38 protein-coding genes (2 of these 38 cut by a window edge) are annotated in these 57,671 nt (G+C 65.4%); 12 read left to right on the forward strand and 26 right to left on the reverse strand.

What is annotated here, in order from left to right; genetic code table 11:
* Positions 1-2,725 carry the 5' portion of a glycosyl hydrolase gene (locus Q0082_RS14570; protein WP_298194194.1) on the reverse strand. The gene continues 599 nt to the left of window position 1, outside the view, so only the first 2,725 of its 3,324 coding nucleotides appear in the window; it begins with the start codon at positions 2,723-2,725; the stop codon falls past the left edge of the window.
* A 210-nt stretch (positions 2,726-2,935) separates the two neighbouring features.
* Here Q0082_RS14570 and Q0082_RS14575 point away from each other — a divergent pair, with 210 nt between their 5' ends.
* The gene (locus Q0082_RS14575; RefSeq protein ID WP_298193957.1) at positions 2,936-3,814 is read left to right on the forward strand and encodes a sterol desaturase family protein; all 879 of its coding nucleotides are present in this window, start codon (positions 2,936-2,938) and stop codon (positions 3,812-3,814) included.
* A gap of 388 nt (positions 3,815-4,202) precedes the next feature.
* On the opposite strand, the gene Q0082_RS14580 is transcribed toward Q0082_RS14575, so the two are convergent.
* The 9 genes from Q0082_RS14580 to Q0082_RS14620 all read right to left on the reverse strand — a co-directional run bounded on the left by Q0082_RS14580 (position 4,203) and on the right by Q0082_RS14620 (position 15,244).
* Positions 4,203-5,138, reverse strand: coding sequence for a YncE family protein (locus Q0082_RS14580; protein WP_298193958.1), 936 nt, complete (start codon positions 5,136-5,138; stop codon positions 4,203-4,205).
* Positions 5,139-5,150: 12 nt separating this feature from the next.
* Entirely contained in the window at positions 5,151-6,905 is a 1,755-nt protein-coding gene (gene atzF, locus Q0082_RS14585) for an allophanate hydrolase (RefSeq protein WP_298193961.1), read from the reverse strand.
* On the reverse strand, positions 6,902-10,498 hold the full coding sequence (gene uca, locus Q0082_RS14590; protein WP_298194196.1) for an urea carboxylase: 3,597 nt from the start codon (positions 10,496-10,498) through the stop codon (positions 6,902-6,904). The genes atzF and uca overlap by 4 nt, the downstream gene beginning before the upstream one ends.
* A 148-nt stretch (positions 10,499-10,646) precedes the next feature.
* Positions 10,647-11,285 (reverse strand): urea amidolyase associated protein UAAP2, encoded by a 639-nt coding sequence (locus Q0082_RS14595; protein ID WP_298193963.1) that lies wholly within the window; start codon positions 11,283-11,285, stop codon positions 10,647-10,649.
* A gap of 14 nt (positions 11,286-11,299) precedes the next feature.
* Positions 11,300-12,139 carry an urea amidolyase associated protein UAAP1 gene (locus Q0082_RS14600; protein ID WP_298193965.1) on the reverse strand — a complete coding sequence of 280 codons (840 nt, stop codon included), beginning with the start codon at positions 12,137-12,139 and terminating at the stop codon, positions 11,300-11,302.
* Entirely contained in the window at positions 12,136-12,609 is a 474-nt protein-coding gene (locus Q0082_RS14605) for a CopG family ribbon-helix-helix protein (protein ID WP_298193968.1), read from the reverse strand. The genes Q0082_RS14600 and Q0082_RS14605 overlap by 4 nt, the downstream gene beginning before the upstream one ends.
* A 13-nt stretch (positions 12,610-12,622) precedes the next feature.
* The gene (locus tag Q0082_RS14610; protein WP_298193971.1) at positions 12,623-13,402 is read right to left on the reverse strand and encodes an ABC transporter ATP-binding protein; all 780 of its coding nucleotides are present in this window, start codon (positions 13,400-13,402) and stop codon (positions 12,623-12,625) included.
* Positions 13,399-14,214, reverse strand: a complete 816-nt coding sequence (locus tag Q0082_RS14615; RefSeq protein ID WP_298193973.1) for an ABC transporter permease — start codon at positions 14,212-14,214, stop codon at positions 13,399-13,401. The genes Q0082_RS14610 and Q0082_RS14615 overlap by 4 nt, the downstream gene beginning before the upstream one ends.
* Before the next feature lie 4 nt (positions 14,215-14,218).
* Entirely contained in the window at positions 14,219-15,244 is a 1,026-nt protein-coding gene (locus Q0082_RS14620) for a putative urea ABC transporter substrate-binding protein (RefSeq protein WP_298194198.1), read from the reverse strand.
* An 837-nt stretch (positions 15,245-16,081) separates the two neighbouring features.
* Here Q0082_RS14620 and Q0082_RS14625 point away from each other — a divergent pair.
* The 3 genes from Q0082_RS14625 to Q0082_RS14635 all read left to right on the forward strand — a co-directional run bounded on the left by Q0082_RS14625 (position 16,082) and on the right by Q0082_RS14635 (position 21,068).
* Positions 16,082-18,457 carry a TonB-dependent receptor gene (locus Q0082_RS14625; RefSeq protein ID WP_298194200.1) on the forward strand — a complete coding sequence of 792 codons (2,376 nt, stop codon included), beginning with the start codon at positions 16,082-16,084 and terminating at the stop codon, positions 18,455-18,457.
* 139 nt (positions 18,458-18,596) lie between these two features.
* Positions 18,597-19,487 carry a sterol desaturase family protein gene (locus tag Q0082_RS14630; protein WP_298193977.1) on the forward strand — a complete coding sequence of 297 codons (891 nt, stop codon included), beginning with the start codon at positions 18,597-18,599 and terminating at the stop codon, positions 19,485-19,487.
* 9 nt (positions 19,488-19,496) lie between these two features.
* Positions 19,497-21,068 carry a tetratricopeptide repeat-containing sulfotransferase family protein gene (locus Q0082_RS14635; RefSeq protein ID WP_298193979.1) on the forward strand — a complete coding sequence of 524 codons (1,572 nt, stop codon included), beginning with the start codon at positions 19,497-19,499 and terminating at the stop codon, positions 21,066-21,068.
* 6 nt (positions 21,069-21,074) lie between these two features.
* Here the strand turns inward: Q0082_RS14635 and Q0082_RS14640 are convergent, their stop codons facing one another.
* The 16 genes from Q0082_RS14640 to Q0082_RS14715 all read right to left on the reverse strand — a co-directional run bounded on the left by Q0082_RS14640 (position 21,075) and on the right by Q0082_RS14715 (position 42,482).
* Positions 21,075-23,453, reverse strand: coding sequence for a glycoside hydrolase family 3 protein (locus Q0082_RS14640; RefSeq protein ID WP_298193981.1), 2,379 nt, complete (start codon positions 23,451-23,453; stop codon positions 21,075-21,077).
* A gap of 109 nt (positions 23,454-23,562) precedes the next feature.
* Positions 23,563-24,780, reverse strand: a complete 1,218-nt coding sequence (locus Q0082_RS14645; RefSeq protein ID WP_298193982.1) for an MFS transporter — start codon at positions 24,778-24,780, stop codon at positions 23,563-23,565.
* Entirely contained in the window at positions 24,773-25,837 is a 1,065-nt protein-coding gene (locus Q0082_RS14650; RefSeq protein ID WP_298193985.1) for a LacI family DNA-binding transcriptional regulator, read from the reverse strand. The genes Q0082_RS14645 and Q0082_RS14650 overlap by 8 nt, the downstream gene beginning before the upstream one ends.
* A 3-nt stretch (positions 25,838-25,840) precedes the next feature.
* Entirely contained in the window at positions 25,841-26,779 is a 939-nt protein-coding gene (locus Q0082_RS14655) for a glycoside hydrolase family 16 protein (protein ID WP_298193987.1), read from the reverse strand.
* On the reverse strand, positions 26,779-28,281 hold the full coding sequence (locus Q0082_RS14660) for a tryptophan halogenase family protein (protein WP_298193989.1): 1,503 nt from the start codon (positions 28,279-28,281) through the stop codon (positions 26,779-26,781). Before Q0082_RS14660 ends, Q0082_RS14655 begins: the two co-directional genes overlap by 1 nt.
* Positions 28,278-29,309, reverse strand: coding sequence for a cupin-like domain-containing protein (locus tag Q0082_RS14665; protein ID WP_298193991.1), 1,032 nt, complete (start codon positions 29,307-29,309; stop codon positions 28,278-28,280). The genes Q0082_RS14660 and Q0082_RS14665 overlap by 4 nt, the downstream gene beginning before the upstream one ends.
* Positions 29,302-30,036, reverse strand: coding sequence for a SapC family protein (locus Q0082_RS14670; RefSeq protein WP_298193993.1), 735 nt, complete (start codon positions 30,034-30,036; stop codon positions 29,302-29,304). Before Q0082_RS14670 ends, Q0082_RS14665 begins: the two co-directional genes overlap by 8 nt.
* Positions 30,033-31,562 carry a tryptophan halogenase family protein gene (locus Q0082_RS14675; protein WP_298193995.1) on the reverse strand — a complete coding sequence of 510 codons (1,530 nt, stop codon included), beginning with the start codon at positions 31,560-31,562 and terminating at the stop codon, positions 30,033-30,035. Before Q0082_RS14675 ends, Q0082_RS14670 begins: the two co-directional genes overlap by 4 nt.
* Positions 31,563-31,671: 109 nt before the next feature.
* Positions 31,672-34,665 (reverse strand): TonB-dependent receptor, encoded by a 2,994-nt coding sequence (locus Q0082_RS14680; RefSeq protein ID WP_298193997.1) that lies wholly within the window; start codon positions 34,663-34,665, stop codon positions 31,672-31,674.
* 262 nt (positions 34,666-34,927) lie between these two features.
* The gene (locus Q0082_RS14685; RefSeq protein WP_298194000.1) at positions 34,928-35,857 is read right to left on the reverse strand and encodes an alpha/beta hydrolase; all 930 of its coding nucleotides are present in this window, start codon (positions 35,855-35,857) and stop codon (positions 34,928-34,930) included.
* A gap of 1 nt (position 35,858) precedes the next feature.
* Positions 35,859-36,815, reverse strand: coding sequence for an NAD(P)H-binding protein (locus tag Q0082_RS14690; protein WP_298194003.1), 957 nt, complete (start codon positions 36,813-36,815; stop codon positions 35,859-35,861).
* Complete coding sequence (locus Q0082_RS14695; RefSeq protein ID WP_298194006.1) at positions 36,812-37,672, reverse strand: hypothetical protein; 861 nt, start codon at positions 37,670-37,672, stop codon at positions 36,812-36,814. Before Q0082_RS14695 ends, Q0082_RS14690 begins: the two co-directional genes overlap by 4 nt.
* Positions 37,672-39,258, reverse strand: coding sequence for an acyl-CoA dehydrogenase family protein (locus Q0082_RS14700; protein WP_298194008.1), 1,587 nt, complete (start codon positions 39,256-39,258; stop codon positions 37,672-37,674). Before Q0082_RS14700 ends, Q0082_RS14695 begins: the two co-directional genes overlap by 1 nt.
* A 2-nt stretch (positions 39,259-39,260) precedes the next feature.
* A complete protein-coding gene (locus Q0082_RS14705) occupies positions 39,261-40,493 on the reverse strand; it encodes an acetyl-CoA C-acetyltransferase (RefSeq protein ID WP_298194011.1) in 1,233 nt (410 codons plus the stop codon).
* Positions 40,490-41,698, reverse strand: coding sequence for a CoA transferase (locus tag Q0082_RS14710; RefSeq protein ID WP_298194014.1), 1,209 nt, complete (start codon positions 41,696-41,698; stop codon positions 40,490-40,492). Before Q0082_RS14710 ends, Q0082_RS14705 begins: the two co-directional genes overlap by 4 nt.
* Before the next feature lie 310 nt (positions 41,699-42,008).
* On the reverse strand, positions 42,009-42,482 hold the full coding sequence (locus Q0082_RS14715; RefSeq protein WP_072380658.1) for an Lrp/AsnC family transcriptional regulator: 474 nt from the start codon (positions 42,480-42,482) through the stop codon (positions 42,009-42,011).
* 134 nt (positions 42,483-42,616) lie between these two features.
* Between Q0082_RS14715 and Q0082_RS14720 the strand changes: the two genes are divergently transcribed.
* The 8 genes from Q0082_RS14720 to Q0082_RS14755 all read left to right on the forward strand — a co-directional run.
* A complete protein-coding gene (locus Q0082_RS14720; RefSeq protein ID WP_298194016.1) occupies positions 42,617-44,959 on the forward strand; it encodes a transketolase in 2,343 nt (780 codons plus the stop codon).
* 228 nt (positions 44,960-45,187) lie between these two features.
* Entirely contained in the window at positions 45,188-47,632 is a 2,445-nt protein-coding gene (locus tag Q0082_RS14725) for a TonB-dependent receptor (RefSeq protein ID WP_298194018.1), read from the forward strand.
* A gap of 93 nt (positions 47,633-47,725) precedes the next feature.
* Positions 47,726-49,132 carry a betaine-aldehyde dehydrogenase gene (gene betB, locus Q0082_RS14730; RefSeq protein ID WP_298194020.1) on the forward strand — a complete coding sequence of 469 codons (1,407 nt, stop codon included), beginning with the start codon at positions 47,726-47,728 and terminating at the stop codon, positions 49,130-49,132.
* Positions 49,119-50,786 (forward strand): choline dehydrogenase, encoded by a 1,668-nt coding sequence (gene betA, locus Q0082_RS14735; RefSeq protein ID WP_298194022.1) that lies wholly within the window; start codon positions 49,119-49,121, stop codon positions 50,784-50,786. The genes betB and betA overlap by 14 nt, the downstream gene beginning before the upstream one ends.
* 10 nt (positions 50,787-50,796) lie before the next feature.
* Entirely contained in the window at positions 50,797-52,446 is a 1,650-nt protein-coding gene (locus tag Q0082_RS14740; RefSeq protein ID WP_298194025.1) for an APC family permease, read from the forward strand.
* Positions 52,447-52,716: 270 nt separating this feature from the next.
* Complete coding sequence (locus Q0082_RS14745; RefSeq protein WP_298194027.1) at positions 52,717-55,224, forward strand: FAD-dependent oxidoreductase; 2,508 nt, start codon at positions 52,717-52,719, stop codon at positions 55,222-55,224.
* 4 nt (positions 55,225-55,228) lie between these two features.
* A complete protein-coding gene (locus Q0082_RS14750) occupies positions 55,229-56,470 on the forward strand; it encodes an aromatic ring-hydroxylating dioxygenase subunit alpha (protein WP_298194030.1) in 1,242 nt (413 codons plus the stop codon).
* 2 nt (positions 56,471-56,472) lie between these two features.
* A protein-coding gene (locus Q0082_RS14755) for a sarcosine oxidase subunit beta family protein (protein WP_298194033.1) crosses the window boundary here: on the forward strand, positions 56,473-57,671 show its 5' portion. 55 nt of this gene lie beyond the right edge of the window; the window shows 1,199 of its 1,254 coding nt (coding positions 1-1,199); it begins with the start codon at positions 56,473-56,475; its stop codon lies beyond the right edge, outside the window.

Below are 57,671 nucleotides of genomic sequence, written 5' to 3' on the forward strand. Positions count from 1 at the left end.
CGAGCGGCGTGGCCTTGCCGGTGGCCGCATCCCACCATTCGGGGGCCTTGCCGGTTTGCGCGAAACTCAGTGTCGTGGGCTCGGCGCGGTTCTTGCGGTTGGTGACGAAGTAGATCTCGGCGTCGGCCGTCTTGCGATGGACGAAGAGGACGGAGCTATCCGGTGCGGCCCTGGTGTAGGTCATGCCCGGTGCAATGCCGAGCCTGACGAGCGCATCGTCCAGGTTCCTGCTGGCAAGCACGCGGCCCTTGCCCGTATCGCCGCTCCACAGGGCATCGGTGAGGCGGGTGAAGGCGGCGGGATTGTCCTGCAACGCGGGTGAGCCGGTCGGCTTCTCGCCGATCAGCGTGGCACCGCCGCGCACGAGATCGGCGATGCGCTGGAGCACGGCAAGGCTCATGCGCGAGGAGGTGCCGCCGAGGTACAGCGCTTTGTAGCGCGCGCCGCTCTTGGCGACGAGATCCGGGCCGTCATTACTGAGCTGGTTCAGCAAAACGTCGGGATTGACGAAATCGAACGCGTTGGCGGTGGGCAAATCACTCGGAACAGCCTTGGCGAACAGCGCGGTGAGCGGGGCTTCCTCGCCATAGAAATAGGCGACATCAGCCACATTGCGGCCTTGCTGGAGCATGTAGCTGCTGCGGGACATGTAATCGACCCAAGGCCTGGCCTGCTCGCCCCACGTCTCCAGCCGGTTGAAATACTGGCCGAATATGAAGAGCGAGAAGCCGGGGGCCTTGTCGGTCAGTGGCTGGTGGACCGAAGTGTGGATCACCGGGCGATTGACGCCGAGGGCGAACTCCATGTCGATCATCGGCTTCAGGTCGCGCGGGGCGAAGGCCCAGGGCTGCAGCGCGGCGGTGAGGGATTCGGCGGCGACGAGGTTCTGGCCGTAGATGTGAGCGACGGAGGCCGCGCCGCGCATGTCGCCCTGGTAGCTGGGCTGCGGGGCACCGCGCTCGGTATCGTAGGACCACATCGCGGCCATCGGAATGTCGGCGTGGCGGCGCATCGCCATGTCGTCACCCAGCGAGGGGCGCTTGTCCTCGAGCGCTTCGGAGTAGTGGATCAGGCCGCGCTTGTGGGCTTCCTCGGCGATCGTCTTGTAGTGGGCGTCGGCTACGAGATCGGCGAGTGTGGCACGGAAATCGTGGAGGAAGGCATCGGTGCGGGCAGGGCTGCCAAGGATCACACCCGTCAGCGCAGGTAGCCACGGCACCGGATCATAGCCGCGCCGGGCCCTGAACTCGGCGACGAGGGACGGCGTCCAGTTGCTCGCGCCGACTTCGATACTGTCGTTGAGGAGGGCGCGGACGCCCCTTGCGCCGATCAGGTCCGGCCCGGCGGCGGCGTTATAGGTATCGAGGTAGGTGTTGATGTAGCGGCGGACAGCGTCCGCATCGAACTTGTCGACCTCGAACCCGGTCGCCTCGGGCGGGGCGGGGTGATTTTCGGTGCCGGTGAGCGAATAGCCGAGACGCAGGACGCGCCACTCGCCCTTGGGCGGCGTCCAATCTAACGAGCCGTCCGGCTGCATCCTGCTCGTGAGGTCGATTACAGCCCCTTCCGGAATGGCGGGCGCGTCGGGCGTGGGGATCGCGTTGTAATCGAGCGTGGTGGCAAAGCCGGCCTTTTCCTCGAAGCGGTGGGTGCGAGGGCTGGCCGAGAAGGCGAGTTCATTGACGGTGACGTGCGGGCCCGCGCCGCTCATGAAACCGGGAAACGAGGGGAATTCCACACCCGGCGCGGGCGGGGTCGGCAGGCCGAAGCCGGTCTGTTCCGGCACGAAACGCACGCGCAGCGCCGTGGCGGTCACGGCCGGGAAGCTCACGGTATATTCCGCTGAGCTGCCGGTGGGGAAACGGAGGATTTCGCGAAACGTCGTGCCGTCTTCGCTTGCTTCGAGCACAGGCGCGAACTTTGCAGCGCTGAACAGCGAGACAGGCGGCATCGCAAGCCTGGCTGAGCGAACAGCCTGCGGTGTGGCGAAATCGGCGCGGATCCACGCAGGTGCATCGGTCTTGCCAGCCGGCAACTCGATCGCAGTTGCCTGCTTGCCGTCGGTAAGCTTGGAGGCATCAATGGCACCAGAGGACGCGCTCCACACCGGCGCCAGCGGGGCGGCAGTTTCGGGGACGGCGAGGACGTAGGTATCGCGGTAGAGCTGCGGCAGATCGGTCTTGGGATGGTCGACCCCGATTTCGGGCTGCATGCCAAGGTCCTGAAACGGGCCGGTCGTGCTGGGCGGCGCGGCGAGCTTGCCCTTGAAGCGCTTGCCGCCGGTGATGCGCGTTTCGGACCAGACGAGCTTCTTCATGCCGTCTTCCGGCTTCACCCATGGTCCGCCGGTCTCGCTCCAGCCGGGTGAGGCGGCGATGGCGAGCTCAAGGCCGAGCTTGTCGGCCGTCTCGGCGGCAGCGCGGAAGGCGTGCTTCCACTCCGGCGTCATGTAGACGAGGCGCTTGTCGACAACTTGCGGCGTATTGAGCTGCGCATCAAAGGTCTGCGCGCCGCCGATGCCGATGCGCTTCATCCATTCGAGATCGAGCCTGATGCCCTCCTCGGTGACGTTGCCGTTCATCCAGTGCCACCAGACGCGCGGGCGGGCCGAGGCGGGGGGATCGCGGAACGCTTCGGCGAGCGCATCGCTGGCCGGCTGGGCGTTAAGCGGTGCCAGAGCGGTCCCAGCAAGGAGGAGTGCGCCGAGGACGCGGATGGGGGGCATGAACACGGCGTCTCTCCGGGACGACTGAATGATCGTTTATGATTGCTTTGATCAAAAGCGAGCATCCGATGCAAGCAAAATCGCTTGGGTGGGCTGGCTGCAGAGGAGCTCTCGATGGTCGTGCCTGCAGGTATGACGAATGGGGCAGTTGTTCATACCGGGACTTGGTGTTAGCCTCCGTAGGCAAGATAAGCCGTGGGGGTTCGCGCAATGGCGGCAGGTATTAAGCCCGTGATCTTCAAGTATTACCAACCGGCGACTTTGCTGGTGATCTTTGCGTTCTGGTCGCTGCTGCCGGCAGAACTCGTGACCAATGGCTGGACCATCGTGACTGCGGCCATTGCCACGAAGTTTATGATTCTGGGGCTCGAGCAGATCATCGAAAGGCACGCCGGCTGGCGACTGACGCGCGCGGAGTTCTTTTCCGACCTGTTCTATTTCGTGATGTTCTACACAGTGGTGCGCTATGCCGGGAAGCACTGGGCCGATGCGCCGCTGATCGGGGTGAAGGATGCGCTCGGCATCCACACGCCGTGGCTGGAGCACGCGCCGCTGATTGTGCAGGTGGCGCTGATCATGCTGCTGATCGAGTGGTGGCATTACTGGCTGCACCGCGCGATGCACAACTGGTTCCCGCTGTGGGTGGTCCACGCGCCGCACCATTTCGTGCGGCAGCTGAACGCGCTGAAGGGCGCGGTGGGCAACCCGTTCGAGCTTTTCCTGATCGGCCTCAGCGTGACGGTTTTCCTCGATTTCTCGCTGACGGCGCTGCTTTGCGCCGGCCATATGCTGGGCACGATCGCGGCGTTCAGCCATGCCAATGTGCGCTTCGATCCGCCGCGCTGGTATTCGGCGGTGTTCACCACGGTGGAAGCGCATAGCCTGCACCACTCGGTCGAGTACGAGGACACGCGCTGCAACTATGCCTGCGCGCTTATCCTGTTCGACCGGCTGCACGGCACGTTCAAGGCGGGCGAGGCGGTCGAAGTCGGGCAGGAAGGCAGGCGCTACATGGGGATCGGCGAGACGTTGCTCTATCCGGTCATGCCGATCATCGACTGGGTTAAGGGGCGCAAGGCGGCAGCCTGACGGCCGCGGCTGCGAAGAGGTTGGCGCTACTGCTGCTCGTCCGCGTCCGCTGCGGGATGATTTTAGCCGCCTAGGTCGTGCCTGCGCTTGGCAAGTCCCAGAGCTCCTCCACAAGCAGTTCCGACAAAAGCCACCGCAATCGGTCCGATCGAGTCCACTAGTGCTGCCCCGACCGTCGTGAACTGGGCTGTTCTGGCCTCCCTTGCAAGGACCAGAGCGACGGGAAAAGCAATGATTCCAGGAAGAAGCATTGGCCAGCGTTTCAACTGGCCTTCATGCGCCAACTTAAAAGCTCCGATGCTGCAGGCGATGAAGGGCATCGAGTAGACAAATGAGCTTAAGGATTGCATGCTGAGGAAGCTATCCGCACGTTCCTCTGGATGCAACCTTAGGGCTTCGCCGCCTCGCGGCCCTTCGGCCACCATGTCAATGTGTGGACATCATGCGCCGAGGTCCAGACGCCCTTGGGGGTCCAGCGCAGCGCGCCGCTGCCGACGGGCTTGCCGACGCGGGTGAGGATCGCGTTCGAGGCAGCGTCGATCACCACGAATTCCTGATCGTCGGTGGTGCGCAGCCAGACCTTGCCATCTCCGGTATCGATATCGCCCCACTTGAGGTTGTCACCCACCTTGATGCGGGTCGTGACGGTCATCGTGGCGGGATCAATCTTCGCGACAGTGCCGTCGCCCTGTTCCTGTACCCACACCGCGCCTTCGCCCGCGACAAGGAAGCCCGGCGTCTTGCCGAGCGCCACGGTGCCGGTGACGGTGTTGGTAGCAGGATCGATGCGGCTCAGCAGCTGCTGCGTACCGCTGACGGCCCAGAGCGCGCCGAGGCCGAACGTGAGATACCACGAGCCGGGCGCGGTGGGGATGGTGGCAACAACCTTGTTGGTCGCAGGATCGATGCGCGCGATCTTGCCGCTCGCCTCGCTGGCGATCCATGCAGAGCCTGCACCGGTGACGGTGTTGAGCTCGCCTTCCATGTTGTTGGCAATGCCAGTGGAGATTGTCGCCACAAGCTTGCCGGTCTTCACGTCGATGCGCTTGACCGCAGCTTCGGGACAATCGGCAACCCAGAGCGAGCCGAAATCGATGCTCATGCCGCCGCACGGACGGCCCATCGGGTATTCCGCCTGCTTGCCCTTGGCGGACCACTGCTCGACGCGGCCCTTGTTGGTGGCCCAGACGGTGTTGCCATCGATAGCGAGAAAATCCGCGAAGCCTGGCACGACCTGAACGTGGGGCTTTGGGGCCTCGTCAGCATGGGCGGCCATCGGCGCCAGCGTGGCGGCAGCGAGGAGCAGGGCCTTGAGCGGTTTCATGCGGGTGCTCCTTCAGTTCTTCTGCGCGATGTAGGCGCGCCAGCCACCAAGGTGGGTGATGTCTTCCGCGCCGGTAATCGCGCGCGGCTCGGCGACGAAGCCCTTGACGCTGCTGCCGTCTGCCAGCGTGACAGTGCCGATGGCAAGCGGAGCGGGAACCTCGACGGTGAAGCTGCCGAATTCGGCGACGCCGAGTTCATAAACTTCGACCGCGATCGCCGCGCCGCCTTCGGCGCTGTGAACCAGCGCGGGCTTGGGCGGCACGCTGTCGGCCATCGCGAAGAGCTTGTAGGCGGGCGCGGTGTGGGTGGCTTCCACGAACGTCGCCTCGCGCGAGGTGAGCTGCCAGTGGAGCGGCATGTCCTTGAGGTGGGCGCCGACGACGGCCAATTTCACGGTTTGCATATGTCCCTCGATGTCGAGTGGGGGCGGCGGGGCGAGATTGGCCTTCGCCAGATAGGCATCGGCGAGCGTGAGCAGGGCGCGATCAGTATCCGCGGGGCCGATCAGGGTAATGCCGAAGCCGGTGGCGTTGTGGCGCGTGCCGGCGGGAATGGCGAGCGCGGCCATGTCCAGCAGGTTCACGAAATTGGTATAGGCGCCGAGATTGCTGTTGAGCGCGATGGGGGCCTTGGCCAGTTCGGCGACGCGGTAGGTGGTGCCGGTGGTGGGGAATGCGAATGCGTCAAGCTCGCCCCACAGGAGGTCGGCATGGCGCTTCAGTTCGGCGAGACGGTAGACGCCGTTGAACGTCTCGACCGCAGTCTTGTCCCACCCGGCCTCGACCACGGCGCGCACGGTGGGATCGACGGCATCGGGATTCTCGCTAAGGATCTGGGCCATCGCGGCGGTGCGTTCGGCGACCCAGGGGCCACCGTAGAGCAGCTGCGCGGCTTCCTGCAGTGGGGCGATGTCGATCTCGACGATTTCGGTGAGGGTGGCGAGGTTGGCGAGCGCGCGGTCGTAGAGATATTCCGACTCCGCATCACCGAAGAACTGACGTTGCCGGCGAAGCGGGACGCCGATCTTGCGGGGGCTGATGGGGCGGTTCGCCAGCGGCTTGGACCATGCATCGGCAGGATCGAACCCTGCAAGGACGCTGTCGACAAGGCCGGCATCAGTGGTGTCGTGCGCGAAAACGGTGACGCAATCAACCGAACGACACGCCGGGACGACCCCGCGCGTGGGCCAGCGGCCTTTGGTCGGCTTGAAGCCGATCAGGTGGTTGAACGCGGCGGGGACGCGGCCAGAGCCTGCCGTATCGGTGCCGAGCGCGATGGGGACGAGGCCCGCGGCAACCGCGATGGCGGAGCCGGAGCTCGATCCGCCGCTGACATAGGCGCGGTTGAACGCGTTGCGCGGGATGCCATAGGGGCTGCGCACGCCGACGAGACCCGTTGCGAACTGATCGAGGTTGGTCTTGCCCATGCAGATCGCGCCAGCTGCGGTGAGGCGCTCGGCGACGGTGGAGCTGGCTTGAGGCTGGTAGGCGAAGGCCGGGCAGGCGGCGGTGGTCTCGAAGCCTTCGACGTCGATGTTGTCTTTCGCGGCGTAGGGGACGCCAGCAAGGGGCAGCGTTTCGCCTGCGGCGATGCGGGCATCGACGGCCCGAGCGGCGGCGAGGACTTGTTCGGCGCTCGCGCGGCTGATCCAGATTTGGGGCTGGATGGCGTCATAGGTGGCGATGCGGGCGAGCGCCGCTTCTACTTGCGCGACGGCGGTGGTTTCGCGTGCGTTGACGGCGGCGGCGATCTGGGTGGCGGTCATGCCGTGCGCCTCAGGGCGAGCATCGGCGAGCCGGGCTGCAGGGACTGCTTCTCCTTGATGTAGAGCGCCTCGATCGTGCCGGTGCCGGGGCTTTCGACGGGGCACTCCATCTTCATCGCCTCGATCACCGCGATGGTATCGCCCGCCTTCACCGCATCGCCGGCGGCGACGAGCAGCTTCCACACGCTGCCGCCGAATGGGGCTTCGACGAGGTCGGTGCCGTCGGGGACTTCGGTGGTGGCGGCTGCGGGCGTTTCGGCTTCGGCAAGATCGGTCACGCGGTCGAATTCGCCGCGGGCCTGCCAGTCGGCGCGTTCTGCGTCGAAAGCGGCCTTACGGTTGGCCTCGAATTCGCTGATGGCTTCGGCGTTGTCTGCAAGGAACTTGCGGTAATCGGCGAGGCGGAATTCGCTCGGCTCGATTTTGAGGGCGCGGCGGCCGGCGGGGAAATCGCGGCGCCATTCCACCAGTTCTTCGGCGCTGACCGGGTAGAAGCGGATCTGGTCGAAGAAGCGCAGCAGCCACGGCTTGCCTTCGGTGAAGGCATCCGTTTGCTTGTAGGTGTTCCACACCTGGACGGTGCGGCCGAACAGCTGGTAACCGCCCGGGCCCTCCATCCCGTAGATGCACATGTACGCGCCGCCGATGCCCACGACATTGGGCGGGGTCCATGTGCGCGCGGGGTTATACTTGGTGGTGACGAGGCGGTGGCGCGGATCGACTGGCGTGGCGACGGGTGCGCCCAGGTAGACGTCGCCGAGGCCCATGACGAGGTAGTTGGCCTCGAAGATCAGGTTCTCTACCGCAGCCGCATCATGCAGGCCATTGATGCGGCGAATGAATTCGATGTTGTCAGGGCACCATGGTGCATCGTCGCGGACGGCGGCGATGTATTTCTCGATGGTCTCAATCGTCGCGGGATCGCGCCATGAGAGCGGCAGGTGGACGACGCGCGAGGGGATGGTGAAGTCAGCGAGATCACCGAGACGCTCCTCAGCTTCGATCAGCGCGGCGAGCGCAGAGGCCTGATCAAGCTGCGCGCCATCGAAATGCAATTGCAGCGAGCGGATGCCGGGGACGATATCGATGACGCCCGGCAGTGCGAGGCGCTCGAGTTCGACCATCAGCGCGTGGACGCGGATGCGCAGTTCGATGTCGAGTACGATCTGGCCGTATTCGACGAGGATGTTGCGGTCGCCCTGCTGGCGGTAGATCGTGCGCGGACGGTTCGCTGTTTCGGCGATTTCGGCGAGGATCGGCGAGAGATGCGCGACGGGGCGATCGGGAACGGGGCCGGGCAGCGCGCCTTGGGTGAGCAGGCGCTGCTGGTCGGCGTCTGCCGCGGCGGCATCCGCGATGGTAACCGGGGCGAACCGCAGGCGGTCGCCAGGGACGAGCTGACCGAGCTTCCAGCGGTCGGCCGCAATGACCACGAAGGGGCAGACGAAACCACCGAGCGAGGGTCCGTCCGGGCCGAGGATGATCGGCATGTCGCCCGTAAAGTCGACGGCGCCGATGGCGTAGGGGTTATCGTGGATGTTCGAGGGGTGGAGGCCCGCTTCGCCGCCATCCTTGCGCGCCCAGTGCGGCTTTGGGCCGATAAGGCGCACGCCAGTTCGGTTGGAGTTGTAGTGCACCTGCCATTCGGCGGCGACGATCATCGCAATATCGTCGGGCGTGAAGAAATCGGGCGCGCCGTGTGGGCCGTAGAGGACCCGCAAGGTCCATTCGTTGCCGAGCGGCGGGAGCGCGGTGGTGGCAAGAGCCGGTTCGACGGGCTCGTCGCCGAGGTGGAGCACATCGCCTGCAACTAGCCGGCGCGCGGCGTGACCGCCGAACTGGCCGAGTTCGAACGTGGCGCGGCTGCCGAGGTAGGGCGCGATATCGAGGCCGCCCGCGAAGAGCAGGTAGCCGCGCATGCCGCCGCCCCGCGCGCGGCCGAGTGCGAGCGTCTGACCAGCAGCGATGGCGATCACCTGTCCGCGCGGGACGGGGGCGCCATCGAGCGTTGCGCCGAAATCGGCGCCGGTCAGCGCGACGCGCGCGGGTGCGGTGAATGCGAGGGTAGGGCCCGAATGGGTGAGTTCAAGGCCTGCGGTGCCTTCAGGATTGCCGAGCAGGCGGTTGCCGAGCCGGAACGACTGGTCGTCCATCGGCCCCGAAGGCGGCACGCCGACCGCCCAGAGGCGCTGGCGGCCGGGCCAGTCCTGCACTGTGGTGGCGGTGCCGCCGCTGACAACCCGGACGCTGCGCGGGGTGTAGGCAATGGTATCGAGGACGCGGGTCGAGACTTCGCCACTGGTGAAGGCGGGGGAGCGGACAACGTCGCGCAGCCATCGCAAATTGGTTTCGATCCCGTCGACGCGGGTTTCGCCGAGCGCGGTCTGCATCGCGGTGACGGCAAGGTCGCGCGTCGGCGCGTGGACGATGAGCTTGGCGAGCATGGGATCGTACCAAGCGGTGACCTCGCTGCCCGCCATGACCCAGGTTTCGGTGCGGATGTCCGCCGGGAACTCTACTGCAGTGAGTGTGCCCGAGGTGGGGCGGTAATCCAGCGCCGGGTCTTCCGCATAGAGACGGACCTGCACGGAATGGCCGTTTGGCAAGGTTGGCGCCGTGTCGAGGAAGCTGAAATCACCTGCGCCGCCGCGCACCATCCATTCGACAAGATCGATCCCCATGACCATCTCGGTCACGCCGTGCTCGACCTGCAGGCGGGTGTTCATCTCGAGGAAGTAGAACTGCTCGCGCTCGGCATCGTAGAGGAATTCGACCGTGCCGGCATTGCGATAACGCGCGGCTTCACCGAGGCGGATCGCAGCGGTGTAGAGATCCTGCCTGATCTGCTCGGGCAGCAGCGGCGCGGGGGATTCCTCGACCACTTTCTGATTGCGCCGCTGGAGCGAGCAATCGCGTTCGCCGAGGGCCACGACCCGGCCTTCGCCATCGCCAAAGATCTGCACTTCGACATGGCGCGCGCGGCGTACGTAGCGTTCCAGGAAGACACCTGCATCGCCGAAGTTGCTCTGGCCGAGGCGGGCGACGGTAGCGAAGCCTTCCTGCACATCGGCCTGACTTTCGCAGACGCGCATGCCGATGCCGCCGCCGCCGGCGGTCGCCTTGAGCATGACCGGAAAGCCGATTTCGTTGGCGGCGCCGAGCGCTTCCTTCTCGCTCGTCAGCAGCTCGGAGCCGGGGGCGAGCGGCACACCGTGCGCCTTGGCGAGCGCGCGGGCGCTGTGCTTGAGGCCGAACATGCGGATGTTGTCGGGCGTGGGGCCGATGAAGACGATCCCGGCAGCGGCGCAGGCTTCGGCGAAGTCGGTGTTCTCGGCCAGGAAGCCGTAGCCGGGATGGACCGCGCCCGCGCCAGTGACCTTGGCCGCGGCGAGGATCGCGTCGATGTTGAGATAGCTTTCCGAAGGCCGCGCGCCGCCGATGCAGACTGCCTCGTCAGCCTCGGAGACATGGAGCGAGCCCGCATCGGCCTCCGAATAGACCGCGACCGAGCGCAGCCCCATGCGGCGCAAGGTGCGGATGATCCGGGTGGCAATGGCCCCGCGGTTGGCAATGAGGACGGTGTCGAAGCTCATGTGGGATTTCGCGCTCACTGCCCCCCTCCCCGGCGGGGAGGGGCTGGGGGTGGGGGTACGAGATTTGCTGCTTCAGGCGCAGGGCACCCCCACCCGGCCTCCCCCGAGCGGGGGAGAGGAAGAAGGGCAGTGCGGTGCCCGACGTGGCTCATGCCGCGACGATCATGCGCACGGGCGTGGGATTGAAGCCGTTGCAGGGGTTGTTGATCTGCGGGCAGTTCGAGACGACGACGATGACGTCCATCTCGGCCTTGAGATCAACGGTTAGGCCGGGCGCGGAGATGCCGTCGACGATGCCGAGCGCCCCGTCCGCTTCCACCGGCACGTTCATGAAGAAGTTGATGTTGGCGACGATATCGCGTTTGCCGCGGCCTTCGGTGAGGTTGGCTTCGAGAAAGTTTTCCACGCAGGCGTGCTGTGCCTTGGTGTGGTGGCCATAGCGCAGCGTGTTGCTCTCGCAGGAGCAGGCGCCGCCGATGGTATCGTGGTATTCGACTGTCGTACCGGCGATGGTCATCATCGGGCGGCCCTCGTTCGAGCGCAGCACGGTGCCGGTGCGCAGGAACAGGTTGCCCTGTGCCGCCACGGTGTCCTGCGCCGAATAGCGCTCGGTATCGTCAGCCTCGCTATAGAGAAGGAAGTCCACCGCCTGGTTGCCTTCGAGGTCGACGATGCGCAGCGTCTGACCCTTCTTGATGTGATGGATCCAGGGAGCGCGGGCGGGGACGACTTCGTCATGGACGATCGTATCGGGCAGGCCGTCGTGGTGCGGATCGCGGTTGAGCATGGGTCAGTCTCCGGTCAGCGACGATAGTAGTCTTCGACGTTGAGGAAGGCGCGCAGGCCCTCCGGCGTCGCGGTGCGGATGGGATCGTCTTCGGCGGCCACCGGCCCGCGCCATGCTGTCGCGCGCAGGGGGGTGACGGTGTAGTCAGGCCGGGGATCGAGCACGTGGGGGACGTTGGCGATCACCACGATGACCTCCATCTCGGCGCGCAGGACGACTTCGCGGCCCGGCTCGAAGGGGCCGATCTGCGGCTCGATGGTGCCGTCATCGGCAATGCGCGCGCCCTTGAACAGGGTAACGGCGGCGTGGATATCGCGGCGCTGAAGGCCGTGCTTGGCGGCGCCGAGGAGGAAGCGGTCGCGGCCGTTGGGGAACTGCCCGCTGTTGCGTCCGTCGCCATACTTGGCGGCGTTGGTGTAGGCGTTGGAGGTGCCGGAGAACGTATCGTGCGCGCCGCCGGTCGTGTCCTCGGCAATGCTCATCAGGACGCGGCCCATATCGGACAAGAGCAGCTTGCCCGCGCCGAGATAGGCGTTCCACTGGATCTTTACCGTATCGGCAAAGCTGTAGCGCTCGGTCGGCATTTCGGCGTTGAAGATCTGGAAGCTCGCGCAGGCATCGCCCTTCGCGTCTATGAGGCGCAAGCGCGCGCCGCGCGGCAGGCGGCGGGTGGCGTAGCCGCCGGGGGCCAAGGTTTCCTCCCAGAGCAGGTCGGACGCAGGGACGCCTTCGGGCAGGTCCGGCGCGGCGGGTGGGAGGACGGGCATCGCCTCCACCACGGTGCCGCCTTGCGCACGGGCGTGATCGCGGGCTGCGTTGGGATTGGCCAGAATTGCTGCGGGCGTTGCGGTCATGCGGCGGCTCCCTGCGGCGCATCGGCTTCGGGCTCGTAGAGCTGCGGAAGGAGCGCGGTGGTGGTGACGAGTTCGAGCTGCTGGACCCCGCGCACGCGCCGCAGCGCGTCCGACAGATCCTTGAGACGGGCGGCGGGGCCCTGGACGAGGAGCACCTCGAGCGATTGGTCATCCTCGAGGAAGACGTGCTGCGAGGAGATCACTTCCTTGAGATAGTGCGCCTGCGTCTGCGCGAGCTGGTGGCGCACGCGGCCGCGTTCGCCGCGGTAGACGAGCGTGATTGTGCCGGCGAGCATCTCGTCGGGCCGGGTGAAGGCCTCATGCGCGGCAAGCGCATGGCGGATCAGCTCGGCCATGAGCTGCGAGCGCGAAGGGAGCTGGCGCTCGGTCACCATCATGTCGAGCTTGCGGAACAATTCGGCCGGAAGGCTCATGCTGAGCCGGGCGAGGCCTGTGGGTTCTGGACTCATGGGCTGTTCTCTCTCAGCTGGCGGCAGTTGCGGGCTGGGGCGCGGCTTCCGGCTCCGGGGCCGGGACCGGGGGGCCGCGCAAGGGGAGGTCGTAGACGGCGGTCGCACCGTAGCGGTGCGGCGCGTGGGGATCGTGGCGGCGCTTGTCGAGCGCAAGGACGCGCGTGCCGAGCGTGAAGGCTTCCTTGATGTCGTGCGTGACCATGACGACCGTGAGCGCATAGTCGCGCCACAGGCGGGTGATCAGGCCATGCATGTCGGCGCGAATGCCGGGATCGAGCGCGCCGAAGGGTTCATCGAGGAGGAGGATGCGCGGCCGCTTGATGAGGGCCTGCGCGATGGCGAGGCGCTGCTGCATGCCGCCCGACATCTGCGCGGGGTAGAGGTGGAGGCTGTCTGCAAGTCCGACCGCTTCGAGCATTTCGGTTGCCTGCGCCTCGGCCTTGCGACGGGCAGCGCCGAAAAGCCGCGCGGCAAATGGGGCGGCCGGGCATTCGAGGCCGAAGGTGACGTTGCCGAGAACCGTCATATGCGGGAAGACCGAATAACGCTGGAAGACGACGCCGCGATCGGGCCCGCACTGGGGGGTGAGCGGCTCGCCGTCGAGCAGGATCTTGCCGCGCGTGGGCGCTTCCTGCCCGAGGATGAGGCGCAGCAGGCTCGATTTGCCCGCGCCCGAGGGGCCGATGATAGAGAGGAAGGCGCCTTCGGCCACCTGGAGGTTGACCTTTTCGAGCACGACTTTGTCGCCGTACTCCACCCAGACGTTCTTGAGCTGGAGGAGCGCGTTCATCTGCCGTCTCCATGGGCCCAGGGGAATGCGCGCTTGCTGATCGCGGCGAGCGTCACGTCCATCAGGATGGCAAGCAGCGCGATCCACGCGACGTAAGGGATGATCACGTCCATCGAGAGATAACGGCGGACGAGAAAGATGCGGTAGCCGAGACCGATATCGGAGGCGACGGCTTCGGCGGAGATAAGGAAGACCCACGCCGGACCGAGCGCAAGGCGGATCGCCTGGAGGAGGCGCGGCATCGCCTGCGGCAGCGCAACGCGGGCGATGATCTGCCACGAGTTGGCCCCGAGGGTCTCGGCCTTGATGATCTGCTCGCGTGGCAGGCTGCCTACATGCGCGGCGATATCGCGGACCATGACGGGCGCAACGCCGATGGCGATGAGGACGACCTTCGAGGTTTCACCGAGGCCAAGCGCGATGAACAGGATGGGCAGCAGCGCAATCGGCGGGATCACCGCGATGCCGGTGACCAGCGGGCTCAGCGCTGCGCGCACCGGCGGCAGCGCGCCGATGAGCAGGCCAAGAATAAGTGCGAACAGCGTCGCGATGCCAAGCCCCAGTCCGAGCCGCTGGAGGCTGGCAAAGGTATCGGCCCAGAACACGAGGTTGCCCGAAAGCGGATCGGGCGTGGTAAGCAGATCGGTGATCGCCTTGGCCATCCCGGAGGGGAGCGGGAAGATCTTGTCTGACGGGTTGGCGGCATGGCGCTGCACCGCGGTGATCAGGTAGAACACCAAGAGCAGCAGGATCGGTGCACCGCCCGCAATCAGGCGGTCACGCCTCGAAAGATGCCAGTTGATCCAGCGCATGCGCTCAGATCTTCCCGTCTGCGGCGAGCTTCATGAAGCTGTCGTCGAAGCGCAAGGTGACATTGGCCCCATCGCCGAGCGTCTTGCCGCCGGGGAACGCGATGCCGACCGCATCGGCGGAGGTGGCGCCCTTGAACAAGCCCTTGGAAAAGCTGAAATCGCGCACCCGCGTCATTGTGGTGACCAGCGCAGGGGACTGCGCGGCGGCGACGGCGGCCTTGGGATCTGTGTATAGGAAGGTCGTCTTTAGCTGGCTGTCGAAGGTTTCGGGCGCGGCGCCGGCGAGCTTGGCCATTGCGGCGCGCGCTGCCTTCCCTTCGGCATCCTGCCGCATCATCAGTTGCACGGTATCGTACCAGATGCCCGCGAGCGCCTTGCCGAGATCGGGGTTAGCCTTGAGCGTGGCGGTATCGACGACGAGGAGATCGAGGATCTCACCCGGAATGTCGGCCGAGGAGAACACCTGCGTGACACCGGGTTGCGCGCGCATAACCGAAAGCTGCGGGTTCCACGCAACCGCCGCGGTCACATCGGCGCTGGCGAAGGCGCCGACGATATCGGCATCGGCGGTGTTGACCGTCTTCACGTCGGTCATGCCCATTCCGCCCTTTTCCAGCGCGCGGGCGAGGAGGTAGTGCGAGACCGAGAGCTCCACCAGATTAACCGAGCGGCCCTTGATGGCGCTCAGGCTGGTCGCGCCCTTGAGCAGCACGCCGTCGTTGCCGTTCGAATAGTCGCCAAGGATGACGGCGGTTGTGTCCTTGCCGCCGGCCGCCGGGATCGTCAGCGCGTCCATGTTGGCAAGGGTGACGCCGTCGAGTTTGCCGGCGGTGTACTGGTTGATCGATTCGACGTAGTCGTTGACCTGCACGATCTTGATCTTGAGGTGGTATTTGTCCTCCCACTTTTTCACGATGCCGGCCTGCTGCGCATAGGGCCAGGGCATCCAGCCGGCATAGATCGACCAGCCGATGCTGAATTCGCTCTTCTTTTCAGCCGGAGCATTGCTGCCGCCTGCGCAGCCGCCAATTGCAAGCGTTGTAGCAAGCGCTGCGGCAAGGAGAGAACCGGTGAGCGCCCGGCGGGGCCTGGCGGGGGAGGTGTTTGACACGATTCTGTCTCCTTTCGCAGTGCAGCATTGCGAGAAACAATCCACTTGTCCATGCCAAAATGTTACGTTCCTGAAAAAACGTAATACCATCTCCATGCAGGGCCGCGCAGATTCGGCGAATCAGGGGAGGGGTTCGCGGGCATTGTGTTGATTCGGCGCAACGGCTGCAGGCTGTGGTGTGCGCCTTGAGCCGATCGATGCGGCAGTTGCACAGGAAAAATACCAAGGATTTCCGCAGTGCAGCGGAGGGTGGATAATACCGGGATCGTGTCGAATTATTACGCTTGACCTGTTATGTAATATCGATAACGTAACTGAAATGTCGCAGAAGGAGCAATCCTTTGCGGCGCAAGCAACGACATTTCAAGTCAGGCGAATGCTTGTCTGGCGGCGATATTCTGCACGGCACAGTCGATGCGGGAGCGTTGGTGTGTGTTTTCGGTAATAGTTTGCGAAAGCGGGCAGCAATCACGAGATGATGTATTTGCTGGATGACGGGCCCTTCAGGTCGAATTGCCTCTTGGTTCATCTGGCGTCTTGAAGAATACGATCGCCTTCATGGTGATTGTGAAGTGAGGGAATGACGACGGCGCCAGAACTGCAAACGGTTCGGCGCGCCCCGCGCAAAGTGGGCAAACAGGGATGGGGATGTCGCTTCGAGAAGGCTTTCACGCAGGCAACGCGGGGGCTCGAGTGACCAAGAAATCTTTCAAGACGACACTGGCCAAACAGGCCCTGTTCGGTGCGACGATCCTGATGGGCAGCACCGCTTTTCCCGCATTGGCGCAGATTGCGCCAGAAGCTGCGGGTGACGCGCCGCAGGCGGCAGCGGTCGAGGACAATAGCGCCATCGTGGTGACCGCCACCCGGCGCGCGACGTCGCTGCAGGACGTGCCGATCAACATCACCGCGGTAAGCGCCGACCAGCTTGCGCGCCAGCGCATCGACGACGTGCGCGACATCGCCGACTTCACGCCTGGCATCACGATTGCGGACACCGGTCCGGGCTCGACCGGCACAATCGTTCTGCGCGGCCTCAACGCCTCCGACTCTGACACGACCGGCGCAACCTATGACAACGCGCTGGGTGTCTATCTCGGCGAAGTCCCGCTCTACTTCGACTTCAAGATGCTCGATATCGCGCGCGTCGAGACGCTGCTCGGTCCGCAAGGCACGCTCTACGGTCTCGGTACGCTGGCGGGCGCCATCCGCAACATCCCCAACCGTCCGGACACGACCAACTACAGCGGGGAAATGCACGGCCGTCTTTACGCCAAGAACCAGGCCTCGAAGGCCGGTTATCAGATCGACGGCGTGATCAACATTCCGATCGTGAAGGACCACATCGCCTTCCGCTCGGCGACCGGCTACTATTTTGACCCGGGCTTCATCGATTATCCGCTGATCGTGAAGACGCCGGGCGTCTCCCTGCCTCAGGCGCCCCGCTCGCCCGCGATCACGCAGGCCTTCGCCGATGCAAACTTCGCCGGGCAGAAGGATCTCAACTATGAGAAGACCTTCACCACCCGCAACCAGCTGCTCGTGCAGGTGACGCCCGACCTCTCGGTCGATTTCACTTACGCCTTCCAGCACACCAAGACCGGCGGCGGCCAGTACAACAGCAACGGCGTGTTCGGCACCGGCAAGTATGAAAGCGCGGCCCGCTTTGCCGAGCCCGTGGATCGCCGCGCGCACCTCGCCAGCGTGGAGATCAACGCGAATGTTGCGGAAATCTTCGATCTTGTCGCCACCACGGCCTACACCCAAGTGAAGAACAAGCGGATCGGGGACAACACCGACCTCCTGCTCGATCTCGACTATGACTACGAGCTGTTCCCTGCCTTCACCAGCTACAACGAGAGCGAAAACACCCGCAACCAGTTCAACAACGAGGTCCGCCTCGTCTCGACACATGGCGGGCCGTTCAGCTGGGTGCTTGGCGGGTTCTTCAACGAGCAGAAGCTGCAGGCCGATTACCGCGAACACGTACCGGGCCTGCCCGGCGTCGATCTGGTGCGTAACCCCGAGGAGATCGAGTACGCATCGTTCAACCGCGCCAAGATCAGCGAGCGCGCGGTGTTCGGCGAGGGTACGTTCAAGATCACGCCGGAATGGCAAGTCACGGCGGGCGGACGTCTGTTCAACTACACGTCGAAGGTTTCGGGGCGCGCGGTCACGCCGCTGCTGGGCGATCCCATCAGCCCCTATGCCCTCACGGCAGCCGGCGGGACGTCGCGCAAGGGCGGCAACGTGTGGAAGTTGAACACGTCATACAAGTTCTCGTCGGGCCTGATGCTCTACGCGACCTATAGCAAGGGCTATCGCATCGGCGGACCCAACACGGTTGCCCCTTGCGTGCTGCCGCTCAAGCCGCCGCCGTTCCAGAACGTCTGCGCGTTGCCGAACGAGCAGCAGTTTGGCCCGGACTCGACCAAGAACCTCGAGGTGGGTATCCGCGCCGAGCTGTTTGACCGCAAGCTGACCTTGAACATGAACGCGTTCAAGATCGATTGGGACGGCATCCAGGTCGCCTCCGCCACGGTCAACGGCATCGTCGGCATCACGGTCAACGGCGGCAAGGCGAAGTCCGAAGGTTTCGAGACCTCGTTCCAGCTGCGGCCCATCGATGGTCTGTCGATCCAGGGGACCTACTCGTACACGAACGCAAGGCTGACGCAGGACGTTGCCAAGATCATCTCGGTGAACAGCCCGGCCGGCAAGTATCCCAGCTCGCCGATCCAACTCGACGCGCTGAGCGGTGACCGCCTGCCCGGCTCGACCCGGCACAGCGGCAGCCTTGGTATCAACTACACCAAGCCAATGCTGGGCGGTGATGTCACCGCCGACTGGACCGCGACCTATCGCGGCGACGTCGTGACGCGTCTTGGCTGGGACCGCGCCTTTGGTGACAAGCTGGACGGCTTCATCCTGCACCGCGCTTCGCTGAGCTGGCAGAATGATACGTTCACGTTCGGTCTCTACGCCAACAACATCTTCAACAAGTACGCGGTGACAGCGATTTCCAACGACCGTTCGCGGATAGGTGTCAACGACGGGGTGCGCCTGCGCTACTTCCGCCGCACCGTGATCACCCCGCGTACTGTCGGACTGGAGTTCCGGGTGAAGTACTGAGCGAAGTACTTCGTTTGGGGGGATGACTGCACAATAGGGGGCGGGGTTGATCCTCGCCCCCGATTGCGCAATCCTGCTGCAGCAAAGGCTGGCAGCAGAACAGGATAACGAGCAACAACAGGCGAGGAGTTGCAGGGTCATGAGCTTGGGCTTGAAGAAGCTGGCGGTCGATTGCCTTCCGCCCGCGACATTGGCGGCGGTGGTGGCATTCTGGTATTTCGCGCCTGCTGCAGTGGTCGCGAACCCGTGGACTTCGCTCATCGTCAACGCCGTTGTCACGGCATTCGTACTCGGCCTCGAACTCGTTTTCGAACGTCACGCCGGTTGGCGGATCAACCGCGAGGAGTTCTTCACCGATCTCTTCTACTTCGTGCTGATCAACACCGTGATCGGACGGATGGCCTATATCCTTTCCGAAGCACCGCTGCGTTCGCTCAAGGAATCCTGGGGCATCGCGACCCCATGGGTGACTGAGATGCCGTTCCTCGCCCAGGTCGCGCTTGTCGTGTTCCTGTGGGAATTCGGCCAGTATTGGATGCACCGGCTGATGCACAACTGGGAGCCCTTCTGGCTGACCCATGCACCGCACCACCACATCACGCAGCTCAATGCCATGAAGGGCGCTGTCGGAAACCCGATCGAGCTGTTCCTGATCAGCCTCGGCATCGTCGCCTTGCTCGACGTTTCCCCGGCGGCGTACCTCTGCGCGTTTGCCACGACCAACGTGATCGCAACTTATGCCCATGCCAACGTGAAGAGCGATCCGCCGCTGTTCTACAGCTTCTTCTTCACCACGATCCGCCACCACAGCTTCCACCATTCGGTGGGTTATGAAAACACCCGCTGCAACTATGGCAATTCGCTGATCCTGATCGACCGGATGTTCGGCACCTACAAGGAAGGTGAGGGCGTGCTTGTCGGACAGGACGACCGCCGGCGGCTGACGATCTGGGAGCAGTTCGTGTTCCCGTTCAAGCCGCTGATCGAGATGGTGGAGCGGCGCAAGGACAAGTCGTCCGCTGCCGGATAAACCCGCGGCGTGAAGGCTGAACCAACCCGCATTGCCGCCGTCCGCCGCGCACTGGGGCGCAGCGATTTCGCGGCGGCGGAGCAGCTGGCGGCTAGCGTCGTGGCCGCCTTTCCCGAGGATGCCGAAGGCCGGTTCCTGCTTGGCATGGCGCGGGCAGAGGCTGGGCGCGTCGGGGCAGGGATCGCCGATATTGCCCGCGCGGTCGAACTTGACCCGCGAGGCAGCTACCGCGCGCAGTTGGCGCGGCTGCAGGTTATGTTGCGGCAGGATGGGGAGGCTGCGCAGACGCTGGCGGCGGCCGAAAGCGCCTTGCCGGACGATGCGCTGGGCCGCGATACGATGGGCTGCGTCTATGCCCGGCTCGGCGAACACAAGGCGTCGGTGCCGCATTTTCGCGCGGCGGTGCAACTGGCTCCGGGCAACGTTTCGTTTCGCTACAATCTTGCCGCCGCGCTCAACTTCATCGGCGATACGGACGGCGCTGAGGTGGAGGCCGAAGCGCTGATCGCGCTCGATCCCGATTATGCGAGGGGCCATCACATGCTGGCCGGGCTTCGCAAGGTCAGTGCCGAGCGGAACCATGTCGAGCGGCTGACGGCGGCATTGGCGCGCGCGCAGGCAGCTGATGCACGGTTGCTTCTGGGCTATGCGCTGGCGAAGGAGCTCGAGGATATCGGCGAGCAGCAAGGGGCGTTCGCCCGGCTTGCTGAGACGAATGCCGAGCACCGGGCGCGGCTGCCTTATGTATTCACGCGCGACGGCGCCAATTTCGACGCGATCGAGCGGACCTGGCCGCGCCTAGTGCAGGCGCCGGTGCGGGGGGCTCCGCAGGATGCGCCGATCTTCGTGATCGGGATGCCGCGCACCGGCACGACGCTGGTGGACCGCATCCTCTCCTCGCATCCCGAAGTGTGGAGCGCGGGCGAGCTGCAGGCGATGCCGCTGGCGGTGAAGATGGCAGCAGGGACGCGCAGCCGCGTGGTGCTCGATCCCGAGACGCTGGAGGCAGCAGCGAGCGCCGATCTCGGCGCCATCGGGCGTGATTATCTGGCACGGGCGCGCACCCACGCCGGGGCGCGCGAGGGGCGTTTTGTCGACAAGTTTCCGGGGAACTTCCAGTACGCCGGGTTTATCGCGCGGGCGCTGCCCGAGGCGCGAATCGTGTGCCTCAGGCGCCATCCGCTCGATACGGTGCTGGCGAACTTCCGGAACCTCTTCGCGATCTCGTCGCGCTATTACGACTACAGCTACGACCTCATGGACATTGCGCGCTACTATGTGCGGTTCGATCGGCTGATGGCACTCTGGTGCGAGGCGCTGCCGGGCCGGATCCTCGAGCTTGGTTACGAGGATCTGGTGGCGGATCAGGAAGGCGGGACGCGCGCGCTGCTAGCGCATTGCGGGCTGGCATGGGATGCGGCCTGCCTCGATTTCCACCGCAACACCGCGCCGGTCTCAACCCCGAGCGCAGCGCAAGTGCGGCGGCCGATGTACAAGGATTCGGTGGCGCGCTGGACGAGGCACCGGGACACGCTGGCCCCGGTGATCGCATACTTCGAGATGGAAGGGATCGCTATCTAGCCGGGCTTACCGGGCCGGACAGGGGATCGTCTCGCCGACGCCTTCAATGCTGGCGCCGCGCAGCGAGAGCACGAGACCCTTGTCCCCTGCAATGCGCAAGGGCGTGCCAACCGACTTGAAGTCCGCGCCGGCATCCTTGAAGCAGCGCAGCGGAATGCGCAGCGTGAGCGCGCCGGCGGACGGCGTTACCTTGAGTGTGGCGCCGGCCATTGTCACTGCGATGGGGCCGGCGGCGGCATCGAGACGGCCTTCCAGCTTCAGCGCGAACTCCTCGTCGAGCTGGCGCATGAGATCCACTGGCGGGCCATCGATGCCAATCGCGCCAGGCTCGGCCCATGAATATTGCCGCGCATCCTCCTGCGCACCGATATCGACCGGCCGCTCGGCGATGCCGGGATCGAGGCTGAGGTGCCAGGGCGAGGGGACCTTGCCGAGCGCGATGTAGACGCCCTCGCTGGCCGAGGCGACGAGATCGACGTGCGGGTCTTCATTCACCGTGCCGACCATGGACTTGCTGGCGTAAGTCAGGCCGTAGCCAGTGGGGAACAGCGGGGTCTTGACCGGGGACACCGCGTCGGCGGGCCAGGGGAAGGGGAGCTTGCCGGTGAAGCCACGGGCCGGCTTGCCAGCCTTGCCAGCGACGAGGACGTCTGCAACGCCCTGGCCTTGCGTGCCGGGAAGCCAGGCCGCGACGAAAGCATCGGAGGCGTTGAGTTCTGTCCCGACGAACATCGGGCGGCCCGAGAGGAACACCGAGACGACCTTGATGCCCTGCGCCTTGAGCTTGGCCAGCAGGTCCTTCTCGCCCGCCTGTGCGCGGAAGGCGATGTTGGGCATGTCGCCCTGGAATTCGGCGTAAGGTTGCTCGCCATAGACGACGACGGCGACATCAGGCCGATTGGCAAAGCTGCCATCGGCCGAGATTGCGGCGCTGCCGCCTGCGTCCTTGATGGCAGCGGCGATCGCGCGGCCAATAGTCTGGCCCTTGGGGAAATCCGCCGCGGTCGTATCGGTGCCCTGCCAGGTGATCGTCCAGCCGCCGGCCTGCATGGCCATGCTGTCGGCACCCGGGCCGGTGATCAGGACTTTGGCGCCGGGCTTGAGCGGGAGAACGCTGCCGTTATTCTTGAGGAGGACGAGCGACTTGGCCGCCGCTTCGCGCGCTACGGCAAGGTGTGCATCGGCGCCGACCACGGACGGATTGCCGCGATCCACCGGGTTTGCGCCAAGCAGGCCGAGCTTGGCCTTGACGCGCAGGATGCGGCGGACGGCATCGTCGATGCGCGCCATCGGGATCGTGCCGTCCTTCGCCTCGCGCACGGTGGCTTCGTAGAGGCCCTTCCAGCTGTTGGGCGCCATCGCGAGATCGAGCCCGGCGGTGAAGGTCTTGGCGCAATCGGTGACGGTGCAGCCGGGAATCTGGCCGTGGCCGTTCCAATCCCCGACGACGAGGCCCTGGAAGCCCATGCGGCCCTTGAGCACATCGGTGAGCAGCGACTGGTTGCCGTGATTCTTGGCTCCGTTCCAGCTCGAGAAGCTGGCCATCACTGTCAATGCACCCGCATTGATCGCGGGCGGATAGCCCTGCGCATGGCGGGCGACGAGTTCGCGTTCGGAAATCAGCGCATCACCCTGGTCCTTGCCGCCATCGGTGCCGCCATCGGCGAGGTAATGCTTCGCGGTGGCAGCGACGCGGTCGGCGGCGAGGGGCTTGCCGGGGATCAGCGGGCCTTGCAGGCCGATTGTCATGGCCTTGGCGTAGCTGGCGACGAGCGCGGGATCGGCGGCATATCCTTCGTAGCTGCGGCCCCAGCGCAGATCCTGCGGTACAGCAAGGGTGGGCGCAAAGGTCCAGTCGATGCCGCTGGCGGCGACCTCGATGGCCGTCACTTCGCCGATGCGCCGGATCAGCGCAGGATCATGCGCCGCGCCGAGGCCGATGTTGTGCGGGAAGATCGTGGCGCTGGGGAGGTTGGAATGGCCGTGGACGGCATCGATGCCGAACAGCATGGGAATGCCCGCGCCCGCCTTGGCTGAAGCGGCGCGGAACGCACGGACCAGCTTTGCCCACTTGGCCGCGTCGGCGCGTTCATCGCCCCATGGGCCCGAATTGCCGCCCGCGAGGATCGAGCCGAGCGGGTACCTCGCAAGGTCTTCCGGCGTGATCGCGCTGATGTCGGCCTGGATCATCTGGCCGACCTTCTGCTCGAGCGTCATCGCTGCGATCATGCGGGTAATGCGGCGCTCGGTCGCGGGCGTGGTGATCGCTGCCGGGCTGTGCGCAGCCGGCCAGAGCGCGGGGTGAGCGGTGCTGAAGGCATCAGCGGGGGCTGGCGGATTCGGGGCCGCAATGGCGCTTCCCGACGCCAGCAACATGGCTGCCATAAGTGCGCGCCGAACTGTCATTCTCACCCTTCCCGCTTTATTTCTGTGAACGTTCCCAATAGCGTTCGTCGCATGAGAAAGCATCAAAATCAAGCGGGGCTGTCAGATTTCATTGGTCTGTTTCGGAAGAGAGCCGGGACAGCAGCAAGGCTGCGACCAGTGCAAGCGCGGCAAACAGCAGAAAAAGGCCGGTAAAACCGAACCAGGGCACGAGCGCGAGAGTGAACCAAGGCATGACCAGCGAGGGTACGGTGTTGGTGAGATTGAACAGGCCAAGGTCGCGCCCGCGCCGGCCCGCGTCGGGCAGCGTGCGCAGCGTCTGCGCCGAATGCAGGGCAAGGAAGATCGAGGTGGAGAAACCGAACACGCCGTAGCTGAGCACCCCGGCCGGCACACTCTGCGCAAGCGCCATACCGACGAGGCCGACAGGCGCGACCAGCGTGCACAGCACAAGCGGCAGGAACGGATGGCCGCGCCGGTCCGCCCAGCGCCCTGCAAGGAGAGCCGCAGGGGCCGAGACGACAAGCACCGTGCTGAAGACGCGCGCGGTGAGGTGGTCGTCGACCGCAGGATTGATGGAGCGAAGCCAGAGGTAGAGGAACGAGAACAGGGCCGCCTCGGCGACCTGCACGAGGAGACGGGCCGCCCACATGAGCAGCGCCGCTCGCTTGCGCCGACGCGGCGGCGCGGATGCGGGCGGTGCTACCACCGCTGCCGTGCGGCTGCCGAGCAGCAGCGCCGGCAAGACAGCGGCGGCGACGCCGAGCGCGACGATCACGAGGCGGCCATCGGGGGTGGCAAGGCCCGGTATGGTGACGAGCGCCCCTGCCAGAGCGCCAAGCCCGGGGGCAAAGGCAAGCAGTCCGCCGAGCAGACCCTTCTGGCTGTCGGGCACGCAGTCTGCCCCCCACGCAGCCAGCGGAGCGAGCATCATGTTGAGCCCGAGCTGCCACAGCACCACGACGGCGATGATATCGCGCAGGGTATGCACCGAAGGCACCGCAAGCAGCAGTATGCAGGAGAGCGCAAGGCCGAGCGCTGCCCAAGGGCGGCGCGTGGCCGTGATGTCGCTCAGCCAGCCGAACAGGATATGACCCAGGCTTGCCGAAATCGCCCCGCAGAACGCGATGGCTGAAAGCCAGACGATCGCCTGCTCCCCCGGCGCGAGCGCGGCAACCCGCACTGGGAGGAGGATGGTAAGAAAGGGTACATAGGCAATCGACCCGCCCGCCCACGCCAGCGCATAAAGCACCAGGAACAAGAGTGGCTGGCGGGAAGGGGGCTGGCCCAAGGGAAGTTCGCCGGGGCCGCCGGGCCTGTCAGACACTCACGGTTTGCCTGGCAGGGGCGACCGAGCCGCGCTCGACGAGGCTCGCCGGGATCACCGTGAGCGCATCGTTGAGAACTTCGCCCTTCTGCGCCGCGATAATGAGCTCGACGGCCTTGGAGGCCGTCGCCGCGATGGGCTGGTCGATCGCGGTGAGCTGGGGCTGGGTGAACTGCATCATCGGCGTGTTGTCGAAGCTGATGAGCGAGAGATCGCGCGGCACGGCAAGCCCGGCCTGGCGGGCGACTTCGAGCGTCGCGAGCGCCATCTGGTCGTTGCTGGCGATGATCGCGGTCGGCGGCTCGGAGTGCGCAAGCAGCGCGCGGGCGGCGCGCTCGCCCGACGTGTAGGTAAAGTCGCCCGCGTGGAGCAGGCCCGCGGTGGCGAGGCCAGCCTCAGCCATCGCGGCCCGCCAGCCTTCGACGCGCCAACCGCTGAGATTGTATTCCGCCGCGCCCGCGATGAAGCCGATTCGGCGGTGTCCATGCTCGACCAGATAGCGTGTCGCGGCGGCGGCTGCGCCTTCATCGTCCATCAGGATCGGCATGCCGGCATCGCCCGCCTTGGAACCGATCCGCGCAAAGGGGATCTGCTGCTGCGCAAGACAGCGCACGATTTGCGGATTGTCCGAGTGCGGCGGGGTGAGAATGATGCCATCGGGCTGCAGTGCGGCGATGGCGGCCAGGAGTTCGCGCTCGACGTGATCGGAATGCGTGTCGACCAGCTCGACGATCATCCGGTAGCCGTGTTCGGCGCACTTGAGCATACCGCCCAGCAGCATCTGGTCGACCCAGTCGGTGCCCTGCCGCGCGCGCCAGTCGGCGATCGTGCGGTCGCGGTCGTTGAGGGCAAGGATCAGGTACGAGCGCGAACCGCTCATCCGCTGGGCTGCGATGGAAGGCACATAGCCGAGGCGCTTGATCGACTCGAGCACGCGCTCCTTGAGTTCGGGACGGACGTTGGGCTCGTTGTTGATGACGCGGCTGACCGTCTGGAGCGATACCCCGACGTCTGCCGCAACGTGCCTGATCGTGACCGCCTGACGACGCCTCGCCATGCGTTACTTGTTCCCTTCTTGTGGCGCAGGCGCTGCGCTGGCGGTTGCCACAGGCTTTTGCCAGACGCGCACCCAATCGATCAAGAAGCGCTTGGGAAAATTGGTGTTGGCGATACCCTTGAGGCCGCGCGATTCCGCCAGACCCCCGCCGAACGCGAGATTGAGGATAAGGTGAAAGGGCTGATCAAATGGCGCGCCGGGCGTGGCTGAGCCTGATGTCCACCATTCGCTACGCTGGCGCACGGCATAGGTCTGGCCGTCGATCTGCCAGACGATCTGATCGCCCCGCCATTCGATGGCGTAAGTGTGGAAGCCCTTCAGCACTGCGGGTTTGTGGACTTCCGTGCCCTTGTGGCTGTTGCCGGGCCACGGCTTGCCGAAATGGAGCGTGCCGAGGATCGTGTCCTCCTTGCCGCCGGCGCAGGAGGCGCAAGGAACGCCGAGGTTGACGGCCTCGAGAATGTCGATCTCGCCAGAGGCGGCCCAGGTGCCGTAAGTGTCCTTTTCCGGCAGCATCCAGATCGCAGGCCAGGTACCCTGACCTTGCGGCAGATTGGCGCGCACTTCGATGCGGCCATAGCGCCAGGCGGCCTTGCCACGCGTGGTGAGGCGTGCGGAGCTGTAGTCCCGGGTGACAAGCGCACCGGGCTCGGCCGGGTTGGCGCGCTGGCTGGCGGGAAGTGCGGGGCCGGTGACGCGCTCGTTGCGCGCGGTGATGACGAGCTTGCCTTGCACAATCCGCGCGTTGCGCGGCTTGTCGGTGTAGCATTGACGTTCGTTGTTGCCGCCGCCCCAGCAATCGACATCGAAGCCCCACTTGGCGGGATCGATCGCCGGGCCGGTGAACTCGTCGGACCAGACGAGTTGCCAACCGGGCCCAGTGGGCGCAGCCAGCGCGGGAAGCGGTACGGCCAGTACGGCGAGGGCGAGCAAGTGCCGCATCAGGCTGCGCGCGCTGCCTGCACGCCGCAGTACTGGGCGACATAGGCTTGGTGATCGGGCAGGCCCGCGACGGTCTTGGCGACGCTTTCGCGCAGGCCGTGCAGCAGGTGTTCGAGTTCGGCGTCCGAAAGCTTGGTCGCGACCGGGTGGTAGCTCTGCGGCATGATGCCCTGACCCATCATGACCTGCACCCAGCTGTTCTCGACGAACAGCTCCTCGTTCTTGCGGAAGACGCGGCCCGTTTCGCGGAACAGCTCGATCTTGTGCGTGAGGCTATCGGGGATCTCCATTGCGGCGCACTGGCGCCAGAACGGGCTGTCGCGGCGGTCGGTGGCCTTGTAGTGGAGGATCAGGAAGTCGCGGATCTGCTCCATGTCGGTCAGCTGCTGATCGTTGAACTCGGCGATGTCATGTTCACTAACTTTACCCATGGGAAGCATGCGGACAATTCTAAGAATTGCTCTTTGAATCAAATGGATACTTGTTGATTCCAGTGGCTCCATGAAGCCGCCCGAAAGACCCACCGCGATGCAGTTGCGGTGCCACTGCTTGCGGCGCGCGCCGGTGGTGAAGCGGATGAAATTGGGCTGGGTCAGCCGCTCGCCCTCGACGGTCGAGAACAGGCGTTCGAGCGCGGCGTCCTTCTCGAGATAGCGGCTGCAATAGACGATGCCGTTGCCCTGCCGGTGCTGGAGCGGAATGCGCCACTGCCAGCCCGCATCATGGGCGATCGCACGGGTATAGGGCACGGGCGGGCGGACGCTGGCGGTCTGCACCGCGATGGCGGAATCGCAGGGGAGCCAATGCGTCCAGTCGTCGTACCCCACGTGGAGCGCGCCTTCCATCAGGAGTGCGCGAAAGCCGGTGCAATCGAGGAACAGATCGCCTTCCAGGCGCTGACCGGAATCGAGGCGCAGCGCGGCGATGTCGCCCGTTTCGGGGTGAAGCTCGACTTCAGCGATCTTGCCCTCGACCCGGCGGCAGCCATCCGCTTCGGCCAGCTTGCGCAGGAACACCGCGTAGAGGCCGGAATCGAGCTGGTAGGCGTAGTTGATGCGGTTATCCGGCAGGTGCGCGAACCGGGACTTCATCGCAGCCTGAAGCTCGATGCAGTAGTCGTCGTAGCTCGCCTTGTGGCCGCGCGTGAGGCCGTGCATCCAGAAGTGCTGGAAGCCTGCGCTCCAGTGATCGCGCCCGGTCGTGCCAAAGGAATGGAAGTAGCTTTCGCCCGGCACCCGCCAGTTCTCGAAATTGATGCCGAGCTTGAAGGTGGCCTGCGTCGCACGCATGAAATCGGCCTCGCCGATGCCAAGCAGGCGGTTGTAGGCAACCAGCGGGGGGATGGTGCTTTCGCCCACCCCGATCGTGCCGATGGCCTCGGATTCGACCAGCGTGAGTTCGATGGCATCACCAAGCGTGCGGGCGAGCGCGGCAGCGGCCATCCAGCCGGCAGTGCCGCCCCCGGCGACGATGATACGGCGCTTTGCGTAGCTTTCAGTCATTGGCTGAGGGTCCTTAGCAGGAAGGAGCGGAGGCGGCCGGCGGCGGCCGGATCGAGCGGATCCAGAATGCCGCGCCCGCCTTCGGGAATGTGGTCGGTGACATCAGGTCCGTTCTCGAACACGTAGTAATCGAAGAGCGCGCGCCAGATCGCCTTGTCCTCGCTTGGCAGATCGCGGATCGATAGGATTGCGTGGTTGAGCGCATCCTGCGGCTGGCCAAGCCAGCGCGGGGTATCGCGCCACCAGTAATTCATCAGAATGTTGAACGGGGCGAGCCCTTCGACATGGTGCCACCACATCGAGGGGATGAAGAGCGCGTCGCCGGGTTCCAGCACCGCAACCTGCGCGTGGGCGAGCGCCTCGGCAAAGCGAGGGTGCCGATCGAGATCGGGCGCATGGAAATCGACCATCGAGACCGCGCGGCCCGCCGGCGTGTTGTCGATAGGGCCGAGGTGTAGACCCGCGAACTGATCGGGCGGGAACAGCGTGAAGCGGCGGCGGCCGGCGGCGCAGCAGGCGAGATTGTCCGGAAAATCGTTGTGCGCCGCGATCCGGGTCGGCGTGCCGATCCACAAGCTGATGACGGGCTCGCGCCTGCCGAGATCGAGGGCGTTTTCGGCGGCGACGGTGGTGAAGTGCGTCGGCACGTCGATCGAGCCCATGTAGATCGCGGGGGCATCGGCGCGGCCTTCGTTGGCGTCCATGCCGCCGAACACATCGGCCAGCTTGCCCCGCGCCTCGCGGAAATTCATCGCCATGTCGTCGCCGTAGAACAGGCGGCCGTCCTTGCCCGGCTCACCCAGCGAGACGGTGAAGGGAACGGGGCGGGCGCGTTCGAGAAGATAGGCGCGCGCGGTTCTGGCTGACACGAGCCCTGCCTGCACCAGCGGCCAATGGCGGACGAGGCCGCGGATCACGAAGGGCGTGCGCGCGCCCTGCAGCAGTGCATCGAGCGCGGCGGCATCGGGTGCCGCGCGCTCTTCCACCGCGGGCATCGCGGCGAATATCGAGGCATCCGCCTCAGCCAAGGAGGACCTTGCGGTTCTTGCGCGCGATCAGGTTGCCAAACTGCGCGAGGCTGGCGAGCACCATGTAGATGCGCGCGAGATGGCCCTCGCGCATCAGCGCGGCAAGCGCTTCGCCGTCGAGGCTGGCGAGGCGTTCCTCGTGGATGGTGAGAAAGCCGACAAGCGACTGGACTGCGCCGTTGTCGAGCGTGACTTCGAGCGTGAAGGGCTCGACAAGGCCATAGGTTTCGAGCGCGGTGAAGAAGGCGGCGCCTTCCTGCCAGGCATAGTCGAGATCGCCGAGCATCGTGGCGACGGCTTCGAGATAGGGCGTAGGCGCCCCGGCATCATCGAACACGCGCATGCCTTCACCGCGTGCGGCGATGCGGGGGCTGGCCATGTCGATGTGGACTTGCGGCGTTGCGCCCTCTTGCGCCGGGCGGCCGATGAGGAAGGGCTGCACGGCATGGGCCATGGGGCGATAGCGCGCTTCCCAGACCGTGCCCCCACCGAGGCCGGTCGCAAGGAAGAGGTTCTCGCCCGCCTCGAACCCGAACAGCGCGAGCGCGGCAAGCTTGCCGGTTTCGGCATCGCGGCGCAAAACGATGGGGTAATGCGCCTGCACCTCGCGGAATTCGGCCGGCATGGCGAGCGAGGCCATCACGTTGTCGCCGAATTCCGCGCCAGCTTCGGTCTGGATGCGAAGCTGGCCGTGATCGGTGGAATTGAGGATCTGGTGCTGGCTCATGCGGGTATCCTGGCGGCTGCCGTGCGGGCAGCAAGATGATCGAGGTAGTCGCGCGTGGCCGGCAATGCGGCGGCAAGCGCGCGTGCCTTTGCCGCAATTTCGGCGAGGCGGGCAGGCGCGGCGGGCTGGCAGCCTGCAAGCGGAACGGGCATGCCCATGCCGTGCAGCACATATTGCTGGCTGGCGGCGGGGAACATCTCGTCGACACGAGGGAAATCCCAGGCCGACGGCGCCTGCTCACGCCACAAGGCGAGGCATTCGGCCAGGCGCGGCGGGATGGTTTCAGGCGCGCGCTGGGCCTGCCAATAGGGCTCGGTCCGCCGGCTTGGCACATAGTGGAGCTTGAGGAATTCAACGACGCGGTCCCAGCGGTAGCGGAACAGCTCGTTGAAGCGCGCGGCGTGGATATCCATGCTTGTGCGGTTTTGCGGGAAATTGTCGGCCAGCGCTTTCAGCGAGAGCTCGATCAGCACGATCGCCGAGGCTTCGAGCGGTTCGATGAACCCGGCGGAAAGACCCACGGCGAGGCAATTGCCGATCCAGAAGCGGTCACGGTGGCCGGTCCGGAAAGCTAGCTTGCGCGGGGTTAGGGTGGCGGGATCGGCGCCGGGCACTTTGGCCGCGACATAGGCCCTGAGGATCTCCGCCGCGCGGTCATCCGAGATGAAGCGCGAGGCATAGACGCAGCCGATGCCGCGGCGGGTGGGAAGGCCGATATCCCAAAGCCAGCCCGCCTCGTGCGCGGTGCCGATGGTCTGCGCGGCGATGGGGCTGCCGGGTTCGACCGGGACCTGCACCGCAAGCGCGCGGTCGTTGAAGGAAACGTCGGAGCGGTCGATCCAGGCGGCGCCGCATTCACCGGCAATGAGGATCGCGGCCTGGCCAGAGCAATCCACGAACAGGTCGCCTTCGAGCGAAGTTCCATCCTGCAGCAAGAGCGCAGCAATATCGCCGTTTGCTGCGCGGCTGACGCCCGTCACCTTTGCAGCAATCCGTGCCACGCCAAGCCGCTGGGTGGCGTGGCGCATGAGCAGCGCGGCAAACTTGCCGGCATCGAGATGGTAGCCGTAGTTCAGCGCGCCCGCATAATCGGGCATGGCGCGCTGGCGCGGTGCGAGGTGGGCTGCACAAACGGCATGCTGCGGGGTGATCGCCGCAGCAAACGGCCCCCCTTGGCCGCCCAACTGCCATGTGGCGGCAAGATCGCGCATCTCTGCCGCAGGCGGGGCGGTGAAGGGGTGAAGGTAGCTGTCTTCGGCCGAACCGTCACGCCATCCATCAAAGCGCGAGCCTTGCTTGAAGGACGCATCGCACTGGGTGAGAAATTCGGCTTCGGGAATGCCGATGGTCGCCAGCGTCTCGCGCATCGTCGGCCAGGTGCCTTCGCCGACGCCGATGGTCGGGATATCGGGCGCCTCGACCAGTGTAATTCGCTGTGCCGGAAGCCGCGCGCCGAGCAGGCTGGCCGAAAGCCATCCGGCGGTGCCGCCGCCGACGATGACGATATGCTGGACCGGATTGCTCATCGAAGGGCGACCATAGCGCAGATTTGCCCGTGTGACCAAAGAGAAGAGCCGCACCGCTGCGTGCAGTGCGGCCCTCTCGATTGCAGACCTTCGTTCAGGGATGAACCTGTCAGAAGGAGAAGCGTGCGCCTGCTGCCCAACGCGCATAACCGGGCGCCGCGAAGAACACGGTCTGGTCGTTGCGCATGTGGCCCTTGCGATCGGCGTTGGTGATGTTGATCCCTTCGCCGAAGACAGTGACGCCCTTCTTGATCTCGTAGCTCGCGCTCACGTCCCACTGGCCGTAGGGGTTCACGTAGTACGGATCGAAGCCGTAGCCCGACAGGAACCCGGCGCGCCAGTTGTAGGCGACGCGGGCCTGGAGGCCCTTCTTGTCGTAGTAGAGCACCGCGTTCGCACTGTTGCTGATGCCGGTGACCGCGAACTGCGGGACGGTATAGCGCTTCGTGTTGTCGAACTTGGTATCGCTGCGCACCACGGTGTAGTTCACGATGGCACCGAAACCGGTTTCCCAGAAGCTGTGCTGGACCGCGAATTCCCAGCCCCAGATGCGGGCCTTCTGGTCGCTGTTGGTCGGCTGCGTGGTGATGAAGTTGACCAGCGGATCATCCGCCAGCGACTTCACGCCCGTCACGTTGCCCGCGCCGTCACGGCCGGCGACCGTCTGCGGATACTTGTTGCCGATGTAGTTGAGGATCTGCTGCGCGGTGGCATCAGCCCCGAGTGCGGCACGCGCCTCCTTGGCCCGGTCGCCAGCGGCCGCGTTGGTCAGGCCGAAGGCGGGCTGATTGACCTGCGTCTGGCTGATGTAGTTCTTCACGACCTTGTGGAAGAAGCCCACCGAGATATAGCTCGTCGGCCCGTAGTACCATTCACCCGAGATATCGACGCCCTTCGACTTGTAGGGCAGCAGGTTCGGGTTGCCGCTCGAGGCCGTGCTGCCGCCGATGCGGATCGGCGAGGCGAGCGTGGTGCCGCCCTGCATGCTGGCATAGTCCGGACGGGTGATCGTGTGGCTGTACGACGCGCGGAACTTGAAGTTCTTGAACGGCTGCATGTCGAAGTCGATCGCAGGCAGCCAGTTCTCGTACTGGCCCTTGAGCGTCACGAATGAACGCTCTGCACCGTAGATGATCGCGGTTTCGTTACCACCGGTCCACACCGTGCCCGAGGGGATCGGCACGAGCGCGCTCGAATCGACCTTGGTCTTTTCGTAACGCAGGCCGAGGCGCAGATGCGACGGCGCATCGCCCAGATCGAACGAGTGCGTCGACTGGATGTAAGGCGCAACCGTGCGTTCGCGGATCGAGCGGTCGGTATCGAACTTGGCAAGGCAGGTACCGGCGGTCTGCGCGTTGGCGCAGATGCCGATCTTGTCGTTGAGCAAGTTGATCAGGCCGGGCGTGTTGACATTGAAGTAGCTCGGAATGATCCCGCTGCCCGTCACGTTCATGCCGCTGAGATCATTGGGCAGATCGCGGATGGTGTAGAGATCGTCGGGCGTATCGGCCTTGGACAGCGTGCCGCCCCAGGTGTCGTTCTGGATGACGCCGAAGGCCGAGCGGACCTTGTTTTCGGTGTAGGTCACGCCGAAATCGAGGCTGTCGATGAACGAGGCGTCGAAATCGTAGCCGCCGCGCAAGGACGCCTCGTTGATCTCGTCACGCATGTAGGCGGTGCGGAAGGCGTTGCCGGCGGGGCGGATGTTGGCCGCGTTGATCTCGGCGCCCGGGTACATCTCGACCGAGATGACCGGCATGTCTGAGGTGAAATCGACCTTCTGGCTCTTCACGCCGAAGATCGCGCTGCCGACGGCAATGCCCGACCCGTACGGTGCGGTCGGCTTGCTTTCGGCGGTCGAGTGATGGCCGTCGAGCTCGAGGCGGAGGCCGCCCGGACCATCCCACTTGAGGTTGCCGCCGATCGAGTGGTTGCGCGAGCGGTTGGCCGCGACCGCGCCGGTGATGGCGAGGTCCTTGCCTTCGTTGGGCCCGAAGCTTTCAGCGTAGAAGTTGGGGCCGGCGGCGGGGCCATCGGTCCAGCTGCTGCTCGTCTGGTTGTGGTTGAACCACACGCCGATGCTGTTGGTGCGCGCATCGATGGTGTTCTGCGAGAAGGTGTAATCGACCGTGGCGACGAGCGTGTCGGTCGGCTTGACCTGGATCACGGCCTGACCGTTGATGCGCTCGCGGCGGAAGGTGGTGAAATCGTAGCCGGCGTTCTGCGTCACCTGATAGACGGTGTTCGGGCCGGGCCGGTTTTCGGTCTTGGCGAAGTTGCCGCGCCAGTCATTGGCGTCGACCGGGAGCGAACCCCAGTTGTTTTCATAGCCGAGGTAGCCTTCGCGCCAGCCGGCGTTGAACTGCGCCTGGCTCGCGCGGCGATCCTGATAGGAGCCGCTGATCGAGATACCGATGCGGTTGTCGGCGAAGGTATCGCTGATGACGCCCGAGAATTCCGGCTTCACCTTGCCGCCTTCGAACACCGAAGTATCGTAGAGTGCCTTCGCGCCGATGCTGCCGTGAAGGCCGGGGCGGTCGAGCGGACGCGGCGTCTTGATGTTGATCACCGAACCGATACCGCCGGTGGCGAGGTTGGCGCGGCCCGACTTGTAGACTTCGACACCCGCGATGCCTTCCGAGGCGAGGTTGGCGAAATCGAAGCTGCGCGAGGCCGGCGCGCCGCTCGAGCCGCCGAGGCTGGAGGCGGGCATCTGGCGGCCGTTGAGCAGCACAAGGTTGTAATCGGGGCCGAAGCCGCGGACGGTGACGAACTGGCCTTCACCGTTGCTGCGGTCGATCGAGACGCCGGTGATGCGCTGCAGCGATTCCGCAAGGTTGGTATCGGGGAACTTGCCGATGTCTTCCGCCGAGATCGCATCGATCACGCCGATGCCGGTGCGCTTGATATTGAGCGAGCTCTTGAGCGAGGCCCGGATGCCGGTGACGACGATGGCGGCCGGCGCGTCGTCGCTCGCAGCCTGCGGTGCGGCCGCGGGCTGAGCCGCTTCCTGCGCCATTGCCTGCTGAGCGGTGAGAGCGAGTGCGGCTGCAGAAGCGCCCAGCATGAGGTGGGCATAGGCAGGCTTGCGCGATGCTTTCATTGCGATTCTTCCCCCTGAATTCCGGCGCTTTGTCCGGTTGAGTAAGCGTGTGCCGTGTTGGTTGTGAACGTTCACCTAGCTGGGAACGTTCACTTCGTCAAGACGATACCGGGCGTTTTGCGCAGCAGTGGTTGCAGTTTTTGCGCAGCCCTGAGGGGCGAGCGTCAGCCGCGAACCCCAGGCCGGCCTGAAACGATGGCGTGCGCCAACGCCGCAGCGGGCGCTGGCCTAGAGCACCGCTGCAGGGGCCGCGAGTTCGGTTTCAGCGCTTCTCGCCAGCAAGGAAGCGTTCGAGCGGCATGAGCGCGGCGGCGGGGCTTTCCTCAAAGGGCACGTGGCCCATGCCGGGCAGGCGGACGAGGCGGGCGCCGGGCATGAGGCGCAGGTAATCCTGGGCGTTGCTGATGGGGATCATCGCATCCTGCTCGCCCCACAGGAGGAGCGTAGGTGCGGTGATGCTGCGCAAGCGCGGGGCGGGATCCGTCAGCACGGTCTGGCGAGTGCGATCAAGGATTGCGCGGCGCACGCCGGGCGCGAGCAGCATGTCGCGGTAGCGATCGAGTACGGCATCGGGGAGCGCGTCGGGGTGTGCCCATGCCGGCGCGAGATTGGCACGGATAAGGCTGCGCGGGCCGACCCACGGCATGGCCTCCAGCATGAGCGGCACTTCGGGCGCCTTGCCATATTCGAAGCCGGGGCTGGCGAAGCCGTCAGGGGAGATCAGCACGAGCTTGTCGACACGCTGCGGATAGTGCGCGGCGAACTCCCAGGCGAAACGGCCGCCGAGCGAATTGCCGATCAACGTGGCCTTGGGGAGCGCCAGCTGGTCCATCAGCGCGGCAAGAACCGCGAGGGTGCGCGCGTCCGAATAATCACCGGTGGGATCGGGGCCGGTGAGGCCGAAGCCGGGGAGATCGAGGCGGATGACGCGGTAACGGGCGGAAAGTGCCTTGGCCCATGCGTCCCAGGTATCGAGGCTGGAGCCGAAGCCGTGAAGCAGGATCACTGCCGGCGCCTCGCGCGGGCCGGTATCGCGCAGGCGCACACGCAGGCCGAGGACGGTGCGATAGTCCGAAGGGTAGGCGGCCTCCAGCGCAGCGCGAGGCTTGTCGGGCGCGTAGAGCCACACGGCGAGGCTGGCGATGGCGACGAGGAGGAGCCCTGCTGTCCAGCGCAGGATGCGGCGGATCATATCAGAACACCGCGTGCTCGCCGCGATCATCCGGCGCGGCTTCGCCAGCGAGCACGGCGCGGTAGTGATCGAACAGGGTGTCGCTGCCGGTTTCGGGCGTCAACGCGGCGCTGTATTGGCCGGTCGCGGGATCGAGAACGAGCATGGATTCCGTCGCATAGTAGTGCCCGATGCGGGCAAGTTCGGCCTTGGTGGCGAGCGCGGGGACGAGGCGCGCGGCAAGGCCGAGTGTACCAGCGATGCCGCCGATGAAGCCCGGTGGGACCGAGCGGTACTTGGGCGGCAGGCCGGCGAGGGCGAAGAGTGCCTCGCCCTGATCGCGCGGGGTGATCGCAGGGCCGGGGCCGCCAATGGGAAGCACCTTGTTCCAGCGTTCGGGATCGGTGAGGCAACCGGCGATATAGGCGGCAAGATCACGGTTGCTGATCGGCTTGCAGGCGGTGAGCGTGCCATCACCGAAAAGGAGGAAAGGCTTGCCCTGGCGCACACGCTCGATCTGGCCGGATAGTGATTTGAAGAAGGCGGTTGGGCGTACGATCGAATAGCGCAAGCCCGAGGCGATCAGCTCGGCCTCGAAAGCGAGCTTGGCCTGCTGGAAGGCGCGGAGCGGCTTCTGCACGCAGATTGCCGAGAGCAGCACGAAATGCTGCGCACCGCATCGCTCGGCGAGGGCGAGCGCGTGGCTGTGCGCCTTGTGGTCAATCGCCCAGGCATCACGCGGGACACCGGTGCGCGAGGCCATGCAGGAGACGACGGCGTCGAAATGTTCGCCGGCAAAGCCATCATGCATCAGGCTGACCGTATCGGCAGGGTCGGCGCGGCGGAGGCGTACGCTGGGGAGGGGCTCGGCGGGCTCGTGCCGGACAATCGCGACGACCTCGTGCCCCGCATCGACAAGCGCCTGCGCGGTCGCCCTGCCGATCGTGCCAGTGGCACCGAGCAGCGCGACGCGGCTCATGGCCTCGGCGCGGCTTTGGCGGCCATGACCTGCCGGCCATCGGCGGCGTGGGCGGCGAGGATGAAGCCGGCTTCATCGCGCTTCAGGGCAAGGTGCAGGGGCTCGTCGGCCACGGCGGGAGAAACGGCACGGAAGCTGAACTTCGCCAGCGCCGTTTCCGATCCCAGCGTGCGGCGGGCGAGATCGAGCAGCAAGGTGGCGATCAGCGGACCGTGGACGACGAGACCGCGATAGCCCTCGGTGCCGGTCGCGTAAGGGTGATCGTAGTGTATGCGGTGGGTGTTGAAGGTGAGCGCGGAGAAGCGAAACAGGAGCGCAGCAGTGGGGAGCACTTCGCGCACCGCATCCCACCCGGCGGGATCGAAGCGGCCTTCGCCCAGCGGCGGCGGGGCGGGCGGGCTGCCGGGGGGCGGGGCATCGCGGTAGACCAGCGTCTGCGTTTCGCGGACCGCGAGGGTTTCGCCCGCGAAGGTTTCGTGCGCGAGCTCGGCAAAGACGAGCGGGCCTGTGCCACCCTGCTTTTCGGTGATCGAAAGCACGCGGCTGCGGCGTTCGATGACGCTGTCGCAGGGGATCGGGGCAAGGAATTCGGCGGACCCCGCCGCCCACATGCGGCGTTCGAGCGGGAGAGGGGGGAGGAGGCTGCCGGGGCTGTCGTCGCGCCTGGGGTGGCCGTCCGGCCCCAGCATGGCGGTCGCGGCATCGGGCGTGCAAAGGCACCAGTGGAGGCCCTGAGGGGCAGCGTTGTCTGCAGGCTCGGCGCGGTCCAGCGTGGCGCACCAGCGGGTGAGCAGGCTGGCGATGAGCACATCGCGGCGCAATTCCTCGCGGCCGATCCATGCGGTGTAATCCGCCATCAGCCGCGCCCCGCCATGAGGCCGCGCGCGATGACTTGCGCCTGAATTTCCGCCGCGCCTTCAAAGATCGAAAGGATGCGCGCGTCGCACAATACGCGGCTGATCTCGTATTCGAGCGCATAGCCGTTGCCGCCGTGGATTTGCAGGCTGGCGTCGGCTGCGGTCCATGCGGCGCGGGCGGCGTGGAGCTTGGCCATGCCGGCTTCGATATCGCAGCGGCGGCCCGCGTCCTTGGCGCGCGCGGCGGCGTAGGAGAGTTCGCGCGCGGTGACGTATTCGGCGAGCATGACCGCGAGTTTGTCCGCCACGCGGGGAAAGTGGATGAGTGCCTGCCCGAACTGCTTGCGCTGGAGCGCGTAATCGAGGCCCAGTTCCAGCGCGCGGCGGGCGGTGCCGACGGCGCGCGCGGCGGTCTGGATGCGGGCGCCTTCGAAGGTCTGCATGAGCTGCTTGAAGCCGGCGCCTTCCTTGCCGCCGAGAAGGGCATCGGCGGGCGCGCGCATGCCATCGAACTGCAAGGTGTATTCGCGCATGCCGCGGTAGCCGAGGACTTCGATTTCGCTGCCGGTCATGCCTTCGGCGGGGAAGGGGTTGTCCTCGGTGCCGCGCGGCTTGGGGACGAGGAGCATGGAAAGGCCGGCGTAGCCCGGGGTGTCGGGCTGGGTGCGGACGAGCAGCGTCATCACGTCGGACCGGGCGGCGTGGGTGATCCAGGTCTTGGCGCCGTGGATGACCCAGTCGCCGCTTTCATCCTGCTTCGCGCGGGTGGTGAGGGCGCCGAGATCGGAGCCGACATCGGGTTCGGTGAAGACCGCGACGGGTAGGGTCTCGCCCGCCGCGATGCGGGGGAGCCATTCGGCCTTCTGCGCTTCGGTGCCGCCGAGCATGATGAGTTCGCCCGCGATCTCCGAGCGGGTGCCGAGCGAGCCTGCGCCGATCCAGCCGCGCGAGAGTTCCTCGCTGACAAGGCACATGACCAGCTTGCCGAGGCCGAGGCCGCCGTACTCCTCAGGAATGCAGACGCCGAAGGTGCCGAGATCGGCCATCGCGCGCACGGTCTCGTCCGGGATAAGTGCATTGGCGAGGTGCCACTTGTGCGCGTGGGGGAGGATCTCGGCATCGGTGAAGCGGCGGAACTGGGCGCGGATTTCATCGAGCGCAGCGTCGTGGAAGGTTTCGCTGGGCCATTGGCCTTCGGCGAGCGCGGCGGCGAGAGCGGCGCGGGTTTCGGCCATGTCGGCATCGAGCAAGGGCGCGGCGATATCGGCGAGGGTGCGGGCTTCGGCGGTGAGCCCGAGGTCTGCCGGGCGCAGCATTTCGGCGGGGCCCATGAGGAGCGCGCCGGTGAGCTGGCCTAGCGTTTCGGCGAAAGCGAGCTGCGCAACATGGGCATCGAGCGGATTGCTGCTTCCCTCGGCCCACTGCGCGACGGCTTCGAGAGCGGCCACGCTGGTGGCGATCCATGCAAAGCCGTGCGCGGCGCGCTGCTCCGCATCGACCGGACGGTTGGCGAGGCGGCGGGCGAGCGCGGCGCGGGCGGCTTCGCGGTAGGCAATGGCCGCAAGAAGCGGCGCTTTGAGGTCCATGCTCAGGCCGCGCGCTCGAAGACTGCGGCGATGCCCTGGCCGCCGCCGATGCACATGGTCTCAAGGCCGAAGCGGCCGTCGCGCCGGACGAGTTCGCGTGTGAGGTTGGCGAGGATGCGCCCCCCGGTCGCACCGATGGGATGGCCGAGCGAAATGCCCGATCCGTTGACGTTGAGCACATCGTGGCGGCTGTCGTTGTCGGACCAGCCCCAACCCTTGAGCACGGCGAGGACTTGCGGCGCGAAAGCTTCGTTGAGTTCGACGAGGTCGATATCGCTCCAGCCGAGGCCGGTGCGGGCGAACAGGCGCTCGACCGCCGGGACGGGGCCGATGCCCATGCGCGCCGGATCGCAGCCGGCGGCCGCCCAGGAGTGGAACCAGGCGATGGGTTCGAGGCCGAGTTCTTCGAGCTTGTGTTCGGCGACGACGAGGCAGGCGGCGGCGGCGTCGTTCTGCTGGCTGGCGTTGCCGGCAGTGACAACCGCGCCGGGGATGGCCTTGGCTTCCAAGGCTTTCAGCGCGCCGAGGCTCTCCATCGTCGCGTCGGCACGGTAGCCTTCGTCGTGGGCGAAGATCTTGGGGTCGCCCTTCTTCTGGGGGATTTCGACAGGGACGAGTTCATCATCGAACAGGCCGTTCTTCCACGCGGCGGCGGCGCGCTGGTGGCTGCGGACGGCATAGGCGTCGCAGGCTTCGCGACTGATATCGTAGTCGCGCGCGAGGTTTTCGGCCGTTTCGATCATGCCTGAGATCACGCCAAAGCGCTCGATCGGCTGCGACATGAGGCGGCCGCGGGTGAGGCGGTCGTGGAGCATCAGGCCCCCCGCGCGGGTGCCGCGGCGGCCTTCGGTGGTGTAGTATTCGACGTTCGACATGGACTCGACGCCGCCCGCGACGACGACATCGGACTGGCCGGTCTGCACCATCATCGCGGCGTTGATGACGGCTTGCAGGCCCGAGCCGCAGCGGCGGTCGAGCTGGTAGCCGGGGACTTCCATGGGGAGCCCGGCGGCGAGCCATGACCAGTGGCCGATGGCTGGCGCTTCGGCATTGCCATAGCCTTGCGAGAAGACGACGTCGTCGACCCGTGCGGGGTCGATCTTCGTGCGCTCCATCAGCGCTTTGAGGATAACCGCGCCAAGCTGGCCGGCGTTGAGATCGGCAAGGCTGCCGCCGAACTTGCCGACGGCGGTACGGATGGGGGCGACAATGGCGGCGCGAGTGAGCTTGGTCATGCGGAGGTTCCTGCGATGCCGGCTTCGATAAGCTGGTCTATGGCTTGGGGATCGAGGGCGAGGTGGCTGGCGAGCACTTCGCGCGTATCGGCGCCGAGCACGGGCGCGGGGGCGGGGGTGCGGCGTTCGAGGCCCGGGAAGGTCGCGAAGGCCCCTGCCGCCGGGTAGGCGAAGCCGCTGGGGTTGTCCGCGGTGTGCTGGAACATCGGATTTTCGCCAACGAGCCGCGGGTCCTGCACGGCTTCGGGCATGGACTTGTAGGGGCCGTGGGTGACGCCGTTCGCGTCGAGCTTTTCGGACAGGGCTGCGTGGGAGAGCGGGGCGATAGCAGCCTCGATCAACGCGTAGATCGCATCGCGGTGGGTGTAGCGCACGCCGTCGTCGCCGGTGAAGGAGATGCCGTGGCGAGCCTCCAGCGCGGCGAGGCTCTGCTGGAGATCGAGCGCACGGACGAGGCCTTGCCATTGGCGTTCGTTGATCGCGACGATCATCACGCGCACGCCGTCAGCGGTCACGAAGTCGCGGCCGATCGTGCCGTAGACCCCGTTGCCGAGGCGCTCGCGGTCCGCGCAGTTCTGCAGGACTTCGGCGACGCGGCCGAGATTTGCGGCGGAGCCCATGGCGATATCGGTGAGGGGGAGGCGCACTTCGCCGCCGAGGCTGGTTTCATCCCGGCGTCGCAGCGCGGAGACGAGGGCGAAGGCGCCGTAGGCTCCGGTGAGGAGATCCCACGCGGGGAGAACGTGGTTGACCGGCGCGGGGTCGGCCAGTGTGCCGGTCAGCGCGGGATAACCGACGACGGCGTTGGCCGTATAATCGAGCGCGATGGCGCCATCCGGCCAGCCCATCACGCGCACGGTGATAAGATCGGGGCGGCCGGCGGCGAGCTTCTCGTGGGCGAGGAAGCCGCCGACGGGGAGGTTCGTGACGAGGGTGCCGACGCTCTGGATCAGGCGGGTGAGGACGTCGCGCCCTTCGCGGCTTGTGAGATCGAGCGCGACGCTCTTCTTGGCGCGGTTGAGGTTTTCCCACGAAAGCGAGTGGCCTTCGGGGGTCAGCGGCCAGCGCTTGAAATCCTGGCCCCCGCCAATCTGGTCGACTCGGATCACTTCGGCGCCGAACTGGGCGAGATAGAGCCCGATGGTCGGCGACGCGACGAAGGAGGAGACCTCGATCACCGTGATACCGGAGAGCAGATTGTACATGGGGTCGCGGGCTTTCAGGACGGTTCTTGTGGTTTGTCCCACCGTGTAATCAATCGAGCGTTTAAGCCAAGGGCCTTGGCGGGTAGCTGTCGATTTCGAGGGGAGAGTGCCCAGGGCGCACCTCATGTCAGAGCGGCTCTTATCCCCCTTCGTCATTGCGAGGAGCGCAGCGACGAAGCAATCCAGAGCTCTGTGCGTGCCGCTCTGGATTGCTTCGCTTCGCTCGCAATGACGAAGGGGGCAGGGACAAAGGGGCAGGGCGAGGGTGTGGTGTCTGGACTCCGCTCGGCACGAACGGATGGGGGGCCAATTAGTCTGGCACTGGCAGCGCGGTGCGGTTCACGATGGGGCGCAGGGCAAAGCTCGTCGTCACTTGCGCAACGCCGGCGATCCGCGTGAGACGCTTCCTCAGGAAATCCTCGAAGGCGGCGAGCGAGGGGACGAGGACTCGCAGCTGGTAGTCCGCCTCGCCGGTCATCAGGTAACAGTCCATGACTTCGGGAAACTCGGCGACGGCGCTTTCGAAGGTCGCAAGGTGGTGATCGTCCTGCTGGTCGAGCCGGATGCGCACGAAGGCGTTGACAGGGAGGCCAATGGTCTCTGGTTCGACCAAGGCGACATAGCCGGAGATCACCCCGCGTTCCTCCAGCGCGCGGACGCGGCGCAGGCAGGGGCTTGGGCTGAGGCCGACATCCTCGCAGAGCTGCTGGTTGGTGAGGCGGCCGTTCTGCTGGAGGCGGCGCAGGATCTTGCGGTCAATCGCGTCGAGATCGGTATCCGGCATTATCTTTTACTCATGGCGCCAAAATTGGCAGATTATGCCAATAGTGTGCCCGTGCGAGGCAAAGTTCGCAAGACGCTGCGCGGCGCTTCCGGCTATGTTTCGTGAATCCACGCTTCACGACGGACTCGAATGCCATGACCGCCGCACTTGCCGATCCCCGCGTCCAACTGGTCCCCGCCATCGAAGCGCTCGATGCGCGGCTGCGCTGGCTTTCGGCGTGGACGGTTCACAATGCCAACAACATCCGCACTAAGCGCGACGGGATGAAGGTGGGCGGGCATCAGGCGAGCTGCGCTTCGATGTCGACGATCATGGCCGCGCTCTATTTCCATGCGCTGCGCCCGCAAGACAAGGTGGCGGTGAAGCCGCACGCAGGGCCGCTGCTCCATGCGATCCATTACATGCTGGGCAACCAGTCGCTCGAGCAGCTGCAGCGCTTTCGCGGGCTGGGCGGGATGCAGAGCTATCCCTCACGCACGAAGGACCAGATCCCGGTCGACTTCTCGACCGGATCAGTCGGCCTTGGCGTCGCAATCACCGCCTTTGCCAGCCTCGTGCAGGACTACTGCATCGCGCAGGGACATATGAGCGAGGCCGATGCGGGACGGATGATCGCGCTGATGGGCGATGCCGAGCTCGACGAAGGCAATATCTATGAATGCCTGATCGAGGCCTACAAGCACGATATCCGCAATTGCTGGTGGGTGGTCGACTACAACCGCCAGTCACTCGATGCGACGACCGCGGACCGCATGTTCCGCCGCTTCGACGATATCTTCGAGACCTGCGGCTGGCGGGTGATCACGCTGAAGAGCGGGAAGCTGCAGAAGGCGGTGTTCGCGAAGCCCGGCGGGGCGGCGCTGGAGGACTGGATCGACAACTGCCCCAATGCCGAGTTTGCAGCGCTCACGTATCAGGGCGGTTCGGCCTGGCGCGAGCGGCTGATGAAGGACCTTGGCGACCAGCCCAAGACGCGCGCTCTGATCGAGAGTTTCGACGATGCTGCGCTGGCGCAGCTGATGACCAACCTTGGCGGGCACTGCGCCGAGACGCTGATCGAGGCCTTTGCGCAGGCGAATGACGACAAGCCGACGCTATTCATCGCCTACACCGTCAAGGGCTATGGCCTGCCGCTGGCGGGGCACAAGGACAACCATTCGGGCATGATGAACACCGTGCAGATCGAGGGTCTGCGCGCGAGCATGGGCATTGCCGAAGGGGCAGAGTGGGAGCCGTGGGGCGGGCTGGGCGATAATCTGGTAGCGGAACTCAAGGCCTTCGTCGAGCGCAGCGCGCTGGCGGGGAAGCCTGCCGAGCACAGCCCGCCAGCGATACCGGTGCCCGCGCGGCTGGCGGTGCCGGAGGGCGAGGAGCAATCGACGCAGTCTGCCTTCGGGCGCATCCTGATGGATCTGGCGCGGCCCGGCGATCCGCTGGGCGACCGCATCGTCACGACGGCGCCCGACGTGACGCAGACCACGAACCTTGGCGGCTTCGTCAACCGGCGGGGCCTCTTCCGGCGGAGCGAGCTCAAGGACGTGTTTCAGGCTGCGCGCATCCCATCGGCGCAGAAGTGGGTGGGCAACACGGCCGGGCAGCATGTCGAGCTGGGGATTGCCGAGACCAACTTCTTCCTCGTGCTGGCAGCCTTCGGGCTTTCCGCGCCGCATTTCGGGACACGGCTGCTGCCGGTGGGGACGGTCTACGATCCCTTCATCGCGCGCGGGCTCGATGCGTTGAACTACGGCTGCTATCAGGATGCGCGGTTCCTGCTGGTGGGGACGCCTTCAGGCCTCACGCTCGGCGCCGAGGGCGGCGCGCACCAGTCGATCAACACGCCGCTGATCGGGATGGGGCAGCCCAACCTCGATTACCTCGAACCGGCGTTTGCCGACGAAGTGGCGCTGCTGATGCGCCATGCCTTCGAGCATATGCAGAAGCCCGATGGGGCTTCGGTGTACTTGCGGCTCAGCACGCGCTCGATCACGCAAGTCGTTCGCGAGGACGAGAGCTGGGAAGCCGATGCGTTGAAGGGCGCCTACTGGCTCAAGCGTCCGGCGCACGGCGCGGAGGCGGCCATCGTGTTCACCGGGGCGATCGCGCCCGAGGCGTTGGCGGCGTGGGAAACGCTGCGCGAGGATCTGCCGGGGCTGGGGCTGCTCAATGTGACTTCGCCCGATCTGCTCCACCGCGGCTGGTCGGCGCGGCGTGCGGCGCGCTGGACGGGCAAGAGGCCGGAACCCAGTCATATCGACACCCTGCTCGGCGCGCTTTCGCCGAATGCCGGGCTGGTGACGGTGATCGACGGATCGCCCTCGGCTCTCTCGTGGCTGGGCGCGGTCAAGGGCATGCGGGTGAGCCCGCTGGGAGTCGACCGGTTCGGCCAGACGGGCGATCTGCCCGACCTCTACCGGACCTACCGGCTCGATGCCGATGCGATCATCGATGCGGCGGCGGAGCTGTTTCTGGAGGGGTGAGCCGGGCAAACCTACAGCATTCTAACATCTAATGGAAGATATAAGTCCACTTGATGTTGGGATTTGTTCCCTAAGTACCTGAAATATTTGTTGCAGTTTGGCATCGCCTGACGCGGATTGGTTTGCCGCGCGCCGGGTGCGCTTGCGCGCATCGGAGGCTTGAGGCACTTCTTCGTTCATCTGGAGAAGCGGGAGGGTCGCTGACCTCCGGGGAGAAAAGATATGAACATGAGCGACATGATCACCATCCGCCGCGCGATGCTGGCGGGCACGGCGCTTGCGGGTGCAACGCTGGGGGTGCTGGCAACACCGGCCATCGCGCAGGACGCGCAGGCCACAGAAACCGCCGCAGCGCCCGAGACTGCCGAGATCGTCGTCACCGCACAGCGCCGCGAGCAGAAGGCCAACGATGTCGGCATCGCGGTGAGCGTGATCGGGGCCAAGGACATCAAGGCCCTGAACATCGTCAATGCGACAGACGTCGTGCGTGCGATCCCGAACCTCAAGTTCAACGCCTATGGATCGAGCCAGGTCGTCTACAATATCCGCGGTGTCTCGCAGAACGACTATGGCGACCAGCAGGAGCCGCCGGTCGCGGTCTATCAGGATGACAGCTATACCTCGTCAATCACCGCGGCGAGCTTCCCGGTGTTCGACCTTGCGCGCGTGGAAGCGCTGCGGGGCCCGCAGGGCACGCTGTTTGGCCGCAACGCCACGGGCGGCGCGGTGCAGTTCATCTCTGCGCAGCCGACCGACAAGCTCGACGGCTATCTTTCGGCGACGTATGGCCGCTTCAATCAGGTGGTGCTGGAAGGCGCGCTTTCGGGCCCGCTGTCTGACACGCTGACCGCGCGCATCTCGGGCCAGTACACGCGCGATGACGGCTACATCAAGAACATCACCCCCGGCCAGCCGGACCGCGGCGCGGACAACCATTGGGCGCTGCGCGGCATCGTGAAGTGGGAGCCGAGCAGCGACTTCAAGGCCAAGCTGACGGTGCGCTACGCCAAGGCCGACCGTGAGCGGCAGGCAGGCATCTACTCGCTCGAGCCGACGTGCCCCAACGCGCAGTTCCAGGGCGAATTCCTCGGGCCGAAGGAATTCTGTTCGTACTGGGGCGTGACGGGCACGACCGGTAACGGTTATGCCAACCCGGCGATCACGCCTTCGCAGGGCGGCAATCCGTGGCGCACGGCGGGCACCAATGATGCTTATGTCGATCGCGACGTGTTCGGCGCCACGCTGCGGCTCGATGCCAAGCTGGGCGCGTTCGACGTGACTTCGATCACCGACTATCAGCACCTCAAGAAGTTCTACATCGAGCAGGGCGACAGCGTGCCCGAGTTCCCCTACGTGCCGCAGGGCATTCCGCGCTCGCCCGGCCCGTGCCCCGCGCCCGCGCAGAGCGTGACCTGCTATGAGAGCGGTACGGTGTTCTTCCAGCGCGCGCGCACCAATCAGGTCAGCCAGGAAATCCGCGCTGCAGCCACGTTCGGTCAGAACTACCTGACCATCGGCGGCTTTGGCATGATCATCGATGGCAAGTTTGCCGCCAAGTATGCGGTGCCGTTCATCCAGTACGATCCGGACGTGAACTTCACCCAGCGCACCGAGAGCTTTGCGTTTTTCGCGCAGGACGAATTCAAGATCAGCGACCAGTGGAAGCTGATCGGCGGCATCCGCTACTGGCAGGACAAGAAGCGCGGCGTCTACAATGCGGTCGCGCCGACCGGGCCTTATGCGCTTTCGCTCTACTTCGGGCCGGACGATATCCGTTATAACGATACGACCGGCACGGTGACGCCGGGCTCGTGGACCTATAGCAGCGGTGCGCCCTCGGGCGTTACGACCACGCCGGATGCAGCAAACCCGACCTTCCGCGGCGTCACGGCGCGGGCGGAAATCGACTACAAGCCGACGCCCGACACGCTGATCTATGCGAGCTATAACCGCGGTTCGAAATCGGGCGGGTTCACCTTCTCGACCGGTACGCCGTTCCCGACGCAGCTGGTCGATGTGCTGAACAACATTCCCTATCGGCCCGAGACGCTCAATGCCTACGAAGTGGGCGTGAAAGCCAAGCTGCCGGGGAACACGCAGTTCAACCTTTCGGCGTTCTACTACGATTACAAGAACTACCAGGCCTTCGTACAGGTCTTCGCGGCGCAGGTGGTTCGCAACCTGCCGGCGAAGATCAAGGGTATCGAGGCGGACATCACCAGCCGTCCGATCCCGGGTCTGACGCTGCAGCTTTCGGGCGCGGTGCAGGACAGCGAAGTCAAGAACGTGCTGCTGCCGGACGGCGTGACGGTGAAAACCAGCGACCTGCCGCAGGCGCCCGGCTTTGCCGGCAATGCGCTGGTGCGGTATGAGTTCGACACCGGGATCGGCCGTGCCTCGCTGCAGGCGGACGCGCTCTACACGGGCAAGTTCTGCTTTACGGTGATGTGCGCACCGGTGGAGCGCGAGCGGGCTTATGCTGTGGCGAACGTGCGTGTGGGCTTCACGCCCAAGGACAGCAACCTCGATCTGGCGTTCTTCGTGAACAACCTGTTCGAGCGCAAGTACCGCGTCTATGCCTTCGACGCCTCGACCTATTGGGGCTACACCACGGGCGTCTATGCCAAGCCGCGCACGTGGGGCGTGAATGCGGTGTGGCACTTCGGGAAGTAATCGGTAGCCGGCCTTTGCGGGCTGGCGCCGAACTCCCCTCTCCCAACCCTCTCCCCTCAAGGGGAGAGGGCTTCTCCTTGAGATTGCAGGGTCATGGCTACTTTCGAGACAATCAATCCCGCGACCGGTGAAGTGCTGGCGACGCTGCCCATCGCCGGTGAGGCCGAAGTCAACGCGGCGGTAGCCAAGGCGGCGGCTGCGCAGAAGGAATGGGCCAAGCGCACCGGGACCGAGCGTGGGCGCATCCTGCGCCGCGCGGCGGATATCCTGCGCGAGCGGAACGATGAACTGGCCGCAATCGAGACGCGCGATACCGGCAAGCCGATCCAGGAAACGCTGGTTGTCGATGTCGTCTCGGGCATTGATTGCCTCGAGTTCTTTGCCGGTGTCGCCCCGACTATTGCGGGCGAGCATATCGATCTCGGGCCGTCGGCGTTCGGCTATACCCGGCGCGAGCCGCTCGGGGTTTGTGCAGGGATCGGCGCGTGGAACTATCCGATCCAGATCGCCTGCTGGAAATCGGCGCCGGCGCTCGCCTGCGGGAATGCGGTTATCTTCAAGCCATCGGAATTGACCCCGCTCACCGCGATAGAAGTGGAGAAGATCTACCTCGAGGCCGGGTTGCCCGAGGGACTCTTCCAGGTGCTTCACGGCTTTGGTGCAACGGGAGCGATGCTGACCGAACATCCTGGCATTGCGAAGATCTCGCTCACCGGCAGTGTGCCGACCGGCAAGAAGATCATGGCAGGCGCAGCTTCCACGCTCAAGAACGTGACGCTGGAATTGGGCGGCAAATCACCGCTGATCATTTTTGCCGATGCCGATATCGAGAACGCGGTTTCGGGCGCGCATCTCGCCAATTTCTATTCGGCGGGTGAAGTCTGCTCGAACGGGACGCGCGTATTCGTCGAGCGCAGCGTGCTGCCGCAGTTCCTCGAAAGCCTGAAGGCGCGCACCGAGCGGATCAAGCTGGGCGATCCGATGGACCCCGCAACCCAGATGGGCTCGCTGATTTCGGAAGCGCACCTGAACAAGGTCATGGGCTATATCGAGAAGGGCAAGGCGGAAGGCGCCGAAGTCCTGACCGGCGGACACCGCGTGACCGAGGGCGTGCCGGCGGCGGGCTTTTTCGTGGCGCCGACGGTGTTTACCGCATGCACCGACGACATGACCGTGGTGCGCGAAGAGATCTTCGGCCCCGTCATGACGGTGCTGCCTTTCGATAGCGAAGAGGAAGTAATCGCGCGGGCGAACGATACCGAGTTCGGGCTGGCGGCCGGTGTGTTCACCAATGACCTGACGCGCGCGCACCGCGTGATCGCGGCGCTCGATGCGGGTTCCTGCTGGATCAACACCTTCAACATCTGCCCGGTCGAAATGCCGTTTGGCGGGTTCAAGCAGTCCGGGATCGGCTTTGAGAACAGCCGCGAAGCGATCCAGCACTTCACGCGCCTCAAGGGCGTCTATGTCGCGATGGAGCCAATCGATGCCCCTTACTGAGGGTGAGTTCGATTACATCATCGTAGGAGCCGGCTCGGCCGGCTGCGTGCTGGCGGACCGGCTTTCTGCCGATGGCAAGCACAAGGTGCTGGTGCTGGAATTCGGCGGATCGGACCAGTCGATCTACATCCAGATGCCAAGCGCGCTGGCCATCCCTATGAACACCACGCGGTGGAACTGGCACTATGAAAGCGAGCCTGAGCCGGGGCTTGACGGGCGCGTGCTGCACACCCCGCGCGGCAAGGGGCTGGGCGGTTCGTCGTCGATCAATGGCCTTGTCTACATTCGCGGCAATCCGCTCGATTTCGAGCGCTGGGAAGAGGAAGGCGCGCGGGGCTGGAACTATGCCTCGGTGCTCCCCTACTTCAAGCGCGCTGAGCGCCGCGACGAGGGCGGCAACGAATATCGCGGCGGCGAGGGGCCGCTAGATACGCGCTACGGCACGCTCGAAAACCCGCTCAACCAGGCCTGGCTCGATGCAGCGCAGCAGGCGGGGTACAGCCTGACCGACGACGTCAACGGCTACCGGCAGGAAGGCTTCGGCCGGATGGACATGACCGTCCGCGATGGCGAGCGCTGCAGTGCGGCCAAAGCCTATCTGCGTCCGGCGATGCGGCGCCCGAACCTGACGGTGTTGCAGCATACGCTGGCGACGCGGGTGGTTCTGGAAGGCAAGCGCGCGGTCGGCGTGGAGATCGAGCGCTATGGAGGGCGGTCCATCGTGCGGGCCGGGCGCGAAGTGATCCTTGCCGGCGGGCCGATCAATTCGCCGCAATTGTTGAAGCTTTCCGGCATCGGTCCGGCGGCGGAACTGGCGCAGCATGGGATTGCGGTGGTGGCAGACCGCCCGGGCGTCGGCGCGAACCTGCAGGATCACCTGGAGTTCTATTTCCAGATGGCCTGCACCCAGCCGGTCACGCTCTACAAGTACGCCAATCTTTTCGGCAAAGGCTATGTCGGTGCGCGCTGGCTGTTCCTGAAATCGGGCCTTGGTGCGACCAATCATTTCGAGACCTGCGGCTTCATCCGCAGCAAGGCGGGCATCCGCTATCCCGACATCCAGTATCACTTCTTCCCGATGGCGGTGAGCTACGACGGCAATTCGCTGGCAAGCGAGCACGGGTTTCAGGCCCACGTCGGCCCGATGCGCTCGAAGAGCCGGGGGACGGTGACGCTGCGCAGCGCCGACCCGGCGGACAAGCCGGTGATCCGCTTCAACTACATGACGCACCCCGATGATATCGAGGAAATGCGCGCCTGCGTGCGGCTGACGCGGGAAATATTCCAGCAGCCGGCCTTCGCGCCGTGGCGCGGGCGGGAGATCCAGCCGGGTGCGGATGTGACGAGCGACGAGGCGATCGATGCGTTCATTCGCCAGAAGGTTGAAAGCGCCTATCACCCCTCGTGCACTTGCAAGATGGGCGCAGTGGATGATCCGATGGCGGTGGTCGATCCCGAGCTCAGGGTGATCGGTATCGAGGGGCTGCGGGTGGTCGACAGCTCGGTCATGCCCTCGGTGACGACAGGTAACCTCAACGCGCCAACGATCATGATCGGCGAAAAGGGCGCGGACCACATTCTCGGCAAAGAGCTGCTCGCGCCGTCGAACGCGCCCTACTACGTTGCGCCGGATTGGGAGACAGCTCAACGATGATGGGGCAACGATGAGCGGAGCCGCGGTCGCCGACGTCGCTGGGATCGAGGAGAACGGCGAACTGCTCCGCTCGCTCGACTGGAAGGGCGCATTCTGGGCCTCGAGCGGCGTTCCAGCGGGCGTGCTCCTGACCATCGGCGGGATCGCGACGATGATTGGCCAGCCAAGCTGGGTGATCTTCATTGCCTCGATCATGATGGGTTTCCTGCAGAGCTTCGTCTACGCCGAGATCGCCGGGCTCTATCCGCACAAGTCTGGCGGGGCCTCGGTCTATGGGGCGGCGGCATGGCTGCCCTATTCCAAGTTTGTCGCGCCGATTTCGGTGTGGTGCAACTGGCTGGCCTGGTCGCCGGTGCTGACGCTCGGCACCAGTCTGGCGGCGGGCTACATCATGGCGAGCCTGTTTGCGCCCGACAGCGCGATCAACACCTGGCACATCACGCTGCTCGATCTGGGCTTTATCCGGGAGAAGCTGACGCTGCGCATCAACGCCGTCTCGATCATCGGGACCGCGTTTCTGCTGCTGACCTTTGCGTTGCAGCATGGCGGTGCGGCCAAGGCTGCGAATGCGCAGAAGATCCTCGGCATTGCCTGCCTTGCCCCGCTCATCCTCGTAGGCTTCGTGCCGCTGATCACCGGTGATCTGCCGACGCAGAACCTGTTTCCGATCCTGCCCCTGGTGCGCGATGCGGCGGGCCATGCGCATTTCGGCACATGGGACGGCTATGGCCTGACACTAATGGCTGCCGCGATGTTCGGTGCTGGCTGGTCGACTTACGGATTCGAGACAGCGGTCTGCTATACCCGCGAGTTCAAGAACCCGGCGAAGGATACGCCGCGCGCGCTGATTGCCTCGGGCATTCTGTGCATCGTGATCTTCGCGCTGGTGCCGCTGGCGTTCCAGGCCTCGCTGGGGCTGGAAGCGATGATGGACCCGCGCATCGGGGATGGGTCCGGCGTGGCGCTGGCGCTCGCCACCATCGTGACCAAGGGGCTGGGCGTTACGGCCGGCGGCGCGGTGGTCGTCGCCAACCTGTTCATCGCGATGCTGATCCTCTCGCTGCTGCTGATCGTGATGACCTCGATGATGGGCTCCTCGCGCACGCTCTATCAGGCGGCGGTCGATGGCTGGCTGCCGAAGTATCTGGGCCGGGTGAACAGCCACGGCGCGCCGACGGCGGCGATGTGGACCGATCTCGCGTTCAACCTCGTGCTGCTGCTCGCCTCGGACTACTTCGCGGTGCTGATGATCAGCAACGTCTGCTACATGGCCTTCAACTTCCTCAACCTGCAATCGGGCTGGATCCACCGCATGGACCGGGCCAATTGGGAGCGCCCGTTTCGCTGCCCGACCTGGCTGCTGGGGCTTGGCGCCGTGTTGGGTTTCGTGAACATGGCTTTCATGGGCGCAGGCGCGGACGTCTATGGGGCTGGCACGTTGCGCAACGGCCTCATCGGCGTGCTGCTGATCCTGCCGGTCTTTGCCTTTCGCCATTACGTGCAGGATAAGGGTGTGTTCCCGGCCGCGCTGTCGGAAGATTTTGCCGAAAGCCCGGCGATGAAGCGCGCGGGGCTGCTGCCGTGGGTTGCGCTGGCGGGCGCTGCGGTGGTGGTGTTTGCGGCGCATTCACTGGCCATGCTGCCGGTGCCGGTGGGGTAGCTCACCGCCCCGAGGGCAACCTTGGCTCTCCTCGCCGGTGGGGAGGGGTTGGGGGTGGGGGTTCGGCCTTTCCGTCAAGCTCAGCGCACCCCCACCCGGCCTCCCCCGAACCGGGGGAGGGGCGGTAAGTGGCGGACTTCGGATTGTTTGGCCTCTAACGACCTAATACTCTGCATAAGTCTTTGCGATAGCCGCAATGAGCGGTTCAGCCGCGCGCGCTTGGCTGGCATATCGGATCCCTGATATAAGAGATCGAAAGCCGAGGGCGAAATGAAGACGACAGCGCGGGTAGTGGTGATCGGTGGCGGTGTGGTGGGCGTGAGCACGCTCTATCACCTCGCCAAGCTCGGCTGGAGCGATTGCGTTCTGATCGAGCGCAAGGAGTTGACTTCGGGTTCCACGTGGCACGCCGCGGGCCTGCTGCCGCTGTTCAACCTCTCGTACTCGGTCGGCAAGCTGCACCAGTACTCGGTCGATCTCTACCCCTCGCTGGAGGCCGAGACCGAGCTCAACGTCGGCTTCTCCAACGTTTCCAACATCCGCCTCGCCACCACGCGCGACCGCATGGACGAGTACAAGTACTACGCCGGGGTCGCGAGCACCATCGGGGTCGAGGTGAACTTCCTCAGCCCCGACGAGGTCAAGGCGATCTGGCCGCTGGCCGACATGACGAACGTGCTCGGCGCGATTCAGCACCCGGCCGACGGCTATATCCAGCCCGCCGATCTCACGCAGGCGCTCGCCAAGGGCGCCCGTCAGCGTGGGGCGACGATCTACCGCAACACGACCGTCACCGGCATCACCCAGAAGGCCAATGGCGAATGGTTGGTGACGACCGACCAGGGCGAGATCACCTGCGAGCATGTCGTCTCCGCGACCGGCAGCTTCGCGCGCCAGACGGGCGAGATGATCGGCCTCGATATTCCGGTCGTGCCGGTCGAGCATCAGTATATCGTGACCGAGCAGCACCCCGAGATCATGGCGCGGCGCAAGGCGGGTCTGCCTGAAATGGGCGTGCTGCGCGAAAGCGACGCAAGCTGGTACATGCGTGAGGAAGCGGGCGGCCTCTTGCTCGGGCCTTATGAAGTCGGCGCGCCTGCGTGCTACGTGAAGGGACCGGCGGCCAACAGCGAGTACGAACTGTTCCCCGACGCGCTGGAGCGTCTCGAGCCCTATATCCTCTCGGCCATCGCGCGCGTGCCGGCGTTCGGCGAAGTGGGCGTCAAAAAGGTCTACAACGGCGCCATCGCCTACACCCCCGATGGTTCGCCCATCGTCGGCCCGGCGTGGGACAAGAAGAACTTTTGGCTCAACGAAGGCCACTCCTTCGGCATCACGGCTGCGGGCGGCGCAGGCTGGCAGCTGGCGCAGTGGATCGTCGAGGGTGAGCCGAGCATCGACATGATGGGCGTCGATCCGCGCCGCTTCGGCGACTACGCGGGTGAGGGCTACCTCATCGAGAAGAATGAGGAAGCCTACGCCAAGGTCTTCACCGTGCACTACCCCGACGAGGAGCGCGAGGCCGCGCGTCCGCTGCGCCGCACGCCGTGCTACGACCGGATGAAGGCGCTGGGTGCTGTGTTCGGCAGCGTGTTTGGATGGGAGCGCCCCAACTGGTTCGCGCCCGAAGGCTATGAACTGAGCGAAGCCGATCTCGACAAGCCCGACGTGATCCTCAACCACAATCACCCCGATGTGCCGGGCGAGCCGATCCGCGAGAAGTGGTCGTTCCGCCGCTCGAACTACTTCGAGCATGTCGGCAACGAATGCCGCCATGTGACGCAGCATGTCGGAATTCAGGACATGTCGGCGTTTGCGAAGTGCATGATTTCCGGCCCCGGCGCGGAAGACTGGCTGAATGGCCTGCTCTCCAACGTGGTCCCGAAGAAGACGGGCCGCGTCACGCTCTCGTACCTGCTGACGGATGCAGGCGGTGTGCGCGCGGAGTTCACTGTCTACAAGAAGGGTCCGCAGGCCTATTACCTCGTCTCGGCGGGCGCGCTGGAGCGGCATGACCAGGACTATCTGGTGAAGGCCTTGCCGACCGACGGTTCGGTGCGCTTCGAGCGGCTGACGACGGCGATGGGCGTGCTGGTCGTGGCGGGGCCGAAGTCGCGCGACGTGCTGCAGAAGCTGACCCACGCCGATCTTTCGAACGCGGCGTTCCCCTGGCTCACCGGCCAGTCGGTTTCGCTGGGCAGCGCCAAGGTCGATCTACTGCGCGTCAACTTTATCGGTGAGCTGGGCTTCGAAATCCATCACCCGATCGAGATGCAGAACTACATCTTCGACAAGATCATGGCTGCGGGTGCGGAGTTCCAGATCAAGCCCTTCGGCATCCGTGCGATGACCGCGATGGCGATCGAGAAGAGCTACAAGCTGATCCCGCGCGAGCTTTCGATCGAATATGCGGCGCTCGAAAGCGGGCTCGACCGCTTCGTCAGCTTCAAGAAGCCGGCGTTCAAGGGCCGCGAGGGGCTGCTGGCGCGCAAGGAAGCGGGGCTAAAGTGGCAGTTCGTCACGCTGGAAGTCTTCGGCGTGACCGATGCCGACGCGCGCGGATCGGAAGCGATCCTCCGCGATGGCGCGCTGGTTGGCCGCGCGACCTCGGGCGGCTATGGCTGGCGAACGGCCAAGAGCCTGGCGCTCGCGATGGTCGCACCTGAACATGCCGCCATCGGCACGGAACTGGAAATCGTGATCCTGGGTGAGCCGCGCCGCGCGGTGATCATCCCGGATTCGCCGTTCGACCCGGACAACAACGCATTGCGGAGCTGATCCCATGATGCACTTTGACGCGATTGCCGAAAGCCTGAAGCAGGACAAGCCGGGCTTCACCCTGCCGCAGAAGCTCTACGTCAGCGAGGAGGCCTACCGGTTCGATACCGAGGTCATGCTCAAGCAGGTGTGGCTCTATGCCTGCACCGTGGCGCACGTGAAAAACCCGGGCGATCAGTTCCTGTTTGAACTGGGCGAAACGTCGGTGATCGTGGTGCGCGACAAGCAGGGCGAAATCCGCGCCTTCCACAACACCTGCACGCATCGCGGCGCCAAGCTGTGCGAGAGCGCGGGGAAGTCTGCGCGTATCACCTGCCCCTATCACCAGTGGACCTTCGCGCTCGATGGCAAGCTGCTGGCGGCGCGCAACATGCCGGAGGACTTCAACAAGGCGGAGAATGGCCTGCGGCCTGTCGCGCTCGAAAACATCGGCGGCCTGATCTTCCTGTGCCTTTCGGACAATCCGCCGCCGATCGACCGGGTGAAGGCCGATATCGAAGAGCAGATCGCGATCTTCGACATGACCAAGCTCAAGGTGGCGGTGCAGGACGACCTGATCGAGCCCGCCAACTGGAAGCTCGTCATGGAAAACAACCGCGAGTGCTATCACTGCGACGCGGGCCATCCGGAGCTGATGAAGTCGCTTTCGACCTATGGCTTCGGCAAGGGCCTGCCGGAAGACGGCGAGGCCGATGTGGTGGATGACGCCGCATTCGATGCTATGCTGGAAGCGCAGCGCCAGCGCTGGAAGGATCTCGGGATCTACTACGATCTGATCGAGTTTCCCGACAACTGGTGGCACCGCGTCGCGCGGTTGCCGCTGGCGAACGGCGCCGTCTCACAGACGCTTGACGGCAAGCCTGCCTCGAAGAAGCTGATCTGGCCGCATGGCGATCAGGAGCAGACCAGCCTTTCGGTCTGGACGCAGCCCAATTCGTGGCACCACTTCTGCTGCGATCACGTGGTGACGTTCTCGCTCACGCCGCTGGGCCCGGACAAGACGCTGCTGCGCACGACATGGCTCGTGCACGAAGATGCAGTTGAAGGCGTCGACTACGACCCTGAAAACCTCGCCGCGGTGTGGCGCGCGACCAACGCGCAAGACAGCCACTTCTCGGCAATCAACCACGCCGGGATCAAGGGCGATGGCTACCGCCCGGGGATGTATTCGGTCGAGGAGAAGCTGGTGGACGCGTTCAAGGCCTTCTACGTCGAGCGCAGCCGCGCCGCTCTGGGGATCGACTGACGATGAAGCGGTTTTCCGGTTTCAACCTGATCGGCGAGGCGTTCCGCAGCCATCAGGGCTGGCCCGAGCACTGGCCCGACAAGGCCCCCAAGGCGAGCTACGATGCGATCATCGTCGGCGCGGGCGGGCACGGGCTTGGCGCGGCTTATTACCTCGCCAAGAAGTACGGCATCACCAATGTCGCGGTGATCGAGAAGGGCTGGCTGGGCGGCGGGAACACCGGGCGCAACACCACGATCATCCGCTCGAACTACCTCTACGACGAGAGCGCGCACCTCTACGATCACGCGGTGAAGCTGTGGGACGGGCTGAGCCAGGAACTCAACTACAACATCATGTATTCGAAGCGCGGCGTGCTGATGCTCGCGCACAATGTGCATGATGTGCAGAGCTTCAAGCGGCACATCCACGCCAACCGGCTCAACGGCGTCGACAACGAATGGCTGACGCCGGAAGAGTGCAAGGCCTATTGCCCGCCGCTCGATATTTCGCCGCGCACCCGCCATCCGGTGCTGGGCGGCGCGCTGCAGCGGCGCGGCGGCACGGCGCGGCATGACAGCGTGGCCTGGGGTTATGCCCGTGCAGCCTCGGCGCTGGGCGTGGACATCATCCAGAACTGCGCGGTGACGGGCATCCGGCGCGGCGCAGACGGGGCGATCGAGGGCGTCGAGACCGAGCGCGGCTTTATTGCCTCACGCCGGGTCGGCGTTTCGGCGGCGGGCAGCACCTCGCTCGTGATGAAGATGGCCGGCCTCGATTTTCCGCTCGAAAGCTATCCGCTGCAGGCGCTGGTTTCGGAGCCGGTCAAGCCGATCTTCCCTTGCGTCGTCATGTCGAACACCGTCCATGCCTACATGAGCCAGTCCGACAAGGGCGAGCTGGTGATCGGCGCGGGCACCGACCAGTACACCAGTTATTCGCAGCGCGGCGCGTTCCACATCGTCGAGCATACGCTGGCGGCGATCTGCGAGATCTTCCCGATCTTCACGCGCATGCGGATGCTGCGCACGTGGGGCGGCATCGTCGATGTGACGCCGGACCGCTCGCCGATCCTCGGCAAGACGCCGGTCAAGGGGCTCTACGTGAACTGCGGGTGGGGCACCGGCGGCTTCAAGGCGACGCCGGGTGCGGGCGACCTCCTCGCCTACACCATGGCGCACGACGAGCCGCACAAGATCAACGCGCCCTACAATCTCGACCG

The sequence above is a fragment of the Novosphingobium sp. genome (assembly GCF_027489515.1).
Lineage (GTDB): Bacteria > Pseudomonadota > Alphaproteobacteria > Sphingomonadales > Sphingomonadaceae > Novosphingobium.

Bases quoted from the DNA above. Each gene is read 5' to 3' on its own strand.
- Q0082_RS14575 (WP_298193957.1), top strand. From the start codon at position 2,936: ATGGCGGCAGGTATTAAGCCCGTGATCTTCAAGTATTACCAACCGGCG.
- Q0082_RS14580 (WP_298193958.1), bottom strand. From the start codon at position 5,138: ATGAAACCGCTCAAGGCCCTGCTCCTCGCTGCCGCCACGCTGGCGCCG.
- atzF (WP_298193961.1), bottom strand. From the start codon at position 6,905: ATGACCGCCACCCAGATCGCCGCCGCCGTCAACGCACGCGAAACCACC.
- uca (WP_298194196.1), bottom strand. From the start codon at position 10,498: ATGAGCTTCGACACCGTCCTCATTGCCAACCGCGGGGCCATTGCCACC.
- Q0082_RS14595 (WP_298193963.1), bottom strand. From the start codon at position 11,285: ATGCTCAACCGCGATCCGCACCACGACGGCCTGCCCGATACGATCGTC.
- Q0082_RS14600 (WP_298193965.1), bottom strand. From the start codon at position 12,139: ATGACCGCAACGCCCGCAGCAATTCTGGCCAATCCCAACGCAGCCCGC.
- Q0082_RS14605 (WP_298193968.1), bottom strand. From the start codon at position 12,609: ATGAGTCCAGAACCCACAGGCCTCGCCCGGCTCAGCATGAGCCTTCCG.
- Q0082_RS14610 (WP_298193971.1), bottom strand. From the start codon at position 13,402: ATGAACGCGCTCCTCCAGCTCAAGAACGTCTGGGTGGAGTACGGCGAC.
- Q0082_RS14615 (WP_298193973.1), bottom strand. From the start codon at position 14,214: ATGCGCTGGATCAACTGGCATCTTTCGAGGCGTGACCGCCTGATTGCG.
- Q0082_RS14625 (WP_298194200.1), top strand. From the start codon at position 16,082: ATGGGCAGCACCGCTTTTCCCGCATTGGCGCAGATTGCGCCAGAAGCT.
- Q0082_RS14630 (WP_298193977.1), top strand. From the start codon at position 18,597: ATGAGCTTGGGCTTGAAGAAGCTGGCGGTCGATTGCCTTCCGCCCGCG.
- Q0082_RS14640 (WP_298193981.1), bottom strand. From the start codon at position 23,453: ATGGCAGCCATGTTGCTGGCGTCGGGAAGCGCCATTGCGGCCCCGAAT.
- Q0082_RS14650 (WP_298193985.1), bottom strand. From the start codon at position 25,837: ATGGCGAGGCGTCGTCAGGCGGTCACGATCAGGCACGTTGCGGCAGAC.
- Q0082_RS14655 (WP_298193987.1), bottom strand. From the start codon at position 26,779: ATGCGGCACTTGCTCGCCCTCGCCGTACTGGCCGTACCGCTTCCCGCG.
- Q0082_RS14660 (WP_298193989.1), bottom strand. From the start codon at position 28,281: ATGACTGAAAGCTACGCAAAGCGCCGTATCATCGTCGCCGGGGGCGGC.
- Q0082_RS14670 (WP_298193993.1), bottom strand. From the start codon at position 30,036: ATGAGCCAGCACCAGATCCTCAATTCCACCGATCACGGCCAGCTTCGC.
- Q0082_RS14675 (WP_298193995.1), bottom strand. From the start codon at position 31,562: ATGAGCAATCCGGTCCAGCATATCGTCATCGTCGGCGGCGGCACCGCC.
- Q0082_RS14680 (WP_298193997.1), bottom strand. From the start codon at position 34,665: ATGAAAGCATCGCGCAAGCCTGCCTATGCCCACCTCATGCTGGGCGCT.
- Q0082_RS14685 (WP_298194000.1), bottom strand. From the start codon at position 35,857: ATGATCCGCCGCATCCTGCGCTGGACAGCAGGGCTCCTCCTCGTCGCC.
- Q0082_RS14690 (WP_298194003.1), bottom strand. From the start codon at position 36,815: ATGAGCCGCGTCGCGCTGCTCGGTGCCACTGGCACGATCGGCAGGGCG.
- Q0082_RS14695 (WP_298194006.1), bottom strand. From the start codon at position 37,672: ATGGCGGATTACACCGCATGGATCGGCCGCGAGGAATTGCGCCGCGAT.
- Q0082_RS14700 (WP_298194008.1), bottom strand. From the start codon at position 39,258: ATGGACCTCAAAGCGCCGCTTCTTGCGGCCATTGCCTACCGCGAAGCC.
- Q0082_RS14705 (WP_298194011.1), bottom strand. From the start codon at position 40,493: ATGACCAAGCTCACTCGCGCCGCCATTGTCGCCCCCATCCGTACCGCC.
- Q0082_RS14710 (WP_298194014.1), bottom strand. From the start codon at position 41,698: ATGTACAATCTGCTCTCCGGTATCACGGTGATCGAGGTCTCCTCCTTC.
- Q0082_RS14715 (WP_072380658.1), bottom strand. From the start codon at position 42,482: ATGCCGGATACCGATCTCGACGCGATTGACCGCAAGATCCTGCGCCGC.
- Q0082_RS14720 (WP_298194016.1), top strand. From the start codon at position 42,617: ATGACCGCCGCACTTGCCGATCCCCGCGTCCAACTGGTCCCCGCCATC.
- Q0082_RS14725 (WP_298194018.1), top strand. From the start codon at position 45,188: ATGAGCGACATGATCACCATCCGCCGCGCGATGCTGGCGGGCACGGCG.
- betB (WP_298194020.1), top strand. From the start codon at position 47,726: ATGGCTACTTTCGAGACAATCAATCCCGCGACCGGTGAAGTGCTGGCG.
- betA (WP_298194022.1), top strand. From the start codon at position 49,119: ATGCCCCTTACTGAGGGTGAGTTCGATTACATCATCGTAGGAGCCGGC.
- Q0082_RS14740 (WP_298194025.1), top strand. From the start codon at position 50,797: ATGAGCGGAGCCGCGGTCGCCGACGTCGCTGGGATCGAGGAGAACGGC.
- Q0082_RS14745 (WP_298194027.1), top strand. From the start codon at position 52,717: ATGAAGACGACAGCGCGGGTAGTGGTGATCGGTGGCGGTGTGGTGGGC.
- Q0082_RS14750 (WP_298194030.1), top strand. From the start codon at position 55,229: ATGATGCACTTTGACGCGATTGCCGAAAGCCTGAAGCAGGACAAGCCG.